A 57,545-nucleotide genomic window follows, 5' to 3' on the forward strand; every position below is an offset into this window, starting at 1 on the left:
GGCCGTCGTCCTTCACCACGTAGGGGGCGCCGAAGGCGTCCAGCGCCTCGGCCGCCTCGGCCGGGGTGGTGCAGACGTAGGAGCGGGCGGTGGGCACGCCGGCGCCGGCCATCACGTCCTTGGCGAAGGCCTTGGAGCCCTCCAGCCGGGCGGCCCGGCCGGACGGGCCGAAGACCGGGATGCCGGCCGCGCGCAGGGCGTCGGCGACGCCCGCGACCAGCGGGGCCTCCGGGCCGACCACGACCAGCTCGCTGCCGAGCCGCCGGGCGAGCGCGGTGACCTCCGCGCCGTCCAGCTGGTCGACCGGGTGGACCGTCGCCACCTGCGCGATCCCGGCGTTGCCCGGGGCACAGTGCAGCTCGGTCACGGCGGGATCTTGGGACAGAGAGCGGCACAGGGCGTGTTCGCGGGCGCCGCCGCCGATGACGAGGACCTTCACGGAGGGAAGGGTAGTCGCTGACCGGTTCGAGCCGTCCTCCGGTCCCGTCGGAACACACCAATCGAATCCGTCCGTACGCTGCCGGAGCAGGAGGTTCCTCCAAATCGGACCCCCGGTCGGATGCCCTGGGTGTCCGGGTCAGGACGGCGGGTCACCGGGGCCTCGCTCGGACGGGTGAAATCCCGCCGACCGCCGCAACCCCCTCACCTCGGCGTCCGGTGGCCGAATCAGATAACGATCATTGGCGAAGCGCCCCCACGGTCAGCCATTTGGCGGTAAGAAGTGCTGTTGGACCACCGCCGGCCGCGGCCGGTGCGCCGCCCCGGGTGCCCACACTGCCCGGGGTGTCGCGGGTCCGACCGCGTCGCCCGACGCTCCACGGCCGGCCAGGCCGACGGTACGTCAGGGGAAGCACCGTCAGACCAAGCAGTCCGCCCGCCACAGGGAGCCCCACAGGTGAGCCAGCCGGAAATGCAGCCCGAGGAGAGTGCCTGGGGCAAGGAGATCGGCGAGGAGGACCCGCCCGCCGCGACCGTCGCGCGCCAGGCCTCCACCGGGCGCCGGGCCGATCTGAGCACCCGACAGTTCCCGCTCGGGGACTGGGGCGAGCCCGCCGAGCGGCTGGAGGAGCTCTACCGCTGGTCCGAGGAGCGGGCGGTGGAGGCGATCGACTGGTACCGCCGGGACCGGGTCTGGAAGCGCCGCTGGGCCCGCCTGCTGCGGTTCGGCGCGGCCGGCTTCGCCGTCGGCGGCGTCACCGCCCCGCTGGTGGACCTCACCGGCGCCGTCGCCAACGCCACCAGCTGGGGCTACGTCGGCCTGTCGCTCGCCGCGGCCTGCTACGGCGCGGACCGGGTGTTCGGGCTGACCTCCGGCTGGATGCGGGACGTCTCCACCGCGCAGGCGCTGCAACGCCGGCTGGAGGCCTTCCAGTTCGACTGGGCGTCGGAGTGCGTGCGCGAGGTGCTCGGCCCCACCGAGGGCACCGCCGGCGAGGCGGCCGAGCGCTGCCTCGGGGTGCTGCGGCGGTTCTGCGAGGACGTCTCGGACATGGTCCGCACCGAGACCTCGGAGTGGATGCTGGAGTTCCGGGCCGGGATGACCCAGCTGCCCACCCAGGCGGCCGGCAGCTGGGGCGGGCGGAGCGAGACGGTCGGCGGGGCGCAGGTGCGGATCCTGCCGCCGCCGGGGACCAGGCCCACCATGCCGCGCCAGCGGCCGCCGGAGGGCCCGCTGCGCTAGGCGTGTCCGGCCGAGGGCCCGTCTTGTGGATCAGCGCCGATCAGCGCGGACCCGGGCTGATCCACAGGACCCCAGGGCCCGTCCTGGGCCTGCCGTACGCCAGCGCCGCTGCCGGGCCCGCCGCCGGACCACCGGGGCGGGCACCCGGCCGGGTCAGGCGAAGACGATCATCGAGCCCTGGGTGACGCTGCGGGTGGCCGCCGCGTACAGGCCCGCCCAGGCGTGCCGCTCCCGGGCGAACGGGTGCAGGTCGTCCAGCGGCGGGCCGAACGGCTGCTCCAGGCCGGTCGGGCCCAGCGGCCGGGTCGGGCTCGGGGGGTTGAGCGGGTCGATGCCCAGCGCCGGTGCCACGGCCTGCAGTTCGCGCAGCAGGCCGTAGCTGGAGCCGAGCGGGCCGCCCGAGGCGAGCAGCACGTCGTCGACCAGCGGCACCGCGAACTCGATCGGCACGTAGGCCCCGGCGTGGTCGAAGTGCCAGACCAGGTGCGACTGCTCGGCGTTGTTCTCGAACATCTCCAGCAGCTGCTCGTAGTCGCCGCCGAGCGCGTCCACCGGCGTGATGTCCAGGCCGGTCAGGCCCAACAGGTAGGCGCGGCGAAGGAAGTGCAGCGAGTCGTAGTCGAAGGCGGCTATCGGCTCGACCGCCCCGCTCAGCCCGGGCACGTACTGGAAGACCGGCACCTCGGGCAGTCCGCGAGCGGTGAGCACGGTGTTGTAGAGCGCGAGGTCGTCCCGGAAGGGGTTCTCGGGGCTGTGGCTCAGGACGTCCACGAGCGGGACGAGCCAGAGGTCGCAGGCCATGGGCCGGCTCTTCCTCTCCGGGCGGCGGAGGTCGCTCGCGGGGCGAACGACGGATGGGCGGGTCGGGTCCGGACGGTCGGTACGGGAACCGCGGGACGACGACCGCCCACCCTACCGGCCCGGCGCGCGGTGCGGGTCGGGCCGCCCCGGGGCAACCGGCCGGACGGCGGGCCGGCCGGTCAGCGGCCGAAGCGGGTGAAGGCCACCGAGCGCGGCTGCGGTACCAGGCCCAGGCCCAGGCCGAGTTCGCGGCCGAGTTCCCGGCCCAGCTCGCGGTCCCGGAGGCGGGCGCGGCCGGCGGTGGTGTCGGCGGGCCGGGCCGGTCCGCCGTTCCCCTCGGCGTTCCCGGCCGAGGACCCGACGCCGCCCGCCGCGGGCGGCCCGTCCGATCCGGCGCCGTCCGGCCCGGCGCCGTCCGGCCCGGGCCCCTCCGATCCGCTCTCCGGTGCCGGCTCCTCCGGGCCGAGCCCGGCGGTGAGCAGCGGCAGGACGCCCACCGACTCCAGCGGCCGGCCGGTCAGTTCCGCGAGCAGCCGGACGGTGAACAGGTTGTACTCGCAGATGATCCGGTAGGCGCCCGCCAGGTCCCGCGCGGCGATCGCTTCTACCAGGTCGAGGTGGCGGTCCCAGCAGACCCCGTCCAGCCTCGGCATCCCGCGCAGGTAGGGCGCGGCGAACATCCAGGACTGCACCCGCAACCAGTCCAGGTAGTCGCCGATCCGGCGGTTGCCGAGCAGCCCGGCCACCTCCTGCCAGAACCGGCGGTCGCAGCCCACCATCACGTCCAGGTTGCCCGCCCGGGCGGCCCGGACCGCCGCGTCCGCCCGCCGCCGCAGCGAGGGCAGCCGGGCGTCGGTGTCCGGGGACTGCGGGCGCAGCGCGAGCTGGCGGACGTAGCTGTCCGTGAGGAGGACCCGGGCCTCGAAGATCTCCAGGAAGTCGTCCCAGCCGAGCTCGGGCACGGTGAACCCGCGGTGGTGCTCGGTCCGGAGCAGCCCCTGCGCGCCCAGGTCGACCAGCGCCTCGCGCGCGGGCGTCGCCGAGACCCCGTACAGGTCGGCGATCTCCTTGACGGTGAAGTTCCGCCCGGCCGCCAGCCGGCCGGCCATCATCTCCTCGCGCAGCGCACCCGCGATCTGCTCACGGAGACTGTTGCGGTGGATCACGGGGCGGGTGTCGCCTGCGCCGGTGCCGGACATGCGCGCGACCTCCTCGGGCGGGCTCTACGACCGGCCCCGGGGCGGACCGGCAGGTGAAGGGCGGGGAACACGACGAACGCTCATCTTCTCAAAGATGCCGCCGGGCCGCCGCAGCCGCGTCACCCGGCCCCGGGCACCACCGCGGGCCGCCGGGCGCCCGCCACCGCCACCGGGCGCCGCCGGGCGCCCTTGCGGGTCACCGCTGGACCGGAGCCGGGATCCCCAGCAGCCGGTCCCGGTGGACCGGGAAGTCGGCGCGGGCCTTGGCCACCTCGGCCGGGTCGAACTCGACCGCCAGCACCTCCTCGCCGTCGCCCGCCTCGGCCAGCACCCGGCCCCACGGGTCCACCACGATGCTGTGCCCGGCCTGCTCCACGCCGCCGTGCGTGCCCGCCGTGTTGCAGGCCAGGACGAACGCCTGCTCCTCCACCGCGCGGGCCCGGGCCAGCAGCGTCCAGTGCTCGCGCCGCCGCGCCGGCCAGGCGGCCGGGACCACCAGCAGCTGTGCACCGGCGTCCAGCAGCGCCCGGAACAGCTCCGGGAACCGCAGGTCGTAACAGGTGGCCAGGCCCAGCGTGCCGAAGTCGGTGGCGGCCGTGACGATCTCCTGGCCGGCCCCCATCACCACCGCCTCGCCGCTGTCGAAGCCGAAGCGGTGGATCTTGCGGTAGGTGTGCACCAGCTCGCCGTCCGGGGCGAACAGCAGCGAGGTGTTGTAGATCGGCCCGTCGGGGTCCCGCTCGACGATCGAACCCGCGTGCAGCCAGGCCCCGGCCGCCTTCGCGGCCGCCGCCATCACGTCCGAGGTCGGCCCGTCCAGCGCCTCGGCACCGTCCGACCAGAGGTCGTAGGCGAATCCGCCCAGCGGCCACAGCTCCGGGAGAACGACCAGGTCGGCGCCCTGCTGGGCACGGACCAGGGCGGCTGCCCGGGCCCGCCGCTCGGCGGGCGGCTCGGCGTCGGAGACCGCGAGTTGGATCAATGAAGCGCGCACAGTACCACCGTCCACGGCAAGAGTCCTACGATCGTCACCCGAAAGCACTGCCCTGCTCTCACCCGGCAGCGTAACGTGCGGTTAGCGTGCGCGCCCGGAAGCCGGAGCAACCCGCCCGGTGCCGAAGCCAGGGCGCACGTGGCAAGGCAGCTGACGGAGGGCCGGAGATTCCCGTGACGGACAACCAGACCGTGCAGGCTTACACCGATGCGTGGACGCAGTCCATCGAATCGATATCGGAACTGGTGGCCCCCCTCCCGGAGGGCTCCTGGAACCGGGCCACCGAGTGCCCCGGCTGGTCCGTCCGGGACGTCGTCTCCCACGTCATCGCGATCGAGTCGGAGCTGCTCGGCGACCCGCGCCCGATCCACTCGCTCCCCCGCGACCTGCGCCACGTCACCACCGACTTCGCCCGCTACATCGAGCTGCCGGTCGACAAGCGCCGCTGCCACACCTCGGTCGAGCTGGTCGGCGAGCTGGAGTACACGGTGATCCGCCGCTCGCGCGCCCTGCGGAACGCCAAGCACACCCCCACCGAGCAGGTCCGCTGGCCCGCCGGGCCGCACAGCCGCGAGCTGCCGTACCACGAGCTGCTGCGCCGCCGGGCGTTCGACGTCTGGGTGCACGAGCAGGACCTCCGGCGCGCCCTCGACGAGCCCGGCAACCTGGACTCCCCGGGTGCGCTGGTCTCCCGGGACGTCCTGCTGGAGCTGCTGCCCAAGGCGGTCGCGCACCAGGCCGGGGCCCCGGCCGGGACGGCGCTGGTCGTCGACGTCACCGGCCCGGTGGAGTTCCTGCGCACCGTCCGGGTGGACGCGGGCGGCCACGGCACGGCCGACGAGTCGATCAGCCTCGCCCCCGACGTCCAGCTCACTCTCGACTGGGAGACCTACGTCCGCCTCGCCTGCGGCCGCGGCCGCCCCGGCCCGGTCACCGTCGAGGGCGACCGGGAGCTCGCCTCCCGCATCCTGGCCAACTTCTCCGTGACGCTGTAGCCCCCCCGCCGACCCCGGCATCACCCACCCGGCGTACACACACCACCGCACGCCGGGTGGCGCGCTTCGTGCTCCCGTGCGTCAGCTTGGCACCAGCACCTCACCCGTTCGACCTCGTTGTTCCGGGCAATCCGACTGTCACCCGGAAGAAGGAGGGGCGTCCCGATGGACGACGAACAGGAACAGCAGGAACGGATGGTGCTGGTGCGGTCCAGCTTCCCGGTCACGGGGCAGCCGATCAGGGTGGTGATGATCGACGGGGAGCCGTGGTTCGTCACGGCGGACGTGTGCCGGATCCTCGGTCGCGGCAATCCGACCGATGCGGTGAAGGTGCTGGAACCACACCAGCACTGCACCGTCGATCTACGGTCGGTAACCCTTGTTCCGAACAAGGGTTACCCCGTTTCCGCAGTTCGGAAAGCCTACGGTCGAGGCAACCCGCTGATCGGCGTAGTGAATGAGACGGGCTTGTACGGGCTCCTCATGAGGTCGGACAAGCCCTCGGCCAAGCAGTTCCAGCAGTGGGTCACCGAAGATCTCCTTCCCTCCGTCCGCCGTGGGGACACCGACGTGCCCAGCCAGCAGCGGCGGATGGCGGAGACCCTGGCCGAGGCCATCGGACAGCAGGTCCGGATCGTCGCGGAGATCGACCACGAGGACTGGCCGGGGGTCACCATCCACTCCGACGGGACGGTGCACTGCCGGCACGGCGAGATGGCCTTCCACGTGCCCGGCCGGGAGGAGGACAGCGGTCCGCCCTTCGGCGGTTACTACTCCTGCCCGGCGGTGGAGCGGGTCGGCATCCAGGGCAGCCGCGTGATCCCGGGCTGCCCGAAGCTGAGGCTGGTGGACCTGATCCGGCTGCGCCGTGCGGCACGGTCCGAACCCGTCGCGGAGCCGGTGCCGCCACCCGACCACGGGCTCATGCACGCGGAGCTGCACGGCGCCCGGATCCACGGCACGCCCGCGCAGCTCGCCGAGCTGATGCGTGTGTACGGGGGCTGATCCGCTCGGATTACCCTAACTTCGAGTTAGGGTAATCCCGTTTCGCCTGGTCAGAAACCCTACGAATGACTACGCCCCGGCCGTGGCGACCTTCTTCCGGAGGCGGAGGATCATCAGGGTGCCGACCGCCATCGGCACGTACTGCCAGCAGAAGGCCCAGCGGAAGGCCTCCGCGGTGTAGCCGGCGGCGTCGGCCGGGGTGAGGGCGTCGAGGAGGACGCCGATCCCGAAGAGGGTCACCATCGTGCCGATGAAGCCGCCCATGTTGACGATGCCGGAGGCGGTGCCGAGGCGCTCGACCGGGTTGAGGGCGCGGGCGTAGTCGAGGCCGACCAGGGAGGCCGGCCCGTTGGTGCCCATCACCAGGATGACCCCGACCACGAGCCCGAGCGGCGGACGGCCGCCGGGCCAGGCGAGGACGACCGCCCAGCCGGCCGCGGTGGCGGCGATCACGGTGAGGACGATCGGCATCCTGGCCCGGGCGGTCAGGGAGAGCAGCCGGCCGAAGAGCAGCCCGAAGGACATGTTGGCGAGCACCAGCAGGGTGAGCAGCCCGCCCGCCCCGGCCCGCGACAGGCCCTGGGCCTCCACCAGGTAGGGCAGGCCCCAGAGCAGGCCGAAGGCGTTGCCGGGGAACTGGGTGGTGAAGTGCACCCAGAGCCCGAGCCGGGTACCGGGCTCGCCCCAGGCCTCCCGGACCTGCCGGCCGACGGCGAGCCGGGGCGCGGCCGCGACCGGGGCGACCGGCGCACCCGCCGGGGCCTCCCGGAGGAAGAGCGCGACCAGGGCGAAGACCCCGGCGCCGAGCAGCGCGATTGCGGTGAAGGTCGGCGTCCAGCCCTCGCTGTGCAGCGCCTGGGCGAGCACCACCGTGGTGACCAGGTTGCCGCCCATCCCGGCGAGGCCGGTGAGCTGCGCGACGAGCGGGTTCCTGGCGGCCGGGAACCAGCGTGCGGCGATCCGCAGCACGCTGATGAAGGTCATCGCGTCACCGCAGCCCAGTACCGCCCGGGAGGCCAGCGCGGGGGCGAAGGCGGCCGAGAACGCGAAGGCGAGCTGCCCGGCGCTGAGCAGCACGACACCGAGCAGCAGCACCCGGCGCGGGCCGAAGCGGTCGACCAGCAGGCCCACCGGGATCTGCATGGCCGCGTAGACCAGCACCTGGAGGATCGAGAAGGTGGAGAGCGCGGACGCCCCGATGCCGAACCGGTCGGCGGCGTCGAGCCCGGCCACGCCGAGGCTGGTCCGGTGGATGACGGCGAGCACGTAGACACTGGCGCCGATGGCCCAGGCCAGCCAGGCGGCGCGGCCGCCGGGCGGCGGGGCGACCGCGGTGGCCCGGGTGGCGGGCTCGGCGGTGGAACGGGGAGCGGAGGCGGACAGGGGACGGGCTGAACGGGCGGGCTCCACGGGCATAGTGACCCCAGACTAGTCATCCCATGATTGGACGCCTAGATCGGGGCTGTACGGGTCGGGTACGAAGCGCCTCAGCCGGTCACCGTCCAGGAGACCGACCTCGTCATGTAGCGGTCGCGGAAGGCCTCGTCCCGCACCCAGTCGGTGGTGTCCCGGACGGTGGCCGTGACGGTGGCGCCGTGCCCGGCGGGCAGGTTGAGCTGGGCGGTGTCGAGCCAGCTGCGGTCCGCCGCCTGCGGCTCCACCGGGACGCCGTCCACCGTCCAGTCGACCTTGAGCTGCCGCGCGCCGGCCAGCGGCAGCGGGCGGACCTCCAGGCGGGGCCGGCCGGCCACCTCGCCGGGGGCGGGCACCGGGGCGTCGGTGGGCCGGACCCGGCGGTAGAGCTCCTCGATGATCGCCTCCCGCGAGGGCAGGTTGTACGCGCCGCCGAGGGTGCGCATCACCGAGTCCTGGGTGGGCCGGTAGATCCCGTTCGCGCTCCGGTAGGCGCCGATCGTCCCGCCGCCGTCCGGGGACTCCGCGCCGAGCCAGCGCCACCACTTGTTCTGCTTGCGGCGCATCTCGTCCGCGCTCTCGGTGGAGAGGTTGGGGTAGTCGGCGTCGTCCGGGGCGCTGTCGTACTCGTCGCCGAGGTCGCCCACGGTGTGCCCTATCTCGTGCTGGATGATCCGCCCGGCGTCCTGGCTGCCGCCGGCCAGGGTGGTGACGCCGGTGCCGCCCGCACCGCCGTACTCGGTGGAGTTGGCCAGCGCGATCAGGTACTGCGGGCCGTCCCCGTCGCCGGCGAAGCGGGCGGTGGCGGACTCGTCGGCGCAGAGCAGCCGGGCGGTGCCCTCGCACCAGAAGTGCATGCCGAGCGGGGTGTCCGGGTGGCGGCCCCGGCCCTCGGTCTCGGCGATGCCGGAGACCGCGGAGACCACCTCGACCCGCCTTATGTTGAAGAAGCCCTGGTAGCTGCGGAACGGCTCGATCTCCATCAGCGCCCGCCAGGCCCGGTCGGCCTGCTGGCGGAAGAGGTCCTGCTCGTCGGCGGTGTAACCGTCGCCGAGCAGGACCAGGGTGATGCGATTGGCCGGGTCGCCGGTCCGCCTTATGTCGACGGTCGGGGCGGCGCCGCCGGCGCGCAGGTCGGCGCGCTGGGCGGTGTGCGGCGGCACCGCCCGGTCGGCGGGGGCACCGGGACCGATCACGCCGAACGGCGAGGGGCCGGCCAGCTCCAGGGCGGCCGGGAGTACGGCAGTGGACACCAGCACGAGCGCGGCCAGACTCCGGACGAGACGGCCAGGGTTGCCAGGCGGCATACGGGTGCGTCCTCGGGGATCCGGTCACCCGGCGTCGCCCGGGTGGTGGACGCGAAGACGTACCCGGCCCGGCGCGTCTCCCCTCCGGTCCGGCGAAAAAGTCACCGACCTGGCCGAACAACCAGGATCACACCGGTCATACCGATGAGTCCGTTCAGAGGGACCGCGCTCACGGACCGTGATCTCAGCCGCCCCGGCGGACCTCCAGCACCAGGTGGGTGGCGAGGCCGAGGAGCAGGCCCCAGAACGCCGAGCCGATGCCGAGCAGGCTCATCCCGGAGGCGGTGGCCAGGAAGGTCACCAGCGCGGCGTCCCTGCCGCGCTCCTCGGCGACCGCGGTGGCCAGGCTGCCCTGGAGCGAGGCCAGCAGCGCCACCCCGGCGACCACCGCGATCAGCTCCTTCGGCAGACCGGTGAACAGGCTCACCAGCACCCCGCCGAAGCTGCCCACCAGCAGGTAGAGCGCGCCCGCCGACATCCCGGCGACATAGCGGCGGCGCGGGTCGGGGTGGCTCTCCGGACCGGCACAGATGGCGGCGGTGATCGCCGCGAGGTTGACCCCCGGCGAGCCGAACGGCGCCAGCAGGACGGAGAGCCCGCCGGTGGCCCCGATCAGCAGCCGGTCGTCCGGCCGGTAGCCGAAGGCCCGCATCACGCCGAGGCCGGGCGCGTTCTGCGAGGCCAGCGCGACGATGGTGAGCGGCAGCGCCAGGCCGACCATGGCCGGCCCGGAGAAGGCGGGCACGGTCAGCTCCGGCCGGGTCGGGCCGCCCGGGCCCAGGTGCAGCGGCAGACCGACGGTGGCGGCCGCCAGCACCCCGCCGGCCAGCAGCGCGGCCGGGACGGCGTACCGCGGCACCAGCCGCTTGGCCAGCAGGAATGCCGCGAAGCTGCCGAGCACCAGGACGGGCGCGCCGTGCACCGCCCCGAAGATCCCGGCGCCGAAGGAGAAGAGGATGCCCGCCAGCATCGCGTTGACGATGCCCGCCGGGATCGCGGCGATCAGCCGGCCGAACAGCCCGGTGACGCCGAAGAGCGCCACCACCACCGCGCTCACCAGGAAGGCGCCGACGGCCTCCCGGTAGGGGTACTCGCCGAGGCTGGTCACCAGCAGCGCCGCCCCCGGGGTGGACCACGCGGTGATCACCGGCGTCCGGGTCCACCAGCTGAGCAGCAGACAGGTGAGCCCGCTGCCGATCGCCACGGCCCAGATCCAGGACGCGGTGTGCGCCTCGTCCAGCTTCCCCGCGGCGGCCGCGGCGAGCACCACCACCAGCGGCCCGGAGAACGAGACCACGATGCACACCAGCCCGGCCAGCAGCGCCGGGACGGAGGCGTCCCGGCGCAGCGAGCGGCGGTCCCCTGGGTCGGTACGGCGGTCCTTCGAACGGGTTATCAGCTCCTCTGCCATCCCCGCAGTATCCCGAAGGGACCCCCTCGGCGGGCCGCCCGAAAGAATCTCGAAAAACTTCCGAACCCACCTGCAACCCCCCGCGGGGATGGACGTCTTTACGGATGAAGGCACGGAGAGCGAGACCGGCAGAGCCGGGGGGCGCTTCCGCTCGGTAGGAGCGGGGCCGGTCGTCTTCACCACCACACCGTCAGAACGATGACCCTGGGGAGTCACGTCATGCGTACGTCCGTTATCAACCGTTTTGCGAAGAACGACCGCGCCTTCTCCGGCCGCCGGGCCCTCGCCACCCTGGCCACCACCGTCGTGCTGGCCGGCGGCGTGCAGATCCTCGCCACCGACACCGCCTGGGCCTGCGGGGACGTCCGCTACAGCACCCCGCCGGCGATCGACGCCCCCGGCGCGAACAAGGCGCTCGCGCCCGTCGCGGACTTCCGGGGCCCCGTCGCCGCCACCATCGGCGCCGACGGCTCGTGGACCGAATTCAGCGTGGGGATGGCCAACTTCACCGGCGCCGAGCTGCCGAAGGTCGTGCCGGGCTTCGGTCTGGCGAGCACGACGCGGGGCACCTCCCTCCGCGCCGAGGACGTCCGGGTCGAGGTCATGACGCAGGGCGCGTGGAAGCCGCTCAAGCTCAACCAGGGCTGCGCCGGGCTCGACGCCGACCTCAACTCGCTCCGGACCAGCCTGCCCGACGGCCGGTCGGCCAACCTGATGTTCCGGGTCTCCCTCTCGCCGGACACCCCGCAGGGCCTGAGCGAGGTGGCCGTGGTGACGGACGCCGACGCGGGCAACGGCCAGCAGGGCCGCTGGGGCTTCCACACCGTCAAGGTCACCCACCCGAAGGCCGCCCCGGCGGCCAAGCCGGCCGCCGCCAAGCCGGCGCCCGCCCAGCCGGCCGCCGCCAAGCCCGCGCCGGCCCAGGCCGCCGACGGCAAGGCCGTGACCGCACCGGTGGCCCCCGCCGCGCCCGCCGCCGCCGCGCCCGCCGCGCCCGCCGGTGCCGCGCCGGCCGGCACCGGCGAGCTGGCCCAGACCGGTGCGACCACCCCCACCGGCTTCCTCGCCGCCGCCTCCGCCGCCGTCCTGGCCCTGGGCGCCGGCGTCATGATCGCCGTGCGCCGGCTGCGTCCCCAGCGCTGACCGGCCACGGCAACAGAAGGGGCCCCTCCCCCGCACGGCGGTGCGGGGGAGGGGCCCCTCTTCGACCTCCCGGGCCGGTCAGCCCCAGGTGATCAGGCGCTTCGGGTGCTCCAGCAGCGCGGCCACGTCGGCCAGCACCCTGGAGCCCAGCTCCCCGTCCACCAGACGGTGGTCGAAGGAGAGCGCGAGGGTGGTCACCTGACGCGGGACGACCTTGCCCTTGTGCACCCACGGCAGTTCCCGGACCGCGCCGAAGGCGAGGATCGCCGCCTCGCCCGGGTTGAGGATCGGGGTGCCGGTGTCGACGCCGAAGACGCCGACGTTGGTGATGGTGATCGTGCCGCCCTGCATGTCCGCCGGCGAGGTCTTGCCCTGGCGGGCGGTGTCGATCAGCTCGCCGAGCGAGACCGCCAGGCCCGAGAGCGTCTTGCCGCCCGCGTCCTTGATGTTCGGGACGATCAGGCCGCGCGGGGTGGCCGCGGCGATGCCGAGGTTCACCTGGCCGCGGATGACGATCTCCTGGGCGGCCTCGTCCCAGTGGGCGTTGATCTCCGGGTGGCGCTTGATCGCGACCAGCAGCGCCTTGGCGACCAGCAGCAGCGGGCTGACCCGGACGTCCCGGCCCAGCTCGCCGCTCTCCTTGAGCCGGCGCACGAACTTCATCGTCCGGGTCACGTCGACCTGGACGAACTCGGTGACGTGCGGCGCGGTGAACGCCGAGGCGACCATCGCCTGTGCGGTCGCCTTGCGGACGCCCTTGACCGGCACCCGGACGTCGCCGGCGCCGGACACCACGACCGGCACGGCCACCGGCGCCTCGGGGGCGGCCGGGGCCTCCACCGGGGCGGCGGGCGCGGCCGCGGCGGCGGCGTGCGCGTGGACGTCCTCGCGGGTGATCACACCGGCCGGGCCGGTCGGGGTGACGGCCCGCAGGTCGACGCCGAGGTCCTTGGCCAGCTTGCGGACCGGCGGCTTCGCCAGCGGCCGCTCGCCCGAGGGCTGCTCCGGCACCACCGGCGCGGGGGCCGGGGCGACGGGGGCCACGGGCGCCACCGGTGCGGCCGGAGCCGGGGTGGCGACCTTGGTGGTGGTCGTGGTGCGCCGGGCCCGGCGCTGGGTGCCGCCGGTGCGCGGGCCGTAGCCCACCAGCACCGCGCGCCGCTCCGGCTCGGCCGGCTCGGCCTCGGCCGGCGCGGGGGCGGCCGCGGGTGCGGGCACCGCCGGGGCGGCCGCCCCGGCCTCGCCGGCCACCGCGACCGAGATGATCACGGTGCCGACGTCGACCGTCGCGCCCTCCGGGAAGAACAGCTGCTCCACGACCCCGTTGAACGGGATCGGCAGCTCCACGGCGGCCTTGGCGGTCTCCACCTCGCAGACGACCTGCCCGTCGGTGACGGTGTCACCGGGCTTGACGTACCAGCTGAGGATCTCGGCCTCGGTGAGGCCCTCGCCCACGTCGGGCATCTTGAACTCGCGGAGCGAGCGGACTTCGGTGGTCATGGTCGCTCCCCGGTTCAGTACGCGAGCGCGCGGTCGACGGCGTCGAGCACGCGGTCCAGGTCCGGGAGGAAGGCCTCCTCGACCCGGGACGGCGGGTACGGCGCGTAGTAGCCGCCGACCCGCAGGATCGGCGCCTCCAGGTGGTAGAAGCACTTCTCGGTGAGGCGGGCGGCCAGCTCGGCGCCCATGCCCAGGAACACCGGCGCCTCGTGCACCACGATGCCGCGCCCGGTCCGCTTGACCGACTCCTCCAGGGTGGCGAAGTCCACCGGGGAGAGCGAGCGGAGGTCCACGACCTCCAGCCGGCGGCCGTCCTCCTCCGCCGCCGCGGCCGCCTCCAGGCAGACCTTCACCATCGGGCCGTAGGCGATCAGCGTGGCGTCGGCGCCGGGGCGGACGATCCGGGCGGCGTGCAGGTCCAGGTCGGCCGCGTCGCCGACCTCGCCCTTGTCCCAGTAGCGGCGCTTCGGCTCCAGGAAGATCACCGGGTCGTCCGACTCGATCGCCTGGCGCAGCATCCAGTGCGCGTCGTGCGCGTTGGACGGCGTGACGACCTTCAGGCCGGCCGTGTGGGCGAAGTACGCCTCGTGCGACTCGCTGTGGTGCTCCACCGCGCCGATGCCGCCGGCGTACGGGATGCGCACGGTGACCGGCATCTTCACGTGGCCCAGGGCGCGAGCGTGCATCTTCGCCAGCTGGGAGACGATCTGGTCGAACGCGGGGTAGACGAAGCCGTCGAACTGGATCTCCACGACCGGGCGGTAGCCGCGCAGGGCCAGGCCGATCGCGGTGCCGACGATGCCGGACTCGGCCAGCGGGGTGTCGATGACCCGGCCGTCGCCGAAGTCCTTCTGCAGACCGTCGGTGATCCGGAACACGCCGCCGAGCTTGCCGATGTCCTCGCCCATCAGGACGGTCTTCGGGTCGTTCTCCAGCGACTTGCGCAGCGCCTCGTTCAGCGCCTTCGCGATGCTGAGCTGACCGGCCATCAGAGGTTCTCCCCCGCCTCGAAGGAGGCCGCGTACTCCAGGTACTCGGCCCGTTCCTCATCGACCAGTGCGTGCGGCTCCGCGTACACGTGGTCGAAGATCAGGGTCGGGTCCGGGTCCGGCATGCTCCGCACGCCCTCGCGCACCCGCAGCCCCAGCTGCTCGCTCTCGGCGTCGATCGAGGCGAAGAACTCCTCGTCGGCCAGGCCCTCCTTCTCCAGGAGAGCCTTGAGCCGGATGATCGGGTCCTTGGCCTTCCAGGCCTCGGTCTCCTCGGCCAGCCGGTAGCGGGTGGGGTCGTCGGAGGTGGTGTGCGCGCCCATCCGGTAGGTGAACGCCTCGATCAGCACCGGGCCGTTGCCGCTGCGGGCGTGGTCGAGCGCCCAGCGGGTGACGGCCAGGCAGGCCAGCACGTCGTTGCCGTCGACCCGGACGCCCGGGAAGCCGAAGCCGGAGGCCCGCCGGTACAGCGGGATCTTGGTCTGGGTGGTGGTGGGCTCGGAGATCGCCCACTGGTTGTTCTGGCAGAAGAACACGACCGGGGCGTTGTAGACCGAGGCGAAGGTGAAGGCCTCGTTGACGTCGCCCTGGCTGGAGGCGCCGTCGCCGAAGTAGGCGATCACCGCGTCGTCCGCGCCGTCCTTGGTGACGCCCATCGCGTAACCGGTGGCGTGCAGGGTCTGCGAACCGATCACGATCGTGTAGAGGTGGAAGTTCTTCTCGTTCGGATCCCAGCCGCCGTGGTTCACGCCGCGGAACATGCCGAGCAGGTTCAGCGGGTCCACGTCGCGGCACCAGGCCACGCCGTGCTCGCGGTACGTGGGGAAGGCGTAGTCGCCGGTGCGCATGGCCCGCCCGGACCCGACCTGGGCGGCCTCCTGCCCGAGCAGCGAGGCCCACAGGCCCAGCTCGCCCTGGCGCTGCAGCGCGGTGGCCTCCGCGTCGAACCGGCGCACCAGCACCAGGTCGCGGTAGAGGGCGCGCAGCTCCTCCGGGGTGGTGGTGAGCGGGAAGTCCTTGTGCTCGACCCGCTCCCCTTCCGGGGTGAGCAGCTGTACGAGCTCCGGCTGGGCGTCCGTACCCGTGGCGCGGAGGGTGTCAGGGACGCCGGGGGCCGCCTTCTTGCGAGCCCTCGCCGTGCTTTTGACGGTCACGTTCACTCCTCGGTCTGTCCGGCCGCCCGGGGTCGCCGGTGACCGGTCCGGTCACCGCCTTGCGGGGCGCGCGTGGGTGTGCGCACCGGCTGCGAGGCTGGTGGTGATCCTGTTCCGACGGCGTCCCTCACGAGAACGTTACCCAGCGGCAGCCCTTGGCGCCCTTGCGCTAGGACGTCCTACTTGTTGGGCTCCGACAACTGCGGGTGTGGCGCAGCTCTCAATTCGGTCGCCTTCAGGACACCAGCGCACGTTATCCGGGCGGAGGCCTCCGCGTAAGGGGGTTACCGGCATCGGTTTTGACCGCTCTGGCCGGATAACGATCCCGGCCCGGTGCAGGCGGGAGGTCTTTTGTAGGGTGATATGGGAGGCTTTGCGCGTGACTGATAACGGACAAATCAGGGTTTTCCTGCTCGACGATCACGAGGTGGTCCGGCGGGGCGTCCACGATCTGCTTTCGGTCGAGGACGACATCGAGGTGGTCGGCGAGGCCGGCACCGCCGCCGAGGCCATGATCAGGATCCCGGCCGTCCACCCCGACGTCGCCGTGCTCGACGTCCGGCTGCCGGACGGCAACGGCGTGGAGGTCTGCCGCGAGGTCCGCTCCCGGCTGCCGGAGATCAAGTGCCTGATGCTGACCTCGTTCTCGGACGACGAGGCGCTGTTCGACTCGATCATGGCGGGCGCCTCCGGCTACGTCCTGAAGGCGATCCGCGGCACCGACCTGATCACCGCCGTCCGGGACGTGGCGGCCGGCCGGTCGCTGCTCGACCCGGTCGCCACCAGCCGGGTCCTGGCCCGGCTGCGCGAGGGCGGCGAGAAGGAGGACGAGCGGCTGGCCCAGCTGACCAAGCAGGAGCGGCGCATCCTCGACCTGATCGGCGAGGGGATGACCAACCGCCAGATCGGCAACGAACTGCACCTGGCCGAGAAGACCGTGAAGAACTACGTCTCCAGCCTGCTGGCCAAGATGGGCATGGAGCGGCGCACCCAGGCCGCGGCCTTCGTGGCCCGGCACCAGGCCGACCAGCAGCACTGACGCGGCGTCGGCCGGAGCGCCGGCCGGCACCGCCGCGCCTCTCGGTCCCGTCGCATACACACAGCTGACGGTTTGTCAAGGACCCTCACCAGCTGGCCCTAACCTCGGGCTGTGACTTTCAGCCAGACCCTCGCCTGCGCCCCGGCCCGCCCCGACCTCTCCGCACCCCCGATAGGGACCCTCAGCCCGCCCGTCCCGCACGCCGCTCTCTCCGAGGTCCTGCGCCGCTACCGGGTGGGGCGGCTGCTGACCGCCGAGCCGGTCGCCGAGGGCCTGTTGAACCGCGGCTACCGCGTGACCACCGAGGCCGGCACGTACTTCCTGAAGTGCTACGTCGACGCCGCCACCGCCAACCGCGGGGCGATCTCCGACCACCACCGGGCGATGGGCGCGCTGCACGCGCTCGGACTGCCCGTCTCCCCTCCGCTGGGCTGCGCCGAACGCTCCGGCACGGTGGCCGCGTTCGGCGGCCGGCTGTTCGCGCTCTTCCCCTGGGTGAATGGCCGACACCGGCACGGTACCGACCTCGCCCTGCCGCAGTGCGACGAACTCGGCGCGCTGCTCGGACACCTCCACGGCGCACTCGACGAAGTCTGCGCCCCGCTCGCACAACCCGCCGGCTACCGCAGCGCCGACCCGCTCGACAGCGCGGCGCTCGCCCGCGAACTGCAGCTGCGCGCCCGCGACCACCGCCCGTACGGCGAGCTGGACGCCCTGGTGGAGCGGCGCCTCGACGAACGGCTGGACCTGCTGGCCGAACACGCCCGCCGCCGGCCGGAGCCGACGGCCGCGCCGCCCACCGGCTGGACGCACGGCGACTTCCACGGGCTCAACCTGCTGCACGAGGACGGCCGGATCGCGGCCGTCCTGGACTGGGACAAGCTCGGCCCCCAGCCGCGCGCGGAGGAGGCGGTCCGCGCCGCCACCCTGGTCTTCAACGACCGGACCACCGGGGTCCTCGACCTGGTCCGGGTCCGGCACTACTCGCAGGCCTACCGGGCCACCGGGGCCGCCACCGCGGAGCACCTGTCCGCCGCGGTGCACCGGGTCTGGTGGGAGCGGCTGAACGACTTCTGGATGCTCCAGTGGCGCTACCAGCGGGCCGACCACCGGGCCGACCCGCTCTACCCCGCCTCGGCGGGCCAGTTGGCGTGGTGGTGCCAGGAGTACGAGCAGGTCCTGGACGCCTTCGCCAACTGACCCGGGCGGTCAGCCTCCGGCCGGCGGGGTGGCCGGGCCGGTGCCGCCGCCACCGCTGCCGCCACCACCGCTGGTGGAGGTCGGCTTCGGCGGCGGCTGGGTCGCCGTCGCGCCACCGGTGGGCGTGCTGGTCCCGCCGCCCGTCGGGGTGCTGGTCGCACCGCCCGTCGGGGTCCCGGTCGCCGTCGCCGTCGCCGTCGCCGTCCGCGTCCCGGTGGCGGTCGCGGTGGAGGTCGGCGAGTGCTTGCCGGACGGCACGGTGGGCGCCGGGCTCTGGTTGCCGCCGAAGGTGTTGTCGGTCGGCTGCTGCGGCCGCCGCGTGGCCTGCGTGGTCGGCGCCGCGGTCGGGGACGGGCCCGTGGTGGGCGTCCCGGCCTCGGTCGTGGTGGCGGTCGACACCGTCGCGCTGGGCGTGGGCCCGTGCTTCGTCCCGCCGTCGCCGCCGTCGCCGCTCAGCGCGAACCCGATGCCGGCCCCGGCGGCGACCAGCACCGCCACGGCGCCGGCCACCCAGCCCCACGGGCCGCGCCGCCGCCCGGAGCCGTTCCCGTCGCCGCCGTCACCGCCCGAGCCGTCGCCGGGCCCGCCGTACGGGCCGCCGGCACCCTGGTAGGGCGTGGCCGGGGTCTGCGGCGTGGACGGCGGGAACGGCATCATCGTCGTCGCGTCGCCGGACGCACCGGCGCCGAGCACGGCGGTCTCGTCCGTGCCGATCATCGGGGTGGCCCCGCTGTGGCCCTGGCCCGCGGCCGCCAGCCCGGCCGCCGCGGCGCCCGCCGCCCAGGCCCCGCCGGCGCCGTGCATCTCGCGCAGCGCGTGCTGGACGTGGGCGCGGAACTCGTCGGCGTCCTGGAACCGGTCGTCGGGGTTCTTGGCCAGCGAGCGCAGCACCAGGTGGTCGAGCGCCGCCGGCACCCGCCCGTTCGCCTGCGACGGCGGCACCGGCGGGTCCTGCACGTGCTGGTAGACCACCGAGAGCGGGGTGTCGCCGGTGAACGGCGGGCGCAGCGTGAGCAGCTCGTAGAGCATGCAGCCGGCCGCGTAGAGGTCCGAACGGTGGTCCACCGGCTTGCCGAGCGCCTGCTCGGGCGAGAGGTACTGCGGGGTGCCCATGACCATGCCGGTCTGGGTCATCGTGCTGGCGGTGCCGGTCAGCGCGCGGGCGATGCCGAAGTCCATCACCTTCACCGCGCCGGTGGTGGTGATGATGACGTTGGCGGGCTTGATGTCCCGGTGCACGATGCCGTGCCGGTGGCTGTAGGCGAGCGCCTCCAGCACCCCGGCGATGATGATCAGCGCCTGGTCGACCGGCGGCGCCTCCTCGTCCACCAGCAGCTCGCGGACGGTGCGGCCCTCGACCAGCTCCATGACGATGTACGGCGTCGACTCGTCGCCGACGTACTCCTCGCCCGTGTCGTAGACCGCGACGATCGAGTGGTGGTTGAGCGCCGCGACGGCGTGCGCCTCGCGCGTGAACCGCAGCCGGGCGATGTCGTCCTGGGCCAGCTCGCCGCGGAGCAGCTTGACCGCGACCGTGCGGCCCAGCCGGATGTCCTGGGCGGCGAACACCTCGGCCATGCCGCCGCGGCCGAGCCGGTGGGTCAGCCGGTAACGCCCGTCGCCGACCGTGCCGAGCGGGGCCGCGGTGCCCCGGCCGGGCGTCCGGGGGCCGCCGCCGTAGGGCGGGAGCGCGGTGGTGGCACCGTCGCTACCGGCTTCGCCCGCCTTCGGGGGCTCGCCGGCCGGGCCGGCCGTCCAGGCACCCTCGTCGTCGTCCGGCTGATGCGTCTGTGCCATCGCTCCTCGCCCCGGGCCTTCGCTCGGATCGCGGTGCCCTGTCGCTTCGTATCCCCGAACGCTACCGCCTTCGGCCTTCCCCCGTAGCACGCCCGATCCGGGCGGAACGCATCAGAGCAGGCCATTCCGGTCGGTCGGGGCGTCCAGGTACAGGACGGTCGCGGGGCGCTCGGCGCTCCGCGTGGTCTTCTTCGTGGTGCCCTCCTTCTCCGCCTTGGTCACCACGATGGCGATGATGACGATCGCGAGCACGATCACGCCGATGATGATGCCGACGATCACCAGGGCCGTGGAGCAGCCGCCGCTGTTCGACGCCGGAGCCGGCTGGAACGGCGGCGCGGGCATCGGCATCGGCTGCGGCGGCGGGGTGTGCGCCTGCTGCGGGAAGGGCTGCGGCGTCTGGAACGCCGGCGGAGGGGTCTGGAACGCCGGCGGCGGGGTCTGGAAGGCCGGCGGCGGGGTGTGCGCCTGCTGCGGGAAGGGCTGCGGCGTCCGGAACGCCGGCGGAGGGGTCTGGAACGCCGGCGGGGGCGTCTGGAAGCCCTGCGGCCCCGCCTGCGGGTGGAACTGCGGCTGCGGCGTCTGCGGGGCCTGCGGCGCCGCGTGCACCGAGCGCGGGCCGTCGGTGATCACCAGCGGGGTGCTCGCGGCCAGCTGGTTGCCGTTGCCGCCCTTCTCCGCCTCGATCAGCCGCTCGGCCTCGTCGCGCATCGCCGCCGCGCTCGGGAACCGGTGCGCCGGGTCCTTGCGCAGTGCCTGGGCGACGAAGGCGTCCACCGCCGGGTTGACCGCCCGGTTGATCGTGGAGGGCGCGGCCGGCTCCTCCTGCACGTGCTTGTAGGCGATCGAGAACGCCGAGTCGCCGTCGAAGACCAGCTGGCCGGTGAGCATCTCGAAGAGCATCACGCCGACCGAGTAGAGGTCGGAGCGGGCGTCCACCGGCTTGCCGAGCGCCTGCTCGGGCGAGAGGTACTGCGGGGTGCCGACCACCATGCCGGTCTGGGTCATCGACGTGACCCCGCTGTCCAGCGCGCGGGCGATGCCGAAGTCCATGACCTTGACGGTGCCCTTGCGGTCGAACATGACGTTGCCGGGCTTGATGTCGCGGTGGACCAGGCCCTGGTCGTGCGAGGCCTCCAGCGCGTTCAGCACGCCGACGGTGATCCGCAGCGCCTCGGCGGTGGGCACCGCGCCGTACTGCGCGACCGCGTCGTTGATCACGTCGCGCAGGCCCTTGCCGTCGACCAGCTGCATCACGATGAACGGCGTGCTGGAACCGTCGGCGGCGACGTCCTCGCCGCTGTCGTAGACGGTGACGATGTTGGTGTGCTCCAGCCGGGCCACCGACTGCGCCTCGCGGCGGAACCGCTCCTTGAACGTCTCGTCGCGGCCCAGCTCGGCGTGCATGCTCTTCAGTGCGACCTGGCGGTCCAGCACGTTGTCGTAGGCGAGGTGCACGGAGGCCATGCCGCCCTCGCCGAGCACCCGCTGCAGCACGTACCTGCCGTTGCCCAGGGAGTGGCCTTCGACCGCGTTGCCGTGCTCGCTCATGGTCCTCTGCTCCCCCTCGGCGCGGCCGTGCCGCCGCGACCGTGACGTTCGGTCTCGTCCTGCGTGGTGCGGGCCCGGCCCCCTGGCCCTGCCCGCCCCTGTCGCGGCGCTCGCCCGGCCTGCGACAGGGGCCCAGGGTATCGGCTCGCGGCGACAGTGATCGGCGCAGGGCCGACACTGTGTCCGGGCCGCAACCCGTCACCCGGTGGTGGTGCGGGCGCCGGTCCGCCCGGCGCCGGGTCGTGGCGGTACGTCCCAACTCCGGCGCCGGAGGCCGGGCGGCCGTCCGCCCGGACGCCCCGCCCGGCGCCCCGGGGTGCGGCCTAGAGGTACGGGCCGGACCGGATGCCGCGGCCCTCGACGCCGTCGTCGCCCTCGTGGTCACCACCGTGCAGACCGGGCGGCAGTGCCCGGCGCATCTGCTCCAACTGCGCCCGCGCCGCCATCTGCTGGGCGAACAGCGCGGTCTGGATGCCGTGGAACAGCCCCTCCAGCCAGCCCACCAACTGGGCCTGGGCGATCCGCAGCTCGGCCTCGGTGGGGATGGAGTCCTCGGTGAACGGCAGCGACAACCGCTCCAGCTCGGCGACCAGTTCGGGAGCCAGGCCGAGCTCCAACTCCTTGATGGAGCTGGCGTGGATGTCCTTCAGCCGGGCGCGGCTGGCCTCGTCGAGGGGCGCCGCCCGGACCTCCTCCAGGAGCTGCTTGATCATGCTGCCGATCCGCATGACCTTGGCCGGCTGCTCCACCATCTCGGTCACCGGGAGCTCGCGCGGGCCTTCGGCGTCGTCACCCGCCGGCGCGGCGAAGCCCTCGCCCACCGGAAGCCCGTCCGGTCCGACGATCAGCACCTTCTGGCCGTCCTGCGGCTGCCCGCCCATGGCCTGGTACATCTCCTGCGACGAGCGCTCGTCCATCGGATTCGTCATGAACCACATTCTCCCTCACTGGGGTTGGTCGGACGGAAGCCCCCGGTTCCGGCGAACCCGCCGTTCGGTCCCCGCCGGCCGCACCGCCCGCCACCACGCACGACGCTACGCCGCCGGGCGGGCTCCGGGCATCCGTACGGATACTCAGGTCCGCGCGGCGGCGCAGCGGGGTCCGTCCGCAGCGCCCGTGCGGGGCGGGGTCCGTACGGGGCGGGGTCCGTACGGGGCGGGGCGGTGCGCGGGCTCAGCCCTTGCGCAGCCGCAGGCCGATCAGACCGAGGCCGCAGCCGATCAGGCCGAGGCCGGCCCCGAGCGGCAGCTGCCGGGTCGACGCGTCGCCCCAGCGCGCGGGGACGACGAGCGGGACGGCCGCGACGGCCTGCGGGGCGGACTCCCCCGCGGCGAGCGCCGTGTCCCCGATCCCGGTGCCGTCCTCGGCCGGCCCGTCCCCGGTGGTGTCCGGCGCGGCCGGGTCGGTGCCCGGCACCGGCTGCCCGGCCTCGACCGACTGCCCGACCTGCTGCTCGACGGGCCGCTCCACCGACTTCCCGGGCTGCTGCCCCCGGGGCCGTTCGACCGGCTGCTGCGGCGCCCGGTCCGGGGCCCGGTCCGGGGCCTGGCCGGGGGCCCGGTCGGGAACCGTCCCGGGGCGCTCGGGCGCCGAGGCCGGACGGTGCCGGTGCCCGGGGCTCCGCTCGGCCCACGGCCCGCCGGTCATCGACCGGGCGCGGCCGGCCTGGTGCGGCGGCGGCGCGGACTGCCAGAGCGGTCCCGGGACCGGCTCCCCGTCCGTGGTGGGCACGACGGGTCCCAGCGGCACGGGCGGCCCGGCGGGCGGCGGTTCCGGTGCAGCGGCAGGGGACGACGGCCCGCCGGACGTCGCGGCCCCCGCGGTGGCCGAGCCGGGCCGGACCGGACCGGACGGCGGGGCGGCGGACGGAACGGGTCCGGCCGCACCGGACGGCCCGGCGGCGGAAGACGGCTCGCCGTCGGCCGACGGCCCGGAGGAAGACGGCCCGGAGGAGGACGGCTCGGCGGGCGGAGAGGAGGCCGGCGGCCCGACCGGCTGCCCGGCGGGAGCGGACGGCCCCGCCGCGACCGCCACCGCGGCGGGGGCGAGGGCCAGCGGCACGACCAGACCGAGCACCGCCACCGCCTGCAGCGCCCGCAGTCGGCGGCCGGTACGGCATCGGGTCCGGCATCGGGTACGGCGGCCGGCGAGGCTGCGGGAGGGGACCGCGGCGGGCAGCGGCCCGAGGAGCGCGTTCGAAGGTGCGGCCACGATCGAGGTCCTTCCGACGGCCGGCCGCGCACAGGCGCGGTCGGCGGCGGGACAGCTCCCGACCAGCCTCACACAATCCGACAATCCGGGCATTTCGAACGACTGTGCACCAACCACCGCCGACCGCCCGCCGGGCCCGGCCGCCCTCCACCGGGCCGCCCGGGCCCGTCCCCGGCCCCTCCGGGCCTCAGGCCCGCAGCACCACCTTGCCGACCTGCTCGCCGTTCTCCAGCACCCGGTGCCCCTCGGCGGCGTCCGTCAGCGGCAGCACCCGGTCGATCACCGGCCGGACCACCCCGGACTCGACCAGCGGCCAGACGTGCTCGCGCACCGCCGCCACGATCGCGGCCTTCTCCGCCAGCGGCCGGCCGCGCAGATTGGTGGCGATCACCGCACCGCGCTTGCGCAGCAGGCTGTTGAGGTCGAGCTCGCCCTTCACCCCGCCCTGCAGACCGATGATCACCAGTCGGCCGTTGACCGCGAGCGCGTCCACGTTCCGCTGCAGGTACTTGGCGCCCATGATGTCCAGGATGACGTCCGCCCCGGCGCCGCCGGTGGCCTCCCGGAGCGCCTCGACGAAGTCCTGCTCCCGGTAGTCGATGGCGATGTCCGCCCCCAGCTCGGTGCAGCGGGCGAGCTTCTCCGCACTGCCCGCCGTCACCGCCACCCGGGCGCCGATCGCCTTGGCCAGCTGGATCGCCATCGTCCCGATCCCGCTCGCCCCGCCGTGCAGCAGCACCGTCTCGCCGGGCCGCAGGTGGGCGGTGAGGAAGACGTTCGACCAGACCGTCGCGACCACCTCGGGCAGCGCCGCGGCCTGCTCCGGGCTCAGCCCCTTCGGCACCGGCAGCAGCTGCCCGACCGGCACCGCCACCCGCTGCGCGTAGCCGCCGCCGACCAGCAGCGCGCAGACCTCGTCGCCGACCGCCCAGCCGGCCACCCCGGCCCCCAGCGCGGTGATCCGCCCCGAGCACTCCAGCCCCGGGTAGGGCGGGCTGCCGGGCGGCGGGTTGTAGAAGCCCTGCCGCTGCAGCAGGTCGGCCCGGTTGACGGCGGTGGCCGCCACCTCGACCAGGACCTCCCCCTCGCCGGGCACCGGATCCGGCACCTCGGCCCAGACCAGCGCCTCGGGACCGCCGGGTTCAGGAATCGTCATCGCATGCATGCCCCGAAGCTACTCCGCGCCGACCGGCCGCAGGGTGCGCCCCGCGCGGCCCGCCCGCGCGCTGCGGCCGGCACCGGCGCCCCGCGCCGCCGACACGCCCGGGCCGCCGACCCGGGGCTCCCGGCCCCGGACACGCAGGCCATCCTTGGCTGTGTGACGAACGGTGAGCAGCCCTCCGAGCCCGGCCGATCCGGCCTCCGACCGCGCCTGCCGGGGCGCCGCACGGGACGGGCGGAGAACGACGTCGAGGCCGGCGACCGGGTCGTCCTGCCGGCGCAGCAGCCGCGGCCGCCGCTGCGTCAGGTGTCCGGGCGGCTGCTGATCGCCTTCGGCGTCCTGATCGTCACCACCGTGCTGGTCTGGCTCGACCGCGACGGCTACAACGACAACGCCGGCGGCGGGGTGAGCTTCCTCGACGCGGCCTACTACGCCACCGTCACGCTCTCCACCACCGGGTACGGCGACATCACCCCGTTCAGCGACAGCGCCCGGCTCACCAACATCTTCGTGATCACCCCGCTGCGTGTGCTCTTCCTGATCATCCTGGTCGGCACCACGCTCGAAGTGCTCACCGAACGCACCCGCCGGCAGTGGCGGATCGGACGCTGGAGGTCCGCAGTGAGGGAACACACCGTCGTGATCGGCTACGGCACCAAGGGCCGCAGCGCCGTCGACACCCTGATCGGCCAGGGCGTGCGCCGGGACGAGATCGTGGTGGTCGACCCGCAGCGCAAGGTCGTCGAGCAGGCCACCCTGGACGGGCTGACCGGCGTGGTCGGCGACGCCACCCGCACCGACACCCTGCTCCGCGCCGAACTCCCCCGCGCCTCCCGGGTGGTGGTCGCCCCCGAGCGCGACGACACGGCCGCGCTGATCACCCTGACCGCCCGCCAGCTCAACCGGGGCGCCACCGTGGTCGCCGCCGTCCGCGAGGACGAGAACGCCCCGCTGCTGCGGCAGAGCGGTGCGGACGTCGTGGTCACCAGCTCCAGTTCGGCGGGCCGGCTGCTCGGCATGTCGATGCTCAGCCCGCACGCCGGCGCGGTGATGGAGGACCTGCTCACCTACGGCACCGGCCTCGACGTCCACGAGCGCCCGGTGACCCGGGCCGAGGCCGGACACAGCCCGCGCGAGTGCGCCGACCTGGTGGTCGCGGTGGTCCGCGGCCGGCGGGTGCTCAACTACAACGACCCGGAGGCCGCCGTCCTCCAGCTCACCGACCGGGTGATCACCATCCGCCCGGCCGCCCCGCCGGCCGGCTGACCGCCCCCGGCCGGCCCCGGTGAGCGGCCGGCCGTCACGGGGCCTCCAGCAGTTCGACCGCCGCTCCCGCCGCCACGCCGCCGGGCGGCACCACGGCCAGCGCGTCCGCCCGGGCCAGCCCACGCAGCATCGCCGGGCCGTCGAAGGCCAGCGGGACGGCGCCGCGCGCGGTGCGGCGCACCGGGAGCAGCCGGGTGTCCGCGGGGTGGCCTGGCAGGTCGACAGCGGCCGGCGCGAGGTCCGGCCCCTCGGCCACCCGCCCGGCCAGGGCGTGCAGCAGCGGCAGCGCCAGCGTCACGGTGCCGGCCACGGCGGCCAGCGGGTTGCCGGGCAGGCCCACCAGGTGGCGGCCTCCCGGGAGTTCGGCGAGCAGCATCGGGTGGCCGGGGCGGACGGCGACCCCGTCCACCAGCAGCCGGGCGCCGGCCTCGGCGAGGGCCCGGTGCAGGAAGTCCACCGGCCCGGCCGCCGTCCCCCCGGTGGTGACCACCACGTCGGCGGTGGAGTGCCGGACGGCGTCCCGCAGCAGGCCGAAGTCGTCCCGGACCGCGCGCACCCCGGCGATTGCGGCACCGGCCGCCCGCAGCCACGGCGGCAGCAGCGGGCCCAGCGCGTCCCGGACCAGGCCGGGCCGCGGCAGCCCGGACTCCAGCAGCTCGTCGCCCAGGACGAGCAGCTCGACCACCGGCCGGCGGCGGACGGCCAGCCGGTCGTGGCCGCAGGCGGCGGCCAGGCCCAGCACCGCCGGGCCGACCGGGGTACCGGCGGGCAGCAGCGCCTCGCCCCGGCGGCACTCCTGGGCGCGCGGACGGACGTCCTGACCGGTGGTCAGCGGGGCCGGTCCGCGGTCGTGCAGCAGCGCCCCGCTCAGCTCACCGTGCTCGCGGCGGAGCACGGCGGTGGCGCCGGGCGGCAGTTGGGCACCGGTGGCGATCTCGACGGCGGCCCCGTCGTCCAGCGCCTCCCCGGCCGGCCGACCGGCCAGCAGCCGGCCGGCCACCCGCCACGGGCCCGGTCCGGCGACCGCCCAGCCGTCCATCGCCGAGGTGTCGAAGGCGGGCAGGTCGGTGAGGGCGGCGAGCGGCTCGGCGAGGGTGTGGCCGAGCGCCTCGGCGAGGCCGACCGGCTGCGGCGGCAGCGGGCGCAGCCCGGCCCGGCGGGCGGTCTCCCGCGCCTTCGGCCAGGCCGACGGCCCGACGGCGGGCGTGCCGAGCACGGCGGGCTCCTCGACGGTGCTCACCGCTGTTCCGGCTCGGCCGCCGCGGCGGCCCACCGCTCGGCCAGCTCGGCGGTCCGCCGCGACGCCTCGGCAACGGCCTCCGGGCCGCCCCCGCGCTGCGCGGCGGCGTAGCCGATCAGGAAGGCGGTCAGCGGCGCGGCGGGCCGGTCGACGCCGTGCGCCACCACCCGGGCGAGGTCGAGCAGCCCGCGGACGTCGACCTCCAGGTCGACCCCCAGCTCGGCTCCGACCTCGGCGATCCAGTCATCCAGCGTGCGCTCCATGGGCCCCATGCTGCCCGATCGCCGGTTTCGCCGGAGTGTTTGCCCTGTGAGCGGCGCGCGTCGTTTCCCTCACGCGGCGCGGCACCGCCCGTGAGCGGGCCGCCGTGCGGGCCCGTGCGGCGGCCCGGCGGACCACGACGCCCGGCGCCTACCCGCGGTCGCGGTCGCGGTCGCGGGCCTGCTCCAGGTCCTCCCAGGTGTCGCAGTCGTAGGTCACGTCGTCGGTGTCGGCCAGCCGCAGCGTGCGCAGGCCGCCGGTCAGGCGGCGCAACGGCAGGCCGGCCGGATCGCCGAGGGAGGCGAGCGCCCCGCGCAGGGCGGCGGTGCGGTAGGCGGCGGCGAGCGGCTGGTCGCGGCCGCCGGCGTCGACCAGGACGACCGCCTCGGTCTCCCGGTCCGCCGCGGCGAGGGCGCCGGCCAGCCGCCGGACGGTCCGCTCGTCGAGGAACGGCAGGTCCGCGGCGAGCAGCAGCACGATCTCCGCCGTGGTCTCGGCGAGGCCGGCCGCGACGGCCGCCACCGGCCCGCCGCCGGGCGGGTGCTCGCGGGTCCAGCGCACCTCGGCGGCGGCGGTGGGCCGGGCCGGGCCTACCACCACGGTGGTCCGGGCGCCGGCGCAGGCGGCGAGCACCCGGTCGAGCAGCGTCGTCTCACCGACGGTCAGCCCGGGCTTGTCCACCCCGCCGAGCCGCCGGGCGGCGCCCCCGGCCGGCACGATCACGTCGTACGGCGTCATGCCGCCAGTATCCGCCCCGCCCCGCACCCGCCCGGGGGAGGCCCGGTCCCGCTCCGGTCCCGTCCGCACCGGTCCCCGCCCGGTCCCCGCCCGGTGCCGTCAGGCCTCGTCGTCCTCCGGCTCGACCGGCACGGCCGCCTCGCGTTCGGCCGGGGCCTCCTCACCGGTCTCCCGGGCGGTGTTGGCGGCGGCGCTCAGCTCCAGGACGGCCGGCAGGGTCAGCTCGCCGTACCGCTCGTTCATCGCGGTGGCCAGCGCCTCCGGATCGGCCGGGTGCTCGGCCAGCAGCCGGTCGAAGTCCTGGAGGTACTCGCCGGTGAAGGCGAGCACCCGGGCCGCGTCGTCGTCCTGGCCGGGCGCCCGGTGGCCGGCGATCACCCGGTCGGCGCCGAGGCCGGCGATCCGGCCGAGGTTGTGCACCCAGGCGGTCCGCTGCTCCGGGGTGGTGTCCGCGGTCCAGACGTGGGTGCCGTTGTAGACGAAGTCGCCGGCCACCACGGTGCGGATGCTCGGCACGTGGACCACGGTGGACCCGCTGCAGTCGCCCTGGCCGAGCAGCAGCACCGGCACCACCTGCCGGTCGATCATCAGCGGCTGGGGCAGCAGCTGCGCGGGCACCAGCGGGTGGTCTGGGATGTCGTCGCCGTAGACCGGCTTCCACTGGGCGACCTTGGCGGCGGCGGTGCGCAGGATGCCCTCCACCACCGGCGGCGCGGCGAGCAGCTGCGCGTCCGGGAAGAGCCGGAGCACCTCCTCGGCACCGAAGTAGTGGTCCGGGTGGTGGTGGGTGATCACGATGGCGAGCAGCCGGCGGCCCTTGCCGGCCACCCACTCGGCCAGCTCGCGCCCCGCACTGCGGGTGAGCTGGGCGTCGACCAGGATCGCGGTCCGCTCGCCGAGGATCAGCGTGGAGGTGGCGAAGAAGGCCGACTCGGGGCCGGTGAAGACGGCGGTCTCCAGCGGTCGGGCCGGCGGCGCCCCGTTCGCGCGGTTCGCCCCGTCCGCGCGCTCCGAGCCGGCGCTCTCCTCGGGCGGGGACGGCGTCACGGGCTGCTCCTCCTGGTCGGCGGTCGGACTCCCGGCGCCCTGCGGCACGGGAGGTACGCCCCACAGCATGGGAGCACCGGCCGCCGAAAGCTCGGAAGGCGCGCCCGGCGGCATGCAGAAGCGCCCGGGCCCACCCGTGGAGAACGGGAGGGCCCGGGCGCTCTGCGTTCCGGACGGTGTGCCGGCCGTCAGCCCTTGCGGCCGGTCAGCTTGGCGAAGCGTGCGGCGAGGCCCCAGGAGGTGACCCGCCAGAGCGCCTCGATCACGATGTGGCGGCTCATCTTGGAGGCGCCGAGCTCGCGCTCGACGAAGGTGATCGGCACCTCGGCCACCTTGAAGCCGGCCTTCACGGTGCGCCAGGCCAGGTCGACCTGGAAGCAGTACCCGGCCGAGGCGACCTCGTCCATGCCCAGGCCCAGGAGCGTCTCCTTGCGGAACGCCCGGTAGCCGCCGGTGACGTCCCGGATCGGCACGCCCAGCATCAGCCGCGAGTACGTCGACCCGCCGCGCGAGAGCAGCAGCCGCGACTTCGGCCAGTTCACCACCCGGCCGCCCGGCACCCAGCGGGAGCCCAGCACCAGGTCGGCGCCGCGCAGCGCGCCCAGCAGCCGGTCCAGCTCCTCGGGCTGGTGCGAGCCGTCCGCGTCCATCTCGACCAGGACGTCGTAGCCGTTGTCGATGCCCCAGCGGAAGCCCGCCAGGTAGGCGGCGCCCAGGCCCTCCTTGCCCCGCCGGTGCATGACGTGCACGTTCGGGTCCTCGGCGGCCAGCTTGTCGGCCAGCTCACCGGTGCCGTCGGGGCTGTTGTCGTCGGCCACCAGGACGTGTGCCTCGGGCACCGCGACGCGGACCCGGCCGACGATCCGCTCGACGTTCTCCGCCTCGTTGAACGTCGGGATGATCACCAGCACCCTGCCGAGATCAGCAAAACTCTGCTGGTTCACGGTCACGTACAAACCTCTCGGCCGGTGGCGGGAAGTGCCAGTCACCGTGCCCGCACTCTGAACGCATCCCCGTCGGCAACCCGCCGACCTGGTCACCACGGTGGAAACCACTGCGTCCTGGCATCCTACTACCGCTGCCTCGCACCCCCGGAACCGCTGCGGCACTCCCCGCCGCCGCCCACCGTTTCCCCTGCGGTGACATCGGTCGGCTAGGGTCGATCCCCGGCCTTCGAGAAGGAGCAGAACCGCGCGCATGGACAGGCTCGTCAACACAGTCCGCCCGTACGCCTGGGGTTCGGTCACCGCACTCCCGGAGCTGCTCGGACAGGAACCGACCGGAGAACCCCAGGCCGAGCTCTGGATGGGCGCCCACCCCGGCGCCCCTTCCCGCGCCGACCGCGGCGAGGGGCCCCGCGCCCTGCACGAGCTGATCGCCGCCGACCCCGAGGGCGAGCTGGGCGCCGCCGCCGTGGCGCGGTTCGGCCCCGCCCTGCCGTTCCTGCTCAAGATCCTCGCCGCCGGCATCCCACTGTCGATCCAGGCCCACCCCACCCTCGACCAGGCGCGGGCCGGCTTCGCCGCGGAGAACGCCCTCGGCATCCCGCAGGACGCCCCGCACCGCAGCTACCGCGACGCCAACCACAAGCCCGAACTCATCTGCGCCCTCGGCGACTTCGACGGCCTCTGCGGCTTCCGCCGGCCGGCCGAGGCGGCCGCCCTGCTGTCCGGGCTGGGCGTCCCCGCCCTCGCCCCGCTGATCGCCCTGCTCGGCGCCGAGGACGAGTCCGAGGCCCTGCGCAGCACGCTGGTGGCCGTCCTCACCATGGACGACGCCACCGCCGAGGCCGCCGTCCGGGACACCGCCGAGGCGGTGGAGAAGGCCGCCGCCGAGGATCCGGACGGCCCCTACGCGCTCTACACCCGGATCACCCGCGGGTTCCCCGGCGACCGCGGCCTGATCGCCGGCCTGCTGCTCAACGCCGTCCGGCTCCGGGCCGGCGAGGCGCTCTACCTCGGCGCCGGCGTCCCGCACGCCTACCTGCACGGCGTCTGCGTCGAGCTCCAGGCCAACTCCGACAACGTGCTGCGCGCCGGGCTCACGCCCAAGCACATCGACGTGCCGGAGCTGCTCAAGGTGGTCGGGTTCACCCCCGGCGCTCCGGACCTGCTGCTCCCCTCCCCCGTCGACGGCGCCCCGGGCGAGGAGCTCTACCCCGTGCCGATCGACGAGTTCCGGCTCTCCCGCTTCACCCTGGACGGCCGCGAGCGCGAGATCGACGGCCGGGCCCCGCAGATCCTGCTCTGCACCGCCGGCACCGCCCGCCTCACCGCCGCCGACGGCACCGTGCTGGAGCTCGCCCGCGGCGAGTCCGCCTTCCTGCCGGCGACCGGCACCGCCACCCGGCTCGACGGCGCCGCCGCCACCGTCTTCCGCGCCACCGTCACGCTCTGACGCGGCCCGCCGTACGGCGAAGGGCTCGCCTCCCCGTCGGGGAGGCGAGCCCTTCTGCATGCGTACCGGCGGTCAGTGGCCCCGGTGCCCGGGACCGCCCGCACCGCCCGCACCGACCTCGACCGGCACCGGCGGCTCGGTCCGGTCCGGCACGGCCCCGGTCGCCCCGGCCGCAGCCGCGGCGACCACCAGCGGGTCGACGGCCGGCCAGCGGCGGTCGACCGCCTTGCTGACCTTCTTGCCCAGCTTCTGCACCGGAAGCTCCACCAGCCGGTACATCAGCCAGCTCACCAGCATGGTCACGGCGAGGTACTCGGCCGCCCAGAGCACCTTGCCGCCGGTCGTCGGGGGCACCTTGGGCACCTCCAGCAGGTGCTGGAGGGTGTGCACCAGCGGGACGTGCAGCAGGTAGAGCGAGAAGCTGATCGCGCCGAGCCAGGTCAGCGGCTTCGGGAAGCGGCGCTTGCGCAGCGCCATGCCGATCCCGAAGGTGATCCAGGCCGCGAGGTAGGAGCCGGCCCAGGCGCGCCAGCCGGCCGTCCAGGTGTTCTGCTCCATGCCGTCGCGGTTGTACATCCAGGCGACGGCCACGCCCGCCGCGATCACGAAGCCGCAGCAGAGGATCGCCTGGAGGCGGTCGATCTGGCGGTGCTCGGCGCGGTAGAGGACGGTGCCCGCGAACATCGTCGCGAAGATCATCAGGGTCTGGTACATCGGGGCCCGGCTGTTGTTGTACATCAGCACGAAGCCCAGCAGGCCGAGCGTGATCGCGCCGGTCCGGACCAGGTTCTGGCGACCGCTGAGGATGCAGGCGAAGGCGAAGACCACGATCAGGACGGAGCCCCAGACCAGGTTCCGGGTCGAGGCGACGTCGTGGGTCAGCGTGTGGGAGGCGATGGAGGTGCCGAAGAGCAGCGCCACCGCGGCGAAGCCGACCGCGAGCGGGCCGCTGCGGCGGTGCTGGCCGACCGCGAAGAGCGCGGTGACCATGTAGTAGAAGACCATCTCGTAGCTGAGGGTCCACATGACGCCGAGGCCGTTCCAGACGCCCATGAAGTCCTGCAGCATGGTCGAGTTGGCGGCCAGGTAGACCAGGTCGTGGTCGGTGGCGAAGAGGGCGACCGATCCGTCACCCTTCGGGATGATGGCCAGCGCGAACACGATGCCGAAGACGATCGGCGGCCAGAGCCGGAAGAACCGGCCGATCCAGAACTGCCGCACGTCCCCGCGCCGCTCCAGCGAGGCCGGGATGATGTAGCCGCTGACCAGGAAGAACAGCATCACGCCGTAGAGACCGAGGTCCGCGTGCCACCAGATGAAGGCGGCCGTGCGGTCCGGCAGCATCTTCAGGATGTCGAAGTGGTGGAGGGCGACCACCAGGGCGGCCACGCCGCGGAGCGCGTCGAGCCAGCCCAGCCGACTGGCCGGCCTGCCCGCCTGGGCTTTCGTGCTTCCCCCGGCCCGGCGGGCGGACAGCTGTCGTATCGTCTTCACGGCAGGTGACAGTAGTCCATGGCGCCGCGGAGCTCCCGTCCAGAGTGCGGCGGTTGGCCCCTCCGGAGTGCCCCCCGGAGTGCCCCCCGGGGCGGCCGGCCGGCCGCGGGGGCGGACCGCCACGGCATCCCCCGAGGTCAGGCGGCGGACACGGTCAGTCCCGGGTCATGTCCACAAAGCGCGAGTAGTGGCCCTGGAAGGCGACGGTGATGGTGGCCGTGGGGCCGTTACGGTGCTTGGCGACGATCAGGTCGGCCTCGCCGGCGCGCGGCGACTCCTTCTCGTAGGCGTCCTCGCGGTGGAGCAGGATGACCATGTCGGCGTCCTGCTCGATCGAGCCGGACTCACGGAGGTCGGAGACCATCGGCCGCTTGTCGGTGCGCTGCTCGGGGCCACGGTTCAGCTGCGAGAGCGCGATCACCGGCACCTCCAGCTCCTTGGCCAGCAGCTTCAGGTTTCGCGACATGTCCGAGACCTCCTGCTGGCGGTTCTCGGCCCGGCGCGAGCCGCCCGACTGCATCAGCTGGAGGTAGTCGATGACGACCAGCTTGATGCCGTTGCGCTGCTTGAGCCGGCGGCACTTGGCCCGGATCTCCATCATCGACAGGTTCGGGGAGTCGTCGATGAACAGCGGCGCCTCGCTGACGTCCGGCATCCGGCGGGCGACCCGCGTCCAGTCGTCGTCCGTCATGTTCCCGGAGCGCATGTGGTGCAGCGCGACCCGGGCCTCGGCGGAGAGCAGGCGCATCGCGATCTCGTTGCGCCCCATTTCGAGCGAGAAGATCACGCTCGGCAGCTTGTTGTGGATCGAGCAGGCCCGGGCGAAGTCCAGCGCGAGGGTGGACTTACCCATGGCCGGACGGGCCGCGATGACGATCATCTGACCGGGGTGCAGCCCGTTGGTCAGCGCGTCGAAGTCGGCGAAGCCGGTCGGGACGCCGGACATCTGGCCGTTGCGGGAGCCGATCGCCTCGATCTCGTCGAGGGCGCCCTCCATGATGTCGGCCAGCGGCGCGTAGTCCTCGTTGGTGCGCTGCTCGGTGACGGCGTAGATCTCCGCCTGGGCGGCGTTGACGATCTCGTCGACGTCGCCCTCGGCGGCGTAGCCCATGCCGGCGATCCTGGTCCCGGCCTCGACCAGCCGGCGCAGCACCGCGCGTTCGTGGACGATCTCGGCGTAGTACTCCGCGTTGGCGGCGGTCGGGACCGAGTTGACCAGGGTGTGCAGGTAGCCGGGGCCGCCGACCCGCTGGAGCTCGCCGCGCTTGGTCAGCTCGCCGGCCACGGTGATCGGGTCGGCCGGCTCGCCGCGGGCGTAGAGGTCGAGGATCGCGCCGTGGATCAGCTCGTGGGCGGGCCGGTAGTAGTCGGCCGGCTTGAGCACCTCGACCACGTCGGCGATGGCGTCCTTGGAGAGCAGCATGCCGCCGAGGACGGACTGCTCCGCGGCGAGGTCCTGCGGCGGGACGCGCTCGAAGCCGTCGCCGCCGTCGGGGCGCTCGTCCTCGCCCTGGCGGCGCTTGCCGTCCCGCTGGAAGCCCCCGGAACCGCCCTTGCCGCCCTTCTGGAAGCCACCGCCCTGGAAGCCGCCCGGGCCCTGGCCGTTGCCGCGCCCGCGCGAGACCGGCAGCCGGTCGCCGGGGCCGTCCGGGAACGGCGCGTCGGCGAAGGCGCCGACGGGGAAGGGGTCGTCCGAGATCGGCCAGTCCTCCTCCGGCGGCGGGGCGTCGTGGTCGTCGTACTGGGGGCCGGTCACGCGTGTTCCCCGATCAGCGAGTGGTGCGAGTTGGAGCTGGCCTTGCCGGTGGCTGGGTGGGACGGAGCCGCGCTCCTCCCTCGCCGCGCTCCTCTTTCTACGGCACCGCACCGACGGAACGGACGCCAGGGGGCGGGCGGGAGTGTCGGGCGGAGGGCCCACGCTAAGGCGCCGGACGCCCTTGCGCCAAGGTGGTTATCCACAGGGGGTGTGGACGGTCGCCCCCAGGCTGTGGAGAACTGCCGCAATCCTGTGGACACCCCTGTGGAAAGCCCTGTGGATAACCCGACGATCGCTCCACCGTCAACTCGCTGACCTGCGGTGACCCCCTCCCGGGGCTGTGCATGAGAAATACTTCACACACGCCCGGGTGGCCGTGGACACACACCGCGCCGGAGCCGTCGCTCAGGATTTCGAGTAATGCCCCACTATCTCTGGTGGTCATTACCTGTGGATGAGTAGCCTTGTCCCCATGACCGCCCCCACCACCGCCCGCCGCCGGCACGACCGGGAGATCCTCGCGCTCGCCGTGCCCGCGTTCGGCGCCCTGGTCGCCGAGCCGCTGTTCCTGATGGCCGACTCGGCCATCGTGGGCCACCTCGGCACCGCGCAGCTGGCCGGCGTCGGCGTCGCCTCGGCCGCCCTCACCACCGCCACCGGGGTCTTCGTCTTTCTCGCCTACGCCACCACCGCCGCGGTGGCCCGCCGGATCGGCGCCGGGGACCGCCGGGCCGCCGTCCAGCAGGGCATCGACGGCATCTGGCTCGCGCTGGCGCTCTCGGTCGGTGTGGTCGCGCTGACGCTGCTGCTGGCCCCCCGGCTGGCCGACGTGCTGGGCGCCTCGGCGACGGCCGCGCCGTACGCCGTCACGTACCTGCGGATCAGCGCGCTCGGCATCCCGGCGATGCTGATGGTGATGGCCGCCACCGGCGTGCTCCGCGGCCTGCAGGACACCCGTACGCCGCTGGCGGTGGCGATCGCCGGCTTCGCCGCCAACCTCCTCCTGAACCTCGGCCTGGTGTACGGCGCCGGGCTCGGCGTGGCCGGCTCGGCCTGGGGCACGGTGCTGGCGCAGACCGGGATGGCCGCCGCCTACCTGTTCGTGGTGGTCCGCGGGGCCCGCCGGGAGCAGGCCTCACTGCGGCCGGACGCGGCCGGGATCCGGGCCTGCGCGAAGGCCGGCGGCCCGCTGATGGTCCGCACGCTGAGCCTGCGCGCGGTCCTGATGATCGCCACCGCGGTGGCCGCCGGGCTCGGCGACGACGCGATCGCCGCGCACCAGATCGCCATGACCGTCTTCCTGTTCATCGCCTTCGCGCTGGACGCCATCGCGATCGCCGGCCAGGCCATCATCGGCCGCTGCCTGGGCGCCTCGGACGTGCCCGGCGCCAGGGCGGCCACCCGGCGGATGATCGAGTGGGGCATCGGCTCCGGCCTGGTGCTCGGCCTCCTGGTGGTGGCGGCCCGGCCGCTCTACGTGCCGCTGTTCACCCCCGACCCGGCGGTGCAGGCCCAGCTGGACACCGTCCTGCTGCTGCTCGCGCTCTGCCAGCCGGTCGCCGGCCTGGTCTTCGTGCTGGACGGGGTGCTGATGGGCGCGGGCGACGGCCCGTACCTGGCCTGGGCGATGCTCGGCACGCTGGCCGTCTTCGCCCCGGTGGCCCTGGCCGTGCCGGCCAGTGGCAGCGGGCTGACCGGGCTCTGGTGGGCGATGAACCTGTTCATGCTGGTCCGCGGCGGTTTCCTGGCCTGGCGGGCCCGCGGCGGCAAGTGGCTGGTCACCGGAGCGGTCCGGGTCTGACCTGCGGCACCGGCGCGGTGCCGCCCCCGACCGCCCGGCCCCGGGAACGACCGGCCCCGGGAACGACCGAGGGCCGGCCTCCCCGGAAGGGGGAGACCGGCCCTCGGGCCGCTACCGAGAAGCTCAGGCGGCGACGACGGCGACGTCCAGGTTGGCCAGGACATCGGCGTGCAGCTTGACCGAGACCTTGTGGGTGCCCACGGTCTTGATCGGCGAGGCGATCGCGACGGCGCGCTTGTCCACAACCGGGCCGCCGGCGGCCTTGATGGCCTCGACGACGTCGGCCTGGGTGACCGAGCCGAACAGGCGGCCGGCCTCGCCCGAGCGGACGGCCAGCTTGACCTGGACGCCCTCGAGCTTGCCCTTGACCTCGTTGGCGGCCTCAAGGGTCTGGATCTCGTGGATCTTGCGGGCGCGACGGATGGCGTCGACGTCCTTCTGGCCGCCCTTGGTCCAGCGGATGGCGTAGCCACGCGGGACCAGGTAGTTGCGGGCGTAGCCGTCCTTGACCTCGACGACCTCGCCGGCGGAGCCGAGACCCGGCACCTCGTGAGTGAGGATGATCTTCATTATTCGGTCACCCTCTCTTAGCGCGCGGTGCTGGTGTAGGGCAGCAGCGCCATCTCACGGCTGTTCTTCACGGCCGTGGCGACGTCACGCTGGTGCTGGGTGCAGTTGCCGGTCACCCGGCGGGCACGGATCTTGCCGCGGTCGGAAATGAACTTCCGCAGCAGGTTCGTGTCCTTGTAGTCAACGTAGTTGACCTTGTCCTTGCAGAAGACGCAAACCTTCTTCTTCGGCTTGCGAGCAGGCGGCTTCGCCATTGTGTGCTCCATTTGGGGTTCACGCCCCGGCGGGCGTCCTGGGACGCCGGCGGCCGGGCCGCACGAAATCTGTCAGCTCTAGAACGGGGGCTCTTCGGAGAAACCGCCGCCGGACGGGGCACCCCAGCCGCCGCCGCCCTGGTTGCCACCAGAGGGAGCGCTGGACGCCCAGGGGTCGTCGGACGGGCCGGACTGGCCGCCGGAGTTGCCACCCCAGCCGCCCTGCTGGCCGCCACCGCCGCCCCAGCCACCGCCCTGGCCGCCGCCCTGCTGGCCGCCGCCGAAGCCGCCGCCACCGGGAGCGCCGGACCGGTTGGCCCGGGTGACCTTCGCGGTCGCCGAACGCAGGCTCGGGCCCACCTCGTCGACCTCGACCTCGAAGACCGTCCGCTTCTCGCCTTCCTTGGTCTCGTAAGACCGCTGGCGCAGCCGGCCCTGCACGATGACGCGCATGCCGCGCTGCAGCGACTCGGCGACGTTCTCCGCCGGCTGCCGCCAGACGTTGCACGTGAGGAAGAGGCTCTCGCCGTCCTTCCACTCGTTGGTCTGGCGGTCGAAGGTGCGGGGAGTGGACGCGATGCGGAACTTCGCGACCGCCGCACCCGACGGGGTGAAACGCAGCTCGGGGTCGTCGACGAGATTGCCGACGAGGGTGATGACGGTCTCGCCTGCCATGGTGGTGATGACCTCTCCGGAAGAGTTCCGTTCACCGCTGTTTCACGTGAAACAGCGGACGCGAGCTACCCGAGGCCCGAGGGCCTCAGCGGGTGGCTCAGTGGGTGTCCGGGCGCAGGACCTTGGTCCGCAGAACCGACTCGCTCAGGCCAAGCTGGCGGTCGAGCTCCTTGACGACCTCAGGCGTGGCCTTGAGGTCGATGACCGAGTAGATGCCCTCGGACTGCTTGTTGATCTCGTAAGCCAGACGGCGGCGACCCCAGGTGTCGACCTTCTCCACCTTGCCGCCGCCGTTGCGGACGACGGTGAGGAAGTTCTCGATCAGGGGGGCGACAGCGCGCTCCTCGACCGAGGGGTCGAGGATGACCATCAGCTCGTAGTGACGCATGAGTAACCCACCTCCTTTGGACTCAGCGGCCACGGTCTCTCCGTGGCAGGAGGGTTGTGCAGCGTCGGCACCGGAGCAGTGACGACACCGGCTCACCGTAGCGGCCGGGTCCGACAATCGGCCCCGCCGACCCTCAAGAGGGCACAAGGGGGCACAACTACACCAGTGCAGACCGCACAGCCTACCCGCACCCGGACGGCCGAACAAAACGCATAGGGGTTGTGAGAGCCGCGCAACCGCCGCAATCTGGACGGAACGGGTTTCCTGCTCGTTCGTCTCCTCGCCAGGAGGTAGGACTCATGGCTCTCACCATCCACGGGCTCCCGCTCACCCTGAACACCGACGGCCACCGCCACCCGCGGGAGAACACCCTGGTCGGCATCACCGCCGTCCTGGGCGTGCTGGCCTTCACGACCTCGTTCTTCCACAACCTCCACATCATGAGCTCGTGGACCGGGCTCTTCGGCATCGTCTCCGGGTTCTGGGGCCAGTTCGTCTCCGTCACCACGGCCGAGCGGTTCGTCCTGGTGATCGGCCTGGTCGCCTCCGCGTGGGGCTTCTACCTGGGAATCGCCAGGGGCGGCCTCTGGGGCTAGGGCCGTAACGGCCCCGGCAACCCCCCCGGCGCTCCCCCGGTCGGCCGCCCCGGCCGCCCCGCCAGGAACCCCCGGCGCCCCCGCCGCGTACCTACAGGCAGGAGACAGGTACACGACGGGGGCGCTGCCGCGCCCGCAGCCGCAGGGGCACCGGGCGATAAAGTCACCCCGAGAACCCGGGGCCCACCGAGCCCGACCGACGAGGAGCACCGAGCATGAGCCTGCGCCTGAGGACGATCACCCGCGAGGAGCACCTCGCCTTCATCAGGAGCCGCGCCTCGGCCAGCCACATGCAGGTGCCGTCCTGGGGCGATGTGAAGGCCGAGTGGCGCACGGAGTCGATCGGCTGGATCGACGAGGCCAACCAGCTGGTCGGCGCCGGCCTGGTGCTCTACCGGCAGCTGCCGAAGGTCAAGCGCTACCTGGCGTACCTGCCCGAGGGCCCGGTGATCGACTGGTTCGACCGCGACCTGGACCGCTGGCTGCAGCCGATGCTGGCGCACCTGAAGTCGCAGGGCGCCTTCTCGGTGAAGATGGGCCCGCCGGTGGTCATCCGCCGCTGGAACGCGCCGACCATCAAGGAGGCCATCGCCGGCAAGCAGGCCAAGCGCCTGCGCGACATCGAGGCCGACTGGTACGAGCCGCGCGCCTTCGAGGTGGCCGACCGGCTGCGCAAGGCCGGCTGGCTGCAGGGCGAGGACGGCGGCGCCGGCTTCGGCGACGTCCAGCCCCGCTACGTCTTCCAGGTGCCGCTGGCCAACCGCTCGCTGGACGACATCCAGAAGGGCTTCAACCAGCTCTGGCGCCGCAACATCAAGAAGGCCGAGAAGAGCGGCGTCGAGGTGGTCCAGGGCGGCTACGACGAGCTGCCGATCTTCCACCAGCTGTACCTGGTGACGGCCGAGCGCGACCGCTTCACCCCGCGGCCGCTGTCGTACTTCCAGCGCATGTGGAAGGCGCTCACCGCCGAGGACCCGAACCGCATGCGGCTCTACATCGCCTACCACGAGGGCGAGCCGCTGGCCGCGACCACGATGCTGGTGGTCGGCGAGCACGTCTGGTACTCCTACGGTGCCTCGGCCAACCACAAGCGCGAGGTCAAGCCGTCCAACGCGGTCCAGTGGCGGATGATGCGCGACGCCTACGCCCTCGGCGGCGGGGTCTACGACCTGCGCGGCATCAGCGACACCCTGGACGAGAACGACCACCTCTTCGGTCTGATCCAGTTCAAGGTCGGCACCGGCGGCCAGGCCGCCGAGTACCTCGGCGAGTGGGACTTCCCGCTCAACAAGCTGCTCCACAAGGCCCTCGACCTCTACATGTCGCGCCGCTGAGCCGCCGCCGAGCAGCCCGCCCGCCGTGACCGGACACCCCTGGGAGATGACCCGATGACGCTGTCGCTCTACCTCGACACCGAACGCTGGCGCGCCCACCAGCGCTCCGTCCTGGCCGAGTTCCCCGGCCTGGTACCGGTGGCGAAGGGCAACGGCTACGGCCTGGGCAACCACCGGCTCGCCGAGGAGACGACCCTGCTCGGCACCGGGGTGCTGGCGGTCGGCACCGCCTACGAGGCGGCCGACGCAGCCGACTGGTACGGCGGCGAGCTGCTGGTGCTCACCCCGTACCGGATCGGCGAGGAGGTGCTGCCGCTGCCGCACGCGCGGGTGATCCGGACGGTGGCGAGCGTCGACGCGCTGCGTGCGCTGCCCGGCGCCCGGGTGGTGCTGGAGTGCATGACCACCATGCGCCGGCACGGCGTGGGCACCGCAGACCTGCCGGCGGTCGCCGCCGAGCTGGACGGCGTCTCCTTCGAGGGCCTGGCGCTGCACCTGCCGATGGACCGGCCGGACGGCTCCAGCCCGGTGGAGGAGGTCGCGTACTGGGTGGACACCGCCCGGGCCGCCGGCATCCCGGTGCACACCGTGTTCGTCAGCCACCTCGGCGCGGCCGGGATGGAGCAGCTGGCGCAGCGCTACCCGGACACCGTCTTCCGGGCCCGGATCGGCACCCGGCTCTGGCTCGGCGACCACGGCGCGCTGGAGGTCCGGGCGACCGTCCTGGACGTCACCCGGGTCGCCAAGGGCGACCGCTACGGCTACCGCCAGCACCCCGCGCCGTCCGACGGCCACCTGCTGGTGGTCGCCGGCGGGACGGCGCACGGCATCGGCCTGGAGGCGCCCAAGTACGTGCAGGGCATGTCCTCCCGGGCGAAGGGGATCGCCCGGGCCGGCCTGGCGACGGTCAACAAGACCAAGTCACCGTTCCACTGGTCCGGCAAGCAGCTCTGGTTCGCCGAGCCGCCGCACATGCAGGTCTCGCTGCTCCTCCTGGACAACGACACCAAGCCGCCGGCGATCGGCGACGAGCTGACCCTGCAGGTGCGGCACACCACCACCCACTTCGACCGGGTGGTGGACCGCTGACGGCGCTCTACCGACGCGCGGTACTTCCGGCCGGCTCCGCGGCGGGTGGCTCGTCCAGCCACTGCTCGGGGCCGGCCGGCGCGTATCCGGCGTAGCTCGCCTCCTCCTGCAGCCGCCGGGCGGTGCCGAGCACGAAGACGTCAGGGGCGTGGTCGAGCACCCCGCCGGACGGGTCGTCACTGCCGTCCCAGCGCACCGGGTCGCGGTCCGGGAAGAGGATGTCGCGGACCACCATGGTGACCAGGTAGAGCGTCCCCGCCAGGTGCAGCACGATCGCGAAGTGGTACCAGGACTCGCCGATCCCGTGCTGCTTGGGGCCGGTGACGAAGCCCAGGTGGGACCAGATGCCCAGGGTGTAGAGCACCTCGCAGGCCTGCCAGATCAGGAAGTCCCGCCAGCGGGGCCGGGCCAGCACGGCGAGCGGGATCAGCCAGAGCACGTACTGCGGCGAGTAGACCTTGTTGACCAGGACGAACGCGGCCACCACCAGGAAGGCCAGCTGCACCAGGCGCGGGCGGCGGGGCGCCGAGACGCCGAGCCAGCCGATCGCCAGGCAGCAGAGCACCATCAGCACCCCGATGTAGACGTCGAGGTTCTCCAGGCTCGCGCCCCGGCTCTGCATCAGGATCAGCCAGAAGGAGCCGTAGTCCTCCTTGCGGTGCTTGCTGAAGACGTAGAAGGTCGACCAGCCCTGCCAGTTGGCCAGCATGATCGGCAGGTTGACCACCAGCCAGGCGCCGGCCGCGCCGCCCAGCGCCGCACGGAACTCGCGCCACTTCCCGGCGCGCCAGCAGAGCACCAGGAGCGGGCCGAGCAGCAGCACCGGGTAGAGCTTGGCCGCGGTGGCCAGACCGATGAAGACGCCGGCCCAGAGCGGCCGCGAGCCGGCCCACCAGGCCAGTGCGACGGCGGCCAGCGCGACCGCCAGGAGGTCCCAGTTGACGGTGGCGTTCAGCAGCAGGCAGGGCGCGAGGGCGAACAGCAGGGCGTCCCAGGGACGGCGGCGGTGGGTCCGGGAGACCGCCACCACGGCGACCACCGCACAGGCCATCAGCAGGCCCGCGTTGATCGCCCAGAACCACTGCTCCTGGCTCGTGGTCGTCCCGCCGCCCGGGGTCACCCAGGCCGCGATCTGCATGAAGAGACCGGTCAGCACCGGGTACTCCAGGTACTGCAGATCGCCGGAGGTGCCCGGGATCCGGTCCACGTACGGGTGCAGGCCGGCCGCGAAGCCGCGCCCGGAGAACAGGTGCGGGATGTCGCTGTAGCAGGCGTGGATGTACTGCGGCGAGCCCGGCTGGAACCAGGCGCCGTCGTAGCAGGGCAGCTGTCGGACCATGCCCAGCACCGAGACCACGATCACCACCAGCGCCAGGAAGCGCGCCGGGATCCACCAGGAGACGCCCAGCAGGGCGCGCCGCCCGGGCGGGCCGCCGATCACCTCGCTGCCGGCCGCCGCGACCGGGTCCTCGTCGGCCGGGACGACCACCGTGTTGGCCGGCGGCGAGGCCGCCCCGGACCGGTCCGGGGCACCGGCGGGTTCCCCGGCACCGGCGGAGGCCGTGCCCTCGACGGCGGCCGTGGCATCGGCCGAGGCCGTTCCGGGTGCCGCCGGATCGGGCTCGGGGCCCTCGATGGGCCCGATCTGGCCGGCGGAATCGTCACGAGCGCTCGACGTCATGCCGGACATCCTGCCGCACCTCCCGCGACTGGACGAGGAGGACCCCTCGCCGGTCACGGCGCGATCCGGCGAATCATGACGAAACGGCGGTGGCGGCCCTCCGAGGAGGACCGCCACCGCCGTGGTGCGCCGGGGATCACCGACCGTCAGGGCGCCGCCTGGCCGCCGCCGGCACCGGTCGCGCTGGGCGACGTGGTCGGCTTCGGCGGCTTGGTGCTCGCGCTGGAGGTCGACGTGGGCGTGGTCGCCGTCGGCTGCGGCGTGTTGCAGATCCCGAGGAAGCAGGTGGGCGAGGGCCCACCGGTCTGGCCGCCGTTACCGCCGCCGTTGCCACCGCCGCCACCGGGCGTCGGGTGCGTCTTGGTCGCCGACGGCGTGGGCACCGTGCCCGGGCAGTCCACACCCGGAACGCAGGCCGGGCCCTGGGTGGCGGTCGGCTGCGGCTGCTGCGGGGCACCCGGGTCCGGGGCCTGGGTCGGGGCGGTCTCGGTGGCCGAGGGCGAGGTGCTCGGCGTGGCCGTGCTCGGCGCACCCGAGGAGTCCACCTGGCTGCCGACCGGCTGCGGGCTGGGGAAGTCCAGCTTCTTCTCGTTGGCCAGTGCGGCCTTCATGTAGCGGGTGAAGACGTCGGTCGGGGTGTCACCACCGTGCACCGAGTCCTTGCCGCCGGTGCCGTTGAGCGACAGCCGCTCGTGCTTGGCCGGGTCCTCGCGCCACATCGCGACGCTGGTGGCCAGCTGCGGGGTGTAGCCGACCCACCAGGCCGACTTGTTCTGGTCGGTGGTACCGGTCTTGCCGGCGACCGGGCGGCCCAGCGCGTTGGACTTCGAACCGGTACCGTTCTTGGCCACGTTCACCAGCACGTCGGTGACGTTGTCCGCGACGGCCGGCTCCAGCGCCTGCTTCAGCTCGGGCTTCTTGAACCCCGGGCGCTCGACGCCGTTCCACTCCACCTTGGTGACCGAGTACGGGTCGGCCTGCTTGCCGCTGGCGGCGAGCGTCGCGTAGGCGTCGGCCATGCGGATCGGGCTGATGCCGGAGGTGCCGAGCGGGAAGGTCGTCGTCTTGGTGTCGACGAAGCTCTCCTTGCGGACGCCCATCTTCTCGGCGGTGTCGGCCACGGTCTGGCCGCCGACGTCCTGGTTGAGCTGGACGAACGGGACGTTGTACGACCACTGCATGGCCTGCCGAAGCGAGACGTAGCCGCGCTTGCCCTTGTCCTCGTTCTTCTGCCGGTACGGCTTGCCGGTCGTGTCGTCCATGATCAGCGAGCCGTCCGGCCGGCGGATCTCGGACATGTCGTCGGAGAGGTAGCGGCTGTCGGCGTTGATCCGCTTCGGCTTGCCCTTGTCGTCGGTCGAGGTCTGCACGCCGACCTGCATCGCGGCGGCGAGCACGAACGGCTTGAAGGTCGAGCCGACCTGGACGCCCTGGGCGTCCGCGTTGTTGTCGAAGTGCTGGTTCTCCACGCCCTCGCCGCCGTAGATGGCGACGATCGCGCCGTCACCGGGGCGGATGCTGGCCGCGCCGAACTGGACCCAGTTGTCGTTGTCCGGGCGCTTCTGCGGGTTGAGCGTCTCGTTCCGGACGTCGTCCACGGCCTTCTTGAGGGCGTCGACCTTGTCCTTCTCGAAGGTCGTGTAGATCTTGTAGCCGCCCTTGGCCAGCGCCTGCTGGTCGATCTTCGGGTCCTTGGCCGTGACGTACCGGTTGGCGACGTCGACCAGGTAGCTGATCTGGCCGTTCATGTTGGTCGGCGGCACCGGCTTGATCGGGTCCGGGAACGTGGTGCACTTGGCCCGTTCCTCGGCGGTGGTGTTCTTGGTCTCCACCATCCGGTCCAGGATCCACTTCCAGCGCGCCTCGGCACGCTCGCGGTTGCCCTTGATGCTCGGGTCGTAGAGCCCGGCGCCCTTGAGCAGGCCGGCCAGCATCGCGCTCTGGCAGAGGTCGAGGTCCTTGGCGTTGACGCCGTAGTACGCCTGGGCGGCGGCCTGGGCACCGGTGCCGCGGCCGAACCAGCTGGTGTTCAGGTACCCCTTCAGGATCTCTTCCTTCTTCATGTCCTGATTGACCTTCAGGGTGATGAAGAACTCCTTCACCTTGCGGGTGAGGGTCTGCTCCTGGCTGAGGTACGCGTTCTTCACGTACTGCTGGGTGATGGTCGAGGCGCCCTGGGTCTGGCCACCCTTGGCCATGTTGTAGACCGCGCGCATCATGCCCTTGGGGTCGATGCCGCTGTCGGTGCGGAAGCTCTCGTTCTCCGCCGCGATGACCGCGTTCTGCAGGTTGGGGCTGATGTCGGCGAGCTCGACGATCTGACGGTTCGTCTCACCCTTGCGGGTCATCTCCGTGCCGTCGGCCCAGTAGTAGATGTTGTTCTGTTCCTTCACCAGATCCTTGAGCGGCGGGATCGTGGTGCTCTGGTAGATGAAGAACACCGTGCCGACGCAGGCCGCGAAGACGATCAGGAACGAGCTGAGCCAGAGCCGCCAGGACGGCAGCCAGCGGCGGAAGCCCTGCTTGCCGAAGCGCGGGTAGTCGATGAACCGCTTCTTGCCCGGCTTGCCGTCCCCGCCGGCCGCAGCCGCGGGAGCGCCCGCGCCGCGCTTGCCGCCCTTGGTGGCCGCCTTGCGCAGCTCGGCGCGGGTCATCCGGGGCTGCTGGGCCGTCTCCCGAACGCCCGGGGAGCGCCGTCGGAAGCCCTCCGAGCTGAGCTCGTCGCGTTCGGCTCCGCTCGTCCGGCCGCCGTCGCCCGGCGGCTGCCCGTCTCCGTTGGGCGACCTGCGCCGTCGTTCGCTCATGTTCCAGCTACTCCTCGCCAGGCGGTCGAAGCCTGAAGGCAGGGTCCACGTCCGATGCCCGCAACCGCCCTAACCCCGGAGGTGGTCCTCGTGCACACGCGACAGCGTACGCAGGACAGAAACACAACTAATCGGGCATCAGCCGCCAATCACCGCAAAACGGCAGCAGATCATTACACGCCCGTTGCCAAGCACACCCGCGCGTCGCCTTGTGATCACATTCACGCGTGCCCCTCTTGCTCCACCGGGGGCCCAGGTTTACTGTTCTCGATATATCGAGCCGATACATCGGAGCGGCATACCGCCGGCGGTGGCGGCCCGCGGACCGGCTGAGGGGAAGGAGGACGACGGCATTGGGCAGGCGCTCAGGAGTGCTGGAGTTCGCCGTTCTCGGCCTACTCCACGACGCCCCGATGCACGGGTACGAGCTGCGCAAGCGACTCAACGTCCTGCTCGGATCGTTCCGCGCGTTCTCCTACGGAACGCTCTACCCCTGTCTGAAGAGCCTGGTGGCCCAGGGTTTCCTGGTCGAGGACAACCCGGACGTCGAGTACGTCCCGGCCACCGCGCTCAACGGCAAGCGGTCCAAGATCGTCTACCGGCTCTCCGCCGAGGGCAAGCAGCGGTTCGAGGAACTGCTCGCCGACTCCGGCCCCGATGCCTGGGAGGACGAGCACTTCGGCGTCCACTTCGCGTTCTTCGGCCAGACCGACCGGGCCGTGCGGATGCGCGTCCTGGAGGGCCGCCGCAGCCGGCTGGAGGAGCGCCTGGAGCGGATGCGCAACTCGCTCGCCCGGGCGCGCGAGCGGTTCGACGACTACACCGTCGAGCTGCAGCGGCACGGCCTGGAATCGGTCGAGCGCGAGGTCCGGTGGCTCAACGAGCTGATCGAGACCGAGCGGGCCAACCGCACCGGCCGGACCGGACCGGCCGCCGGCGGACCGGGCGCCGCAGTACCCGACAAGACTTCGGACGGCCGTGGCGAGGAGGCCGGATCCCCGGATCCGCCCGGGCCACCGTACGACCGCCCGGGGCGCTCCGCCCAGGAGCGCTGACCGCCGCGTCAGCCCTGTGCCACGCGGCAGGAGTGGGCGCCTCGCGCGCCCGTCAAGCAGTCATCGAAGAAGCAGGACGAGTGCCGTCGATTCCCGGCGGCCCTCATGAGATCACAGGGAGCAACCGGAATGGGTTCGGTTCGCGTAGCCATCGTGGGCGTGGGCAACTGCGCCGCGTCGCTGGTGCAGGGTGTCGAGTACTACAAGGACGCCGACCCGGCCGGCAAGGTCCCCGGCCTGATGCACGTCCAGTTCGGCGACTACCACGTCCGTGACGTGGAGTTCGTCGCCGCCTTCGACGTCGACGCCAAGAAGGTCGGCTTCGACCTGGCCGACGCCATCGGCAACAGCGAGAACAACACCATCAAGATCTGCGACGTGCCGCCGACCGGCGTCACCGTCCAGCGCGGCCACACCCTCGACGGCCTGGGCAAGTACTACCTGGAGACCATCGAGGAGTCCGACGAGGCCCCGGTCGACGTCGTCCAGGTCCTCAAGGACCAGCAGGTCGACGTCCTGGTCTGCTACCTGCCCGTCGGCTCCGAGGCCGCGGCCAAGTTCTACGCCCAGTGCGCCATCGACGCCAAGGTCGCCTTCGTGAACGCCCTGCCGGTGTTCATCGCGGGCACCAAGGAGTGGGCGGACAAGTTCACCGAGGCCGGCGTGCCGATCGTCGGTGACGACATCAAGTCCCAGGTCGGCGCCACCATCACGCACCGCGTGATGGCGAAGCTGTTCGAGGACCGCGGTGTCATCCTCGAGCGCACCATGCAGCTGAACGTCGGCGGCAACATGGACTTCAAGAACATGCTGGAGCGCGAGCGCCTGGAGTCGAAGAAGATCTCCAAGACCCAGGCCGTCACCTCGCAGATCCGCGACCGTGAGCTGGGCGCCAAGAACGTCCACATCGGTCCCTCGGACTACGTGGCCTGGCTGGACGACCGCAAGTGGGCCTACGTCCGCCTCGAGGGCCGTGCGTTCGGCGATGTCCCGCTGAACCTGGAGTACAAGCTCGAGGTCTGGGACTCCCCGAACTCGGCCGGTGTCATCATCGACGCCGTGCGCGCCGCGAAGATCGCCAAGGACCGCGGCATCGGTGGCCCGATCCTGTCGGCGTCCTCGTACTTCATGAAGTCCCCGCCGGTCCAGTACTTCGACGACGAGGCCAAGGAGAACGTCGAGAAGTTCATCCGCGGCGAGGTCGAGCGCTGAAGCTCGGGCACTGAGCGCTGAACTGCGGCGCTCACCGCCACCGAACGGGTCCACGGTCCGCCGTGGGCCCGTTCACCTTTTCCCGGCGAATGTTTCACGTGAAACACAGGCCGGTTCCATGGCAGTCTGGGCAGGTGGCGATCACGGAGAACGGCAGCACCCACCAGTCCGCGCACCGCGCCACGCTCCTGGACCTCCTCCGCGGCCGCGATTTCCGCCGGCTGCTGACCGCCCGGGTGCTCTCCCAGCTCTCCGACGGCGTCTTCCAGGTCTCGCTCGCCGCCTACGTGGTCTTCTCCCCGGAGAAGCAGTCCTCCCCCGCCGACATCGCCTCCGTCCTGGCCGTGATGCTGCTGCCGTTCTCGGTGATCGGCCCGTTCGCCGGGGTACTGCTGGACCGCTGGCGCCGCCGTCAGGTGCTCTTCTACGGCAACCTGGCCCGGTTCGGGCTCGGCCTGGTCACCGGGGCGCTGCTCCTGGCCGAGGCGCCGACCTCGCTGTTCTTCGCCTCCGCGCTGCTGGTCACGGCGCTCAACCGGTTCATCCTGGCGGGCCTGTCCGCCGCGCTGCCGCGGGTGGTGCGCCAGCAGCAACTGGTCACCGCCAACGCGCTCTCCCCGACCCTGGGCACCGTCGCCGCGGCCTCCGGCGGCGGTCTGGGCTTCGTGCTGCACCAGGTGATGCCCCCCGGGCCGCGGGCCGACGCGGCGCTGGTCACCGTCGCCGCGCTGCTCTACCTCTCGGCGGCGCTGGCCGCCCGGCGGATGCACCGGGACCTGCTGGGGCCCGAGCACCACCCCGACCGCCCCGCGCTCGGCCGGGCGCTGGCCCAGGCCGCCCGCGACCTGGGCGCGGCCGTCACCCACCTGGTCCGGGACTGCCGGCCGGCCGTCCACGCGCTGGCCGCCGTCACCGCCGCCCGGTTCTGCTACGGCGTGCTGATCGTCATGGTGGTCATGCTCGCCCGCTACACCTTCAACGACCCGAACGACAGTGCCGCCGGGCTGGCCACCCTGGGCCAGGCGGTCGGCCTCTCCGCGGCCGGCTTCTTCATCGCCGCGCTGATCAGCCCGTGGTGCACCCGGAAGATCGGCCTGGCCGGCTGGATGACGCTCTGCCTCGCCGCCCCCGTGGTCTTCGTGCCCGCGCTCGGGCTGGGATTCTCACTGGTGCCCTGCCTGATCGCCGCCCTGCTGCTCGGCGTGGTCACCCAGGGCACCAAGATCTGCGCCGACACCGTGGTCCAGGAGTCGGTCGAGGACGACTTCCGCGGCCGTGTCTTCGCCATCTACGACGTGCTGTTCAACGTCGCCTTCGTGGCCGCCGCCCTGGTGACCGCGCTGGTGCTGCCGCTCTCCGGCCGCTCGGTCGTGGTGGTGGCCGGTGTCGCCCTGGTGTACGCGCTCGCAGCCGTGCTCTACCTGCGGGCCGCGCGGCGCAGCGGACCGCTCCCCGGTGACCAGGCGCTCTGAGAACCCCCACACCCTCGGAACCGGCGGCGTCGGACGGAGTCGCTAAGGTACGTCAGATCTGTCGGAGCGACAGCACTCTGTTTCGGGGGAAATCTGATGAGCACACCGCCCAGCCCTTACGGCCCGCCACCACCCCAGTACGGGTATCCGCAGGCCCAGCCGGGCGTGCCCCAGGCCCCCCAGCCCTACGGTGCTCAGCCTCCGCAGTACGGCACGCCGCAGCCGGTCGCGGCCGGTTACGGCCAGCCGCCGGCCTACGGCCACCCGGGTGCACCGGCCCAGCCGGGCCCGCCCGCGCCCCCGTACGGGCAGCAGCCCCCGTACGGCCCGCCGCCCGGCGGTCAGCCCCCGTACGGGCAGCAGCCGCCGTACGGCCAGCCGCCGATGGCGCCGCTGCCGCAGGCTCCGGTGCCGGCGCCGGCGAAGAAGGGCAGTGCCAAGGCCAAGCTCAAGGTCGGCGTGGCCGTGGTCGGCGGCATCGCGCTGATCATCGGCTACTTCGTCACCGGGCCGAGCGTCAGCAGCGCCTCGGTCGGCGACTGCGTCAAGGCGAGCGGCTCGCGCGACGTCGAGATCGTCAAGTGCACCGACAGCAAGGCGAACTACAAGGTGCTGGCCAAGCACACCGGCACCACTGACACCAACCGCTGCAAGCAGACCGTCGGCACCACCAGCACGGTCTCCGGCAAGAGCGGCCGCCGCTGGAACAAGAAGCGCTACGTGCTCTGCCTCGGCCCGCTGACCACCAGTGTGCCGCCGGTCAAGAAGTCCTGACCCCTACGCCAGTCCGACCCTTCCACGGGGGAACCACTTTGTCCGTCCCACCTCCCCAGATGCCCTACGGCGCGCCGCCGCCCGCCGACAGCAGCAACCCCTACGCCTCCGGCAACCCGTACGGCGGGCCGGCGCCCGCCCCTGCGGCGCCCGCCTCTGCGCCCGGCTACGGCTACCCGGCCGCGCCGCAGCAGGCCGCCCCCGGTTACGGCGTGCCGCCGCAGGCGGCCCCGCCCGGCTACGGCTACCCGCAGCAGGCCCCGCACGGCGGCCCGGTCTGCCGCTTCTGCGGCGGCTTCCCCGCCGTGGACACCACCGTCCGCGGGCACCAGGGCATCATCATCGTGATGCGGTTCCTGAAGCAGCCCGGGCCGTTCTGCCGCACCTGCGGCACCGCGGTGGTCCGCGACATGTCGGCCCGCACCCTGGTCCAGGGCTGGTGGGGCTACCTGTCCTCGATCATCACGCCGATCACCCTGCTGCGGAACCTCGCGGCCCACAACAAGATCAAGGACCTGCCGCCGCCGGCCCCGGGCACCCACGGCCCGCAGCTCGACCCGGGCGTCCCGCTGACCAAGCGGCCGCACATGCTGATGCTGCTGCTGCCGGTCCTCTCGATCACCTCGTTCATCATCCTGGTGACCACCGGCGCCCTGCTCGGCGCGACCGACCACGACAGCCGGCCGTACCGCCCGATCTCGCTGCCCTCGCCGGCCGCGGTGAGCATCCCGCCGATGCCGTCGTTCTCGTTCTCGATGCCGCCGATACCCGAGATCACCACCCCGGGCGCGGCCAAGCCGTCGACCCCGGCCGCGGCCTCCGCGGTGCCCAGCGACATCGACCGTGCCAAGGCCGGCGACTGCCTGCGCAACGAGAACGGCACCTCCGCCACGCACGACCCCAACCCGCGGATCACGATGCTGTCCTGCAGCGACTCCCGGGCCCAGTACAAGGTGCTCCGCAAGCTGCTGGCCACCAGCGACGACAAGGGCTGCGACAACGTGCCCGAGTCGGACAGCAGCTACACCCGGACGTCCTCGTCCGAGGCGCTGAGCTATGTGCTCTGCCTGAAGGGGATCAACGGCTGACCGTGGCCGGCCGGCGGGCTCCCGCCGGGCGGCACGACCGAAGGGGTGGCCCCGGAGATCTCCGGGGCCACCCCTTCCGTGTTCCGGGCCTCCGTGTCCGGGGCCCCGCCGGTCAGCCCTGCTGCCCGGCCCACCAGGCGCGGAGCGCGGCGACGGCCTCGTCGTGCTCCATCGGGCCGTGCTCCAGGCGCAGCTCCAGCATGTGCTTGTACGCCTTGCCGACCTGCGGGCCCGGCTTCAGCTCCAGCAGCTCCATGATCTGGTTGCCGTCCAGCGCCGGGCGCACGGCGTCCAGCTCCTCCTGCGCCCTGAGCTCCTCGATCCGCTTCTCCAGGCCGTCGTACGTCCGGGAGAGCGTCGCGGCCTTCTTCTTGTTCCGGGTGGTGCAGTCGGAGCGGGTCAGCTTGTGCAGGCGCTCCAGCAGCGGCCCGGCGTCGGTGACGTAGCGGCGCACCGCCGAGTCGGTCCACTCCCCGCCGCCGTAGCCGTGGAAGCGCAGGTGCAGCTCGACCAGGTGCGAGACGTCCTCGGTCAGCTCCTTCGAGTACTTCAGCTCGCGCATCCGCTTGCGGGTCATCTTGGCGCCGACCACCTCGTGGTGGTGGAAGGAGACCCGGCCGTCCGACTCGAAGCGACGGGTGCGCGGCTTGCCGATGTCGTGCAGCAGTGCGGCCAGCCGCAGCGTGAGGTCGGGGCCGTCCTGCTCCAGGTCGATCGCCTGCTCCAGGACGGTGAGCGAGTGCTCGTAGACGTCCTTGTGCCGGTGGTGCTCGTCGCGCTCCAGCCGCAGCGCCGGCAGCTCGGGCAGCACGTGGTCGGCCAGGCCGGTGTCGACCAGCAGGCGCAGGCCCTTGACCGGGTGCGCGGCCAGGAGCAGCTTGTTCAGCTCGGCCTGGACCCGCTCGGCGGAGACGATCGCGATCCGGTCGGCCATCGCGGTCATCGCGGCGACGACCTCGGGGGCCGGGTCGAAGTCCAGCTGGGCGGCGAAGCGGGCGGCCCGCATCATCCGCAGCGGGTCGTCGGAGAAGGACTCCTCGGGGGTGGCGGGGGTGCGCAGCACCCGGGCCTCCAGGTCCTCCAGGCCGTGGTGCGGGTCGACGAAGCCGCGACCGGGCAGGTCGACGGCCATCGCGTTGACGGTGAAGTCCCGGCGGACGAGGTCCTGCTCGATGGTGTCGCCGTAGGTCACCTCGGGCTTGCGCGAGGTGCGGTCGTACGCCTCGGAGCGGTACGTGGTGATCTCGATCAGGAAGGAGCCCTGCGGGGTGTCCTTGCGGGCACCCACCGTGCCGAAGGCGATGCCGACGTCCCAGACGGCGTCCGCCCAGCCCTTGACCAGCTTCAGGACCTGGTGCGGGCGGGCGTCGGTGGTGAAGTCGAGGTCGTTGCCGAGCCGGCCCAGCAGGGCGTCCCGGACCGAGCCGCCGACCAGCGCGAGCCGGTGCCCGGCCGCCTGGAAGCGGCGGGCGATCTCGTCGGCGACCGGGGAGACCCGCAGCAGCTCCTGCAGGCCCAGCATCTGCGCCTCGCTCAGGCCTGGTACGACCTGGGTGGCAGTGCTGGAATGATGGACGCCGGACTCGTGGGCGGTGGGCTCATTGGCAGTGGACACGGCTCACAAGGGTACGTGGCCCGAAGGCCCCCCTGCCCGCGCGTTTTGCGGCGCTCACCCCAAGCCCGCAACACTGCACCCTTGGCTGCATCGTTACCATGCCGGTGGAGCGGGTCGCGGGCGCCGATGAGGGCCTGCGGTGCCGCGCGCCGGAACGGCTTCCCGGATCGCGGGCGGCCGCACTTTCTTCACCGCTGATCCCCACGGCCGGCAGGTTCGGCCCGCAGGGCTTCCGCGGCATCACAGCAGCACAGCAGCATCAGCAGCGAGCGATCGAGAACGGCGAGGGCGGAGCGCGTGAGCGAGCGTAGCGAGCGAGCCGACGAGAAGTGCGCGTTTCGCGAAGCGCCGGCCGAGCGCAGCGAGGTCGGCCGCGTCAGCGAGCGTAGCGAGCGAGCCGACGAGAAGTGCGCGTTCCGCGAAGCGACCACCGGACGGGGTCGTGCGCGGGGCCGCTCCGGGAAGCGCACCGTGCGACGGGTGGCGGCCGCGCTGGGCGCCGCGCTGGCGCTGCTGCCCGCCCTCCCGGCCGCCGCTACGCCCGCCGGCGGTCCGCGCCCGGCCGCCGAGTCCGGGGCCTCCGCCGAGGCCCCGGTGGTGATGACCATCGAGTCGGTCAACAAGCCGGTGGCCGTCCCCAATGGCACCGTGACGATCAGCGGGCACATCACCAACGCCGGCAAGTCGGTGCTCAAGGGCGCCCACGCGGCGGTCCGCAAGCCGTGGTCGGGCAAGCCGCTCACCACGCGCAGCGAGCTGGCCGGCGTCGCCTCCCGGACCAACCCGGTCAACCAGGACGGCATCGAGCTGGACAGCCCGCAGTACGCGCTGAACGAGCTGGCGCCGGGCCAGAGCCAGCCGTACACCCTGAGCGTCGCCGTGAACGACCTCGGGCTCTCCACCGAGGGCGTGTACGAGCTGGCGGTGGACACCTGGGGTTCGACCGGGGACAACCAGCGCGACCGCGCGCTGGGCATCGCCCGTACCTTCCTGCCCTACGACCCGACGCCGGCCGAGGCGCAGCCGTCGAAGGTCACCACGCTCTGGCCGCTGGTGCACGCGCCGGTGCTGGTCGCGCAGACCATGTCCGACAACGACCAGACCGTCCCGGTGCTGCGTGACGACAGCCTGGCGGCCGAGTTCGCGCCGGGCGGCCGGCTCTACGAGCTGGTCGAGACGGGTTCGTCGCTGTCCGGCCTGACCTGGGTGATCGACCCGGACCTGCTGGACACCGCGTTCGCGATGACCAAGCCGTACCGGGTGCAGAAGCCGGGCGCCGAGAAGGGCGACAAGAACGGCAAGAAGAACAGCAGGCCCAAGCAGGCGGCCAAGGAGGAGAACACCGTCCTCCGCAACGGCTCCGCCGCCGCCACGGCCTGGCTGAACAAGCTGCGGGCCGCGGTCGCCAAGCAGGGCAGCCAGGTGGTCGCGCTGCCGTACGCGGACCCCGACCTGGCCTCGATCGCGCACAACGCGGCCGAGCTGGCGGGCGTGGACACCGCCCTCGACAAGGCGGCCGTGGCGGGCCGGCTGACCGTCGAGTTCCGGCTGTCGGTCGACACCCGCTCGGACGTCGCCTGGCCCTACCAGGGCTACCTGGACCAGCAGATCGCGGCGCTGGCGCACCGCACCGGCAGCGGCACCGTCCTGGTGAACGGCGCGAGCCTGCCGGAGCCGGACGCCCTCAAGTACACCCCGACCGCGGTGCGGCCGATCGGCAACGGGCAGACCGCGGTGGTGGCCGACGAGGAGGTCTCCGCGCTCTTCCAGACGGACCTCAACACGCCGCAGACGCAGACCCTGGCGGTGCAGCGCTTCCTCGCCGAGACCTTCGTGATCTCCCGGCAGGAGCCGCAGAACCCGCGCGGCCTGCTGGTGATGCCGCCGCGGGAGCTGACCACCAACACGGCCAAGGTGCTGGCGACCGCCGTCCAGGCGGCGGAGGCCGGCAAGTGGGCGGAGCCGGTCAAGCTGGACGTGCTCACCCAGGGGCCGGCCGATCCGAAGGCCAACACCGCCGTGCCGCCCGCCGTCGACTACCCCGCCCAGGCGCGCTCCTCGGAGCTGCCGGCCGTCGACCTGAGCAGGACCATCGACATCCAGCACCGGCTGGAGACGCTGATGCGGGTGCTCACCCTGCCGCAGCGGGTGCGCGGTCCGTTCAGTGCGGCGATGGTCCGCTCGTTGTCGGCCGAGTGGCGGACCCAGGCGCCCGCCGGGTCGGTCTACCGCACCGGCGTGTCCGACTACCTCGACGAGCTGACCAACGCGGTGTACGTGCCGCACAAGAACGTGATCACCCTGGCCGGGGACACCGGTGTGCTGCAGGTCAGCGTCCGCAACGACCTCACCCAGGCGGTCACCAACCTCAAGCTGGTGGTGACCCCGACCCAGGCCAACCGGCTCCAGATCGGCCCGTCCGAGGAGCTGGTGCTCCCCGCCGCGCAGAGCGCCACCCTGCGGTTCCCGGCGCAGGCGCACAACAACGGGCCGGTCACGGTGACCGCCCAGCTGATGACCACCGGCCCGAACCCGGAGCTGTACGGCGAGCCGCAGACCTTCCAGGTCGAGGTCACCTCGGTGACCAACGGCGTGCTCTACGTCTTCGGCGGCGCCCTGCTGCTGCTCCTGCTGGCGGCGCTGCGGTTCTTCCGGCAGCGCAAGCGCCGGGTGGCCAACGACGACGAGGGCGACGCGCCCCTGGACACCCCGCTCGCGGGCGCCCCGGCGGACGCCCCGGCCGAGGGCCGTACGGACGCCCCGGCCGCGGGCGACGACGCCGGGGAGGACGGCGGATCGTCCACCGACGGGCTCCCGGAGGGCGACGGAGCTGCGCGGACACCGCGCGGCAGCGGCGCCGATGGCCGGGATCGGGCCGCCAGTGATGAGAAGGTTGGTCCTTGATACCGCCGAGACCCGCCCGACGCCGGGACGGCCTCCCCCACAACAGCGAAGAGGTGACATGACCGGGCGCAGCGAGGAGCGGCCGCCGGGCCGCGGTGAGGGCCGGCCGGGCGCCGAGTCGCCGTCCGGCGACTGGTACGTGGCCGACACCTACGCCCAGGACCCGTACGCCGCCGAGGCGTACCAGGGCCCGCAGGACGGCCAGGACCCGTACGGCCTGCGGGCCGACCGGCCCGCCGCGCCGCAGCAGCCGGCCGCCGCGTACGACGTGCCGCCGCAGCTGCCCCCGCAGGGCGGCGACTACCCGCAGCCGGTACCGCCGGCCACCCCGTTCTCCCCGCCGGTCCCGCCGGTGCAGCCCGGTTGGGACACCCCGGTGCAGCAGCCGGCGGCGCCGGCCGAGGCCTGGCAGGGCGACCGGGCCGGCTGGGAGCAGCCGGCAGCGGTCGGCGGCCAGTGGGGCGGGCCGCGCGAGGACCAGCAGCAGTGGCAGCCGGGCCCGGCGCACTCCGCCTGGGACTCCGAGACCACCGAGTACGTGGGCGTGGACGCGCTCTTCGGCGGGGCGCGGACCGAACAGGCCGCCCCCGCCGGTCCGGTCGCCGAGGCCCCGGCCCGGCCGCCGGCCCAGCAGCCGCTGCAGTCCGGCGCGCCCCGGCCGCCGGCCGAACCCGCCGCGTTCGCCCCGGCCGCGCCGTTCCCCCCGGCCGCCGGGTACCAGGGCGGTACGGGCGGCCACGGCGGCGGCCACCGGAACGGCCCGCAGGACCCGGACGGACAGCGCCCGTTCGTGCCGCCGATCGAGTTCGACCCGCCGCTCTCCGAGGAGGAGGCCACCATGCAGGTGGCCGCGGTGCAGGTGCCGCCCGCGGTGGAGCCGCTGGACGAGCTGGCCGCCGAGGAGCACGCGCCGAAGGCGCCCCCGGCGGGCGGCGGCGGCAAGGTCGCCAGCCTCCTCAACTCCAGCGCCATCATGGCGGCCGGCACCCTCGTCTCTCGCGGCACCGGCTTCCTGCGCACCATGGTGATCGCCACCGCGATCGGCATCGGCGTGATGGGCGACTCGTACAACGCCGCCAACACCCTGCCGACCCTGCTGTACATCCTGATCGGCGGCGGCGCCCTGAACGCCGTCTTCGTGCCGCAGCTCGTCCGCAGCATGAAGAACGACGCCGACGGCGGGACCGCCTACGCCAACCGGCTGCTCACCCTGGTGATGGTCGGCCTGGCCGGCGTCACCTTCGTGGCCGTGCTGGGCGCCCCGCTGCTGGTCCAGCTGATCGCCCATCCGCTGATGACGGACCAGGCCAGCGCCGACACCACGGTCGCCCTGGCCCGGTACTGCCTGCCGACCATCTTCTTCATGGGCATCCATGTGGTGATGGGCCAGATCCTCAACGCTCGCGGCCGCTTCGGCGCGATGATGTGGACCCCGGTCCTCAACAACATCGTGGTGATCTTCACCTTCGGCGCCTACATCTG

The 57,545-nt window shown here is 73.3% G+C and carries 46 protein-coding genes and 1 pseudogene (2 of these 47 only partly in view); 19 read left to right on the forward strand and 28 right to left on the reverse strand.

What is annotated here, in order from left to right; genetic code table 11:
• On the reverse strand, positions 1-439 hold the 5' end (the start) of the coding sequence (purD, locus tag ACIPSC_RS03985; protein WP_400822764.1) for a phosphoribosylamine--glycine ligase. Its footprint begins 809 nt before the window's first position; 439 of the gene's 1,248 nt are visible here — the first part of the coding sequence; it begins with the start codon at positions 437-439; its stop codon lies beyond the left edge, outside the window.
• A 456-nt stretch (positions 440-895) separates the two neighbouring features.
• Here purD and ACIPSC_RS03990 point away from each other — a divergent pair, with 456 nt between their 5' ends.
• Positions 896-1,681 carry an SLATT domain-containing protein gene (locus ACIPSC_RS03990; RefSeq protein WP_400822766.1) on the forward strand — a complete coding sequence of 262 codons (786 nt, stop codon included), beginning with the start codon at positions 896-898 and terminating at the stop codon, positions 1,679-1,681.
• A 153-nt stretch (positions 1,682-1,834) separates the two neighbouring features.
• On the opposite strand, the gene ACIPSC_RS03995 is transcribed toward ACIPSC_RS03990, so the two are convergent.
• The 3 genes from ACIPSC_RS03995 to ACIPSC_RS04005 form a co-directional block, all read right to left on the reverse strand.
• On the reverse strand, positions 1,835-2,482 hold the full coding sequence (locus tag ACIPSC_RS03995; RefSeq protein WP_400822767.1) for a hypothetical protein: 648 nt from the start codon (positions 2,480-2,482) through the stop codon (positions 1,835-1,837).
• A gap of 179 nt (positions 2,483-2,661) precedes the next feature.
• Entirely contained in the window at positions 2,662-3,681 is a 1,020-nt protein-coding gene (locus ACIPSC_RS04000; RefSeq protein ID WP_400822768.1) for a GntR family transcriptional regulator, read from the reverse strand.
• Positions 3,682-3,877: 196 nt separating this feature from the next.
• On the reverse strand, positions 3,878-4,675 hold the full coding sequence (locus ACIPSC_RS04005) for a carbon-nitrogen family hydrolase (protein WP_400822770.1): 798 nt from the start codon (positions 4,673-4,675) through the stop codon (positions 3,878-3,880).
• Between the two features lie 173 nt (positions 4,676-4,848).
• Here ACIPSC_RS04005 and ACIPSC_RS04010 point away from each other — a divergent pair, with 173 nt between their 5' ends.
• On the forward strand, positions 4,849-5,670 hold the full coding sequence (locus tag ACIPSC_RS04010) for a maleylpyruvate isomerase family mycothiol-dependent enzyme (protein WP_400822771.1): 822 nt from the start codon (positions 4,849-4,851) through the stop codon (positions 5,668-5,670).
• Positions 5,671-5,835: 165 nt separating this feature from the next.
• Positions 5,836-6,675, forward strand: coding sequence for a Bro-N domain-containing protein (locus ACIPSC_RS04015; protein WP_400822772.1), 840 nt, complete (start codon positions 5,836-5,838; stop codon positions 6,673-6,675).
• 69 nt (positions 6,676-6,744) lie between these two features.
• Here ACIPSC_RS04015 and ACIPSC_RS04020 read toward each other — a convergent pair whose 3' ends face one another.
• The 3 genes from ACIPSC_RS04020 to ACIPSC_RS04030 all read right to left on the reverse strand — a co-directional run bounded on the left by ACIPSC_RS04020 (position 6,745) and on the right by ACIPSC_RS04030 (position 10,806).
• Positions 6,745-8,091, reverse strand: coding sequence for a nitrate/nitrite transporter (locus ACIPSC_RS04020; RefSeq protein WP_400822773.1), 1,347 nt, complete (start codon positions 8,089-8,091; stop codon positions 6,745-6,747).
• Positions 8,092-8,162: 71 nt separating this feature from the next.
• On the reverse strand, positions 8,163-9,341 hold the full coding sequence (locus ACIPSC_RS04025; protein WP_400822774.1) for a M64 family metallopeptidase: 1,179 nt from the start codon (positions 9,339-9,341) through the stop codon (positions 8,163-8,165).
• A gap of 238 nt (positions 9,342-9,579) precedes the next feature.
• The gene (locus ACIPSC_RS04030; protein ID WP_400822775.1) at positions 9,580-10,806 is read right to left on the reverse strand and encodes a benzoate/H(+) symporter BenE family transporter; all 1,227 of its coding nucleotides are present in this window, start codon (positions 10,804-10,806) and stop codon (positions 9,580-9,582) included.
• 219 nt (positions 10,807-11,025) lie between these two features.
• Here ACIPSC_RS04030 and ACIPSC_RS04035 point away from each other — a divergent pair, with 219 nt between their 5' ends.
• Positions 11,026-11,949, forward strand: coding sequence for a hypothetical protein (locus ACIPSC_RS04035; protein WP_400822777.1), 924 nt, complete (start codon positions 11,026-11,028; stop codon positions 11,947-11,949).
• 78 nt (positions 11,950-12,027) lie between these two features.
• Here ACIPSC_RS04035 and ACIPSC_RS04040 read toward each other — a convergent pair whose 3' ends face one another.
• Genes ACIPSC_RS04040 through pdhA form a run of 3 tightly spaced genes read right to left on the reverse strand, consistent with a single transcriptional unit; the run spans position 12,028 to position 15,592 of the window.
• Positions 12,028-13,449 (reverse strand): dihydrolipoamide acetyltransferase family protein, encoded by a 1,422-nt coding sequence (locus ACIPSC_RS04040; RefSeq protein ID WP_400822779.1) that lies wholly within the window; start codon positions 13,447-13,449, stop codon positions 12,028-12,030.
• A 14-nt stretch (positions 13,450-13,463) separates the two neighbouring features.
• Positions 13,464-14,438, reverse strand: a complete 975-nt coding sequence (locus ACIPSC_RS04045) for an alpha-ketoacid dehydrogenase subunit beta (protein WP_374209102.1) — start codon at positions 14,436-14,438, stop codon at positions 13,464-13,466.
• A complete protein-coding gene (gene pdhA / locus ACIPSC_RS04050) occupies positions 14,438-15,592 on the reverse strand; it encodes a pyruvate dehydrogenase (acetyl-transferring) E1 component subunit alpha (protein WP_400822781.1) in 1,155 nt (384 codons plus the stop codon). The genes ACIPSC_RS04045 and pdhA overlap by 1 nt, the downstream gene beginning before the upstream one ends.
• 379 nt (positions 15,593-15,971) lie before the next feature.
• On the opposite strand from pdhA, the gene ACIPSC_RS04055 reads away from it, so the two are divergent.
• The gene (locus ACIPSC_RS04055) at positions 15,972-16,631 is read left to right on the forward strand and encodes a response regulator (protein WP_400822783.1); all 660 of its coding nucleotides are present in this window, start codon (positions 15,972-15,974) and stop codon (positions 16,629-16,631) included.
• Between the two features lie 111 nt (positions 16,632-16,742).
• Complete coding sequence (locus ACIPSC_RS04060; protein ID WP_400822785.1) at positions 16,743-17,831, forward strand: phosphotransferase enzyme family protein; 1,089 nt, start codon at positions 16,743-16,745, stop codon at positions 17,829-17,831.
• A 9-nt stretch (positions 17,832-17,840) separates the two neighbouring features.
• On the opposite strand, the gene ACIPSC_RS04065 is transcribed toward ACIPSC_RS04060, so the two are convergent.
• The 5 genes from ACIPSC_RS04065 to ACIPSC_RS04085 all read right to left on the reverse strand — a co-directional run bounded on the left by ACIPSC_RS04065 (position 17,841) and on the right by ACIPSC_RS04085 (position 24,555).
• A complete protein-coding gene (locus ACIPSC_RS04065; RefSeq protein ID WP_400822787.1) occupies positions 17,841-19,628 on the reverse strand; it encodes a protein kinase in 1,788 nt (595 codons plus the stop codon).
• Positions 19,629-19,739: 111 nt separating this feature from the next.
• Entirely contained in the window at positions 19,740-21,179 is a 1,440-nt protein-coding gene (locus tag ACIPSC_RS04070) for a protein kinase (RefSeq protein WP_400822788.1), read from the reverse strand.
• A gap of 323 nt (positions 21,180-21,502) precedes the next feature.
• The gene (locus ACIPSC_RS04075) at positions 21,503-22,072 is read right to left on the reverse strand and encodes a bacterial proteasome activator family protein (protein WP_400823330.1); all 570 of its coding nucleotides are present in this window, start codon (positions 22,070-22,072) and stop codon (positions 21,503-21,505) included.
• A 280-nt stretch (positions 22,073-22,352) separates the two neighbouring features.
• Positions 22,353-22,910 carry a hypothetical protein gene (locus ACIPSC_RS04080; protein ID WP_400822789.1) on the reverse strand — a complete coding sequence of 186 codons (558 nt, stop codon included), beginning with the start codon at positions 22,908-22,910 and terminating at the stop codon, positions 22,353-22,355.
• A gap of 667 nt (positions 22,911-23,577) precedes the next feature.
• Entirely contained in the window at positions 23,578-24,555 is a 978-nt protein-coding gene (locus ACIPSC_RS04085) for an NAD(P)H-quinone oxidoreductase (RefSeq protein WP_400822791.1), read from the reverse strand.
• A 153-nt stretch (positions 24,556-24,708) separates the two neighbouring features.
• On the opposite strand from ACIPSC_RS04085, the gene ACIPSC_RS04090 reads away from it, so the two are divergent.
• On the forward strand, positions 24,709-25,818 hold the full coding sequence (locus ACIPSC_RS04090) for a potassium channel family protein (protein ID WP_400822792.1): 1,110 nt from the start codon (positions 24,709-24,711) through the stop codon (positions 25,816-25,818).
• Between the two features lie 34 nt (positions 25,819-25,852).
• On the opposite strand, the gene ACIPSC_RS04095 is transcribed toward ACIPSC_RS04090, so the two are convergent.
• The 4 genes and pseudogenes from ACIPSC_RS04095 to ACIPSC_RS04110 all read right to left on the reverse strand — a co-directional run bounded on the left by ACIPSC_RS04095 (position 25,853) and on the right by ACIPSC_RS04110 (position 30,054).
• Complete coding sequence (locus tag ACIPSC_RS04095) at positions 25,853-27,058, reverse strand: molybdopterin molybdotransferase MoeA (protein ID WP_400822793.1); 1,206 nt, start codon at positions 27,056-27,058, stop codon at positions 25,853-25,855.
• Positions 27,055-28,054, reverse strand: a pseudogene (locus ACIPSC_RS04100) (NTP transferase domain-containing protein); the annotation flags it as partial. The pseudogene ACIPSC_RS04100 and the gene ACIPSC_RS04095, both read right to left, overlap by 4 nt.
• Before the next feature lie 102 nt (positions 28,055-28,156).
• On the reverse strand, positions 28,157-29,104 hold the full coding sequence (locus ACIPSC_RS04105; protein ID WP_400822794.1) for an MBL fold metallo-hydrolase: 948 nt from the start codon (positions 29,102-29,104) through the stop codon (positions 28,157-28,159).
• Positions 29,105-29,292: 188 nt separating this feature from the next.
• Positions 29,293-30,054: a polyprenol monophosphomannose synthase gene (locus ACIPSC_RS04110; RefSeq protein ID WP_400822796.1), complete on the reverse strand. Its 762-nt coding sequence runs from the start codon at positions 30,052-30,054 to the stop codon at positions 29,293-29,295.
• A 247-nt stretch (positions 30,055-30,301) separates the two neighbouring features.
• Here ACIPSC_RS04110 and manA point away from each other — a divergent pair, with 247 nt between their 5' ends.
• Positions 30,302-31,501: a mannose-6-phosphate isomerase, class I gene (gene manA / locus ACIPSC_RS04115; RefSeq protein WP_400822797.1), complete on the forward strand. Its 1,200-nt coding sequence runs from the start codon at positions 30,302-30,304 to the stop codon at positions 31,499-31,501.
• A gap of 72 nt (positions 31,502-31,573) precedes the next feature.
• Here manA and ACIPSC_RS04120 read toward each other — a convergent pair whose 3' ends face one another.
• Positions 31,574-32,995, reverse strand: a complete 1,422-nt coding sequence (locus ACIPSC_RS04120; RefSeq protein ID WP_400822799.1) for an acyltransferase family protein — start codon at positions 32,993-32,995, stop codon at positions 31,574-31,576.
• Positions 32,996-33,149: 154 nt separating this feature from the next.
• Positions 33,150-34,694 (reverse strand): replicative DNA helicase, encoded by a 1,545-nt coding sequence (dnaB, locus tag ACIPSC_RS04125; RefSeq protein ID WP_400823332.1) that lies wholly within the window; start codon positions 34,692-34,694, stop codon positions 33,150-33,152.
• Positions 34,695-35,223: 529 nt separating this feature from the next.
• On the opposite strand from dnaB, the gene ACIPSC_RS04130 reads away from it, so the two are divergent.
• Positions 35,224-36,552, forward strand: a complete 1,329-nt coding sequence (locus tag ACIPSC_RS04130) for an MATE family efflux transporter (RefSeq protein ID WP_400822801.1) — start codon at positions 35,224-35,226, stop codon at positions 36,550-36,552.
• 123 nt (positions 36,553-36,675) lie between these two features.
• Here ACIPSC_RS04130 and rplI read toward each other — a convergent pair whose 3' ends face one another.
• The 4 genes from rplI to rpsF all read right to left on the reverse strand — a co-directional run bounded on the left by rplI (position 36,676) and on the right by rpsF (position 38,439).
• The gene (gene rplI, locus ACIPSC_RS04135; protein WP_313764708.1) at positions 36,676-37,122 is read right to left on the reverse strand and encodes a 50S ribosomal protein L9; all 447 of its coding nucleotides are present in this window, start codon (positions 37,120-37,122) and stop codon (positions 36,676-36,678) included.
• Between the two features lie 17 nt (positions 37,123-37,139).
• Entirely contained in the window at positions 37,140-37,376 is a 237-nt protein-coding gene (gene rpsR / locus ACIPSC_RS04140; protein WP_030304537.1) for a 30S ribosomal protein S18, read from the reverse strand.
• 78 nt (positions 37,377-37,454) lie between these two features.
• Positions 37,455-38,051: a single-stranded DNA-binding protein gene (locus ACIPSC_RS04145; protein ID WP_238860429.1), complete on the reverse strand. Its 597-nt coding sequence runs from the start codon at positions 38,049-38,051 to the stop codon at positions 37,455-37,457.
• A 97-nt stretch (positions 38,052-38,148) separates the two neighbouring features.
• Positions 38,149-38,439, reverse strand: coding sequence for a 30S ribosomal protein S6 (rpsF, locus tag ACIPSC_RS04150; protein WP_148643846.1), 291 nt, complete (start codon positions 38,437-38,439; stop codon positions 38,149-38,151).
• 299 nt (positions 38,440-38,738) lie between these two features.
• Between rpsF and ACIPSC_RS04155 the strand changes: the two genes are divergently transcribed.
• The 3 genes from ACIPSC_RS04155 to ACIPSC_RS04165 all read left to right on the forward strand — a co-directional run bounded on the left by ACIPSC_RS04155 (position 38,739) and on the right by ACIPSC_RS04165 (position 41,458).
• Positions 38,739-39,035 (forward strand): hypothetical protein, encoded by a 297-nt coding sequence (locus tag ACIPSC_RS04155; protein ID WP_400822804.1) that lies wholly within the window; start codon positions 38,739-38,741, stop codon positions 39,033-39,035.
• Between the two features lie 215 nt (positions 39,036-39,250).
• Positions 39,251-40,369, forward strand: coding sequence for a lipid II:glycine glycyltransferase FemX (locus ACIPSC_RS04160; protein ID WP_400822806.1), 1,119 nt, complete (start codon positions 39,251-39,253; stop codon positions 40,367-40,369).
• A 54-nt stretch (positions 40,370-40,423) separates the two neighbouring features.
• Positions 40,424-41,458 carry an alanine racemase gene (locus tag ACIPSC_RS04165; protein WP_400822807.1) on the forward strand — a complete coding sequence of 345 codons (1,035 nt, stop codon included), beginning with the start codon at positions 40,424-40,426 and terminating at the stop codon, positions 41,456-41,458.
• 7 nt (positions 41,459-41,465) lie between these two features.
• Here the strand turns inward: ACIPSC_RS04165 and ACIPSC_RS04170 are convergent, their stop codons facing one another.
• Positions 41,466-43,139 (reverse strand): glycosyltransferase 87 family protein, encoded by a 1,674-nt coding sequence (locus ACIPSC_RS04170; protein ID WP_400822809.1) that lies wholly within the window; start codon positions 43,137-43,139, stop codon positions 41,466-41,468.
• Between the two features lie 146 nt (positions 43,140-43,285).
• A complete protein-coding gene (locus ACIPSC_RS04175; RefSeq protein WP_400822810.1) occupies positions 43,286-45,943 on the reverse strand; it encodes a transglycosylase domain-containing protein in 2,658 nt (885 codons plus the stop codon).
• 353 nt (positions 45,944-46,296) lie between these two features.
• Between ACIPSC_RS04175 and ACIPSC_RS04180 the strand changes: the two genes are divergently transcribed.
• The 5 genes from ACIPSC_RS04180 to ACIPSC_RS04200 all read left to right on the forward strand — a co-directional run bounded on the left by ACIPSC_RS04180 (position 46,297) and on the right by ACIPSC_RS04200 (position 51,544).
• A complete protein-coding gene (locus ACIPSC_RS04180; RefSeq protein ID WP_395295170.1) occupies positions 46,297-46,998 on the forward strand; it encodes a PadR family transcriptional regulator in 702 nt (233 codons plus the stop codon).
• 129 nt (positions 46,999-47,127) lie between these two features.
• On the forward strand, positions 47,128-48,210 hold the full coding sequence (locus ACIPSC_RS04185) for an inositol-3-phosphate synthase (RefSeq protein WP_313764715.1): 1,083 nt from the start codon (positions 47,128-47,130) through the stop codon (positions 48,208-48,210).
• Between the two features lie 134 nt (positions 48,211-48,344).
• Entirely contained in the window at positions 48,345-49,682 is a 1,338-nt protein-coding gene (locus ACIPSC_RS04190; RefSeq protein WP_400822812.1) for an MFS transporter, read from the forward strand.
• Positions 49,683-49,778: 96 nt separating this feature from the next.
• Positions 49,779-50,456 carry a hypothetical protein gene (locus ACIPSC_RS04195; protein ID WP_400822814.1) on the forward strand — a complete coding sequence of 226 codons (678 nt, stop codon included), beginning with the start codon at positions 49,779-49,781 and terminating at the stop codon, positions 50,454-50,456.
• Between the two features lie 38 nt (positions 50,457-50,494).
• Positions 50,495-51,544: a hypothetical protein gene (locus tag ACIPSC_RS04200; protein ID WP_400822815.1), complete on the forward strand. Its 1,050-nt coding sequence runs from the start codon at positions 50,495-50,497 to the stop codon at positions 51,542-51,544.
• Positions 51,545-51,656: 112 nt separating this feature from the next.
• Here ACIPSC_RS04200 and ACIPSC_RS04205 read toward each other — a convergent pair whose 3' ends face one another.
• Positions 51,657-53,066, reverse strand: coding sequence for a CCA tRNA nucleotidyltransferase (locus ACIPSC_RS04205; RefSeq protein ID WP_400823334.1), 1,410 nt, complete (start codon positions 53,064-53,066; stop codon positions 51,657-51,659).
• Between the two features lie 390 nt (positions 53,067-53,456).
• Here ACIPSC_RS04205 and ACIPSC_RS04210 point away from each other — a divergent pair, with 390 nt between their 5' ends.
• Positions 53,457-56,063 carry a DUF6049 family protein gene (locus tag ACIPSC_RS04210; protein WP_400822817.1) on the forward strand — a complete coding sequence of 869 codons (2,607 nt, stop codon included), beginning with the start codon at positions 53,457-53,459 and terminating at the stop codon, positions 56,061-56,063.
• A 58-nt stretch (positions 56,064-56,121) separates the two neighbouring features.
• A protein-coding gene (murJ, locus tag ACIPSC_RS04215; protein ID WP_400822818.1) for a murein biosynthesis integral membrane protein MurJ crosses the window boundary here: on the forward strand, positions 56,122-57,545 show its 5' portion. Its footprint extends 1,099 nt past the window's final position; only the first 1,424 of its 2,523 coding nucleotides appear in the window; the start codon lies at positions 56,122-56,124; the stop codon falls past the right edge of the window.

The organism is Kitasatospora sp. NPDC090091 (assembly GCF_044747365.1).
GTDB lineage: Bacteria > Actinomycetota > Actinomycetes > Streptomycetales > Streptomycetaceae > Kitasatospora.

Coding starts and splice junctions, on each gene's coding strand:
- ACIPSC_RS03995 (WP_400822767.1), bottom strand. CDS start 2,482: ATGGCCTGCGACCTCTGGCTCGTCCCGCTCGTGGACGTCCTGAGCCAC.
- ACIPSC_RS04000 (WP_400822768.1), bottom strand. CDS start 3,681: ATGTCCGGCACCGGCGCAGGCGACACCCGCCCCGTGATCCACCGCAAC.
- ACIPSC_RS04015 (WP_400822772.1), top strand. CDS start 5,836: ATGGACGACGAACAGGAACAGCAGGAACGGATGGTGCTGGTGCGGTCC.
- ACIPSC_RS04020 (WP_400822773.1), bottom strand. CDS start 8,091: ATGCCCGTGGAGCCCGCCCGTTCAGCCCGTCCCCTGTCCGCCTCCGCT.
- ACIPSC_RS04030 (WP_400822775.1), bottom strand. CDS start 10,806: ATGGCAGAGGAGCTGATAACCCGTTCGAAGGACCGCCGTACCGACCCA.
- ACIPSC_RS04035 (WP_400822777.1), top strand. CDS start 11,026: ATGCGTACGTCCGTTATCAACCGTTTTGCGAAGAACGACCGCGCCTTC.
- ACIPSC_RS04040 (WP_400822779.1), bottom strand. CDS start 13,449: ATGACCACCGAAGTCCGCTCGCTCCGCGAGTTCAAGATGCCCGACGTG.
- ACIPSC_RS04045 (WP_374209102.1), bottom strand. CDS start 14,438: ATGGCCGGTCAGCTCAGCATCGCGAAGGCGCTGAACGAGGCGCTGCGC.
- ACIPSC_RS04065 (WP_400822787.1), bottom strand. CDS start 19,628: ATGGCACAGACGCATCAGCCGGACGACGACGAGGGTGCCTGGACGGCC.
- ACIPSC_RS04070 (WP_400822788.1), bottom strand. CDS start 21,179: ATGAGCGAGCACGGCAACGCGGTCGAAGGCCACTCCCTGGGCAACGGC.
- ACIPSC_RS04075 (WP_400823330.1), bottom strand. CDS start 22,072: ATGTACCAGGCCATGGGCGGGCAGCCGCAGGACGGCCAGAAGGTGCTG.
- ACIPSC_RS04085 (WP_400822791.1), bottom strand. CDS start 24,555: ATGCATGCGATGACGATTCCTGAACCCGGCGGTCCCGAGGCGCTGGTC.
- manA (WP_400822797.1), top strand. CDS start 30,302: ATGGACAGGCTCGTCAACACAGTCCGCCCGTACGCCTGGGGTTCGGTC.
- ACIPSC_RS04130 (WP_400822801.1), top strand. CDS start 35,224: ATGACCGCCCCCACCACCGCCCGCCGCCGGCACGACCGGGAGATCCTC.
- rplI (WP_313764708.1), bottom strand. CDS start 37,122: ATGAAGATCATCCTCACTCACGAGGTGCCGGGTCTCGGCTCCGCCGGC.
- rpsR (WP_030304537.1), bottom strand. CDS start 37,376: ATGGCGAAGCCGCCTGCTCGCAAGCCGAAGAAGAAGGTTTGCGTCTTC.
- ACIPSC_RS04145 (WP_238860429.1), bottom strand. CDS start 38,051: ATGGCAGGCGAGACCGTCATCACCCTCGTCGGCAATCTCGTCGACGAC.
- rpsF (WP_148643846.1), bottom strand. CDS start 38,439: ATGCGTCACTACGAGCTGATGGTCATCCTCGACCCCTCGGTCGAGGAG.
- ACIPSC_RS04155 (WP_400822804.1), top strand. CDS start 38,739: ATGGCTCTCACCATCCACGGGCTCCCGCTCACCCTGAACACCGACGGC.
- ACIPSC_RS04160 (WP_400822806.1), top strand. CDS start 39,251: ATGAGCCTGCGCCTGAGGACGATCACCCGCGAGGAGCACCTCGCCTTC.
- ACIPSC_RS04165 (WP_400822807.1), top strand. CDS start 40,424: ATGACGCTGTCGCTCTACCTCGACACCGAACGCTGGCGCGCCCACCAG.
- ACIPSC_RS04170 (WP_400822809.1), bottom strand. CDS start 43,139: ATGACGTCGAGCGCTCGTGACGATTCCGCCGGCCAGATCGGGCCCATC.
- ACIPSC_RS04175 (WP_400822810.1), bottom strand. CDS start 45,943: ATGAGCGAACGACGGCGCAGGTCGCCCAACGGAGACGGGCAGCCGCCG.
- ACIPSC_RS04185 (WP_313764715.1), top strand. CDS start 47,128: ATGGGTTCGGTTCGCGTAGCCATCGTGGGCGTGGGCAACTGCGCCGCG.
- ACIPSC_RS04195 (WP_400822814.1), top strand. CDS start 49,779: ATGAGCACACCGCCCAGCCCTTACGGCCCGCCACCACCCCAGTACGGG.
- ACIPSC_RS04205 (WP_400823334.1), bottom strand. CDS start 53,066: ATGCTGGGCCTGCAGGAGCTGCTGCGGGTCTCCCCGGTCGCCGACGAG.